Origin of the sequence: Pseudomonas sp. B34(2017), from assembly GCF_002112915.1 — a bacterium.
Classification (GTDB): domain Bacteria; phylum Pseudomonadota; class Gammaproteobacteria; order Pseudomonadales; family Pseudomonadaceae; genus Aquipseudomonas; species Aquipseudomonas pharyngis.
In genome coordinates this window covers 113,446-168,941 of the sequence record NZ_NEJA01000010.1, presented here as the reverse complement: position 1 = coordinate 168,941, position 55,496 = coordinate 113,446, and the positions used below count along the sequence as shown (strand labels likewise).

The following is a 55,496-nucleotide window of genomic DNA, read 5'->3' as shown; positions in this document are numbered from 1 at the left end:
GCAAGGGCACCTTTGGTGTCGCCATCCTGCTGCATCAGCAGGGCCTTGCCGAAAATCAGCTGATTGTTGTTCGGGTGACGCTGCAACAGGCGGTCGAAGCTTTTCATCAGGCCGTTGCGGGTTTCCTGATCGGTGTCGGCAGCCGACAGCGCGAGGAAGTCGAAATGGGTGTCGCCCTTGCCCTGCAGGACTTTCTCCATATAGACCATCGAGTCGTCATAGCGCCCGGCGCGGGCCAGTTGCACGGCGGCGGCGCGTTGCGCTTCGAGGTCGTCCGGGGCATTTTTTGCCCAGATCAGCGCGGTATCGAGGGCTGGCTGGTCGGCGCCCAGGTACTCGGCGATGCGGAACGCACGCTCGGAAACACCCGGATCCTGGGTGTTGATGGCCTGGGTCACGTAGTTGTCCAGGGCAATGTCGAAACGATTGCGCTGACCGGCGAGTTCGGCGCTCAGCAGGCTGAACACCGTCTCCTGGCTGAACGAGCTGTAAACCTTGGGCTTTTCAGGGGCCGGCGTGGTGTCTTCGACCGGTGAGGCACCGTCCTGCGGAACGGGGGCCAAGGCCTGGCAGCCGCTGAGGAAGACAAAAGCGAGGAGCAACGCGGAAGATCTATTCATATAGGAAGAGGACGACTAACCTGCGGTCGGATCATCATGACACAAGCCTTCGGCCAAACATAACCGAGTCTCGATTGTGGCCATTATAGGGGCCGGCAATTGGGACAATAGTCAGCGGTAGTTGTTCTGAATCTGACGAAGTAGGACAATTGCCGGCTTCACGTCACCATCAGCGACCTTGAATGGCCTTCCTTGCACTCGGTATCAACCACAAGACTGCTTCAGTAGACGTCCGCGAGCGCGTGGCCTTTACCCCTGAGCAACTGGTGGAGGCCTTGCAGCAGCTCTGCCGACTCACCGACAGCCGCGAAGCTGCGATCCTCTCCACCTGCAATCGCAGTGAACTGTATATAGAACAGGATCACGTGTCGGCGGACATCGTGTTGCGCTGGCTGGCCGAATACCACCAATTGAGCCTCGAAGAGCTGCGCGCGAGTGCTTATGTGCATGAAGACGATGCGGCCGTTCGTCACATGATGCGCGTCGCCTCCGGGCTCGACTCGCTGGTGCTGGGCGAACCGCAGATTCTCGGCCAGATGAAATCGGCCTACGCCGTGGCCCGCGAGGCCGGCACCATCGGGCCGCTGCTCGGGCGACTGTTCCAGGCGACCTTCAATGCCGCCAAGCAGGTGCGCACCGACACCGCCATCGGCGAAAACCCGGTGTCCGTGGCATTTGCCGCTGTCAGCCTGGCGAAACAGATTTTCAGCGACCTGCAGCGCAGCCAGGCCCTGCTGATCGGTGCCGGCGAGACCATCACTCTGGTCGCCCGCCATCTGCATGAACTGGGGGTCAAGCGCATCGTGGTCGCCAACCGGACGCTGGAGCGCGCCAGCCTGCTCGCCGAGCAGTTCGGTGCCCACGCGGTGTTGCTCTCGGACATTCCGGCCGAACTTGTACGCAGCGACATCGTTATCAGTTCTACCGCCAGTCAGTTGCCGATCCTCGGCAAGGGCGCGGTGGAAAGCGCGCTGAAGCTGCGCAAGCACAAACCGATCTTCATGGTCGACATCGCCGTTCCCCGTGACATCGAGCCGGAAGTCGGCGAACTCGACGACGTTTACCTCTATAGCGTCGACGATCTGCACGAAGTGGTCGCCGAAAACCTCAAGAGCCGTCAGGGGGCAGCGCAGGCGGCCGAAGAGATGGTTTCGGTCGGCGCCGACGATTTCATGGTGCGCCTGCGCGAGCTGGCGGCGGTCGATGTGCTCAAGGCCTATCGTCAACAGAGCGAACGCCTGCGCGACGAAGAACTGCAAAAGGCCCTGCGCCTGCTGGCCAACGGCGGCAACGCCGAAGACGTCCTCGGGCAATTGGCCCGCGGCCTGACCAACAAACTCCTGCACGCCCCGAGCGTGCAGTTGAAAAAGCTTTCTGCCGAAGGCCGCCTCGATGCGCTGGCCATGGCTCAGGAACTCTTTGCCCTCGAGGGCTCACCGGATAGCTTTTCGGATAAAAAACCGCAATGAAAGCGTCACTGCTCAATAAGCTGGACATTCTCCAGGACCGTTTCGAGGAACTGACCGCGCTGCTCGGCGACGGCGAAGTGATTTCCGATCAAGCAAAATTCCGCGCCTATTCCAAGGAATACGCCGAACTTGAGCCGGTGGTACAAGGCTATAAAAAGCTGCTCGGCGTACAAAGCGATCTTGAAGGCGCGCAGGCGCTGCTCAAGGACAGCGACCCGGACATGCGTGAAATGGCCGTGGAAGAAGTCCGCGAAGCCAAGGAATTGCTGATCACGCTGGAATCCGACCTGCAACGCATGCTGCTGCCCAAGGATCCCAACGACGGGCGCAACGTGTTCCTCGAAATCCGCGCCGGCACCGGTGGCGACGAGGCGGCGATCTTCTCCGGCGACCTGTTCCGCATGTACTCGCGTTACGCCGAACGGCGTGGCTGGCGGGTGGAGATCCTTTCGGAAAACGAAGGCGAACACGGTGGCTATAAAGAAGTCATCGCCCGCATCGAAGGCGACAACGTTTACGGCAAGCTGAAATTCGAATCCGGCGCGCACCGCGTACAACGTGTACCCGCCACCGAATCCCAGGGCCGTATCCACACCTCGGCCTGCACCGTGGCGGTATTGCCCGAGCCGGACGAGCGTGAAGCCATCGAGATCAACCCGGCGGATTTGCGCGTCGACACTTACCGCTCCTCCGGGGCCGGTGGTCAGCACGTCAACACCACCGATTCGGCGATCCGCATCACCCACATCCCGACCGGCACCGTTGTCGAGTGCCAGGAAGAACGTTCCCAGCACAAGAACCGCGCCCGGGCGATGGCCTGGCTGGCGGCCAAGCTCAACGACCAGCAGACTGCTGCGGCGGCCAACGCCATCGCCAGCGAACGTAAATTGCTGGTGGGTTCCGGTGACCGCTCCGAGCGCATCCGCACCTACAATTTTGCCCAGGGCCGGGTCACCGACCATCGCGTCAACCTGACCCTGTATTCCCTCGACGAAATCCTCGCCGGTGGCGTCGAAGCGGTGATCGAGCCGTTGCTGGCCGAATACCAGGCCGACCAGCTCGCAGCGATAGGTGAGTAAATGACCATCATCGCCAGCCTGTTGCGCGCCGCCGAATTGCCGGATTCGCCCAGCGCGCGTCTGGACGCCGAATTGCTTCTGGCCGCCGCGCTGGGCAAGTCGCGCAGTTTTCTCCACACCTGGCCCGAGCGCATCGTGCCCAGCGAAGCCGCACTGGTCTTCGCCGAGTACCTGCAACGCCGCCGCAGCGGCGAGCCGGTGGCCTACATTCTGGGCCAGCAAGGTTTCTGGAAGCTGGATCTGGAAGTCGCACCGCACACGCTGATCCCGCGTCCGGACACCGAACTGCTGGTGGAAGCCGCACTGGAATTGCTGCCGGCGACCCCGGCCAAAGTGCTTGACCTCGGCACCGGCAGCGGGGCGATTGCCCTGGCCCTGGCCAGCGAACGCCCGGCGTGGAAAGTCACCGCCGTGGATCGCGTGCTGGAAGCCGTGGCCCTGGCCGAACGCAATCGCCAGCGCCTGCACCTGAACAATGCGACGGTGCTGAGCAGTCACTGGTTCAGCGCCCTCGAAGGCAAGCGTTTCGAGTTGATCATCAGCAACCCGCCGTACATCCGCGCGGCCGATCCGCATCTGGTGGAAGGCGATGTGCGCTTCGAGCCGGAAAGCGCCTTGGTGGCCGGCATCGACGGGCTCGACGATCTGCGGCTGATCATCGCCCAGGCGCCGGCGCATCTCGAGGCCGGTGGCTGGCTGATGCTCGAACACGGCTATGATCAAGCCGACGCCGTGCGCGATCTGCTGCTGACGAAAGGTTTCGACGAAGTCCACAGCCGCACCGATCTGGGCGGCCATCAACGGATCAGCCTGGGGCGCCTGCCGTGCTGAATGATCAGGAATTGTTGCGCTACAGTCGGCAGATCCTGCTGCAACACATCGACATCGATGGCCAGTTGAAGCTCAAGGACAGCCGAGTATTGATCGTCGGCCTCGGTGGTCTCGGTGCGCCGGTGGCCTTGTATCTGGCGGCGGCGGGTGTCGGTGAATTGCATCTGGCGGATTTCGACACGGTCGACCTGACCAACCTGCAACGCCAGATCATCCACGACACCGACAGCGTCGGCATGACCAAGGTCGACTCGGCGCTCAAGCGCCTGAGCGCGATCAATCCCGAAATCAAACTGGTGCCTCATCGTCAGGCGCTGGACGAGGATTCCCTCGCTGCAGCCGTGGCGGCGGTGGATCTGGTGCTCGACTGCTCGGACAATTTCTCCACCCGCGAAGCGGTCAACGCCGCGTGCGTGACGGCGCGCAAGCCCTTGGTCAGCGGCGCGGCGATCCGCCTCGAGGGGCAACTCTCGGTGTTCGACCCGCGTCGCGCCGAAAGCCCGTGCTACCACTGCCTGTACGGTCACGGCAGCGAAGCCGAACTCACTTGCAGCGAAGCCGGCGTGGTCGGGCCGCTGGTCGGTCTGGTCGGCAGCCTGCAAGCGCTGGAAGCCTTGAAGTTGCTGGCGGGTTTTGGCGAACCACTGGTGGGCCGTCTGCTTTTGATCGATGCGCTGGGGTCGCGCTTCCGTGAGCTACGGGTCAAGCGCGACCCCGGCTGCAGCGTCTGTGGTTCGCAGCATGCGTGAAGCGCCGATCGCCGTATTCGACTCCGGCGTAGGTGGCGTGTCGGTACTGGCGGAAATCCAGCATCTGCTACCGAATGAATCGCTGCTGTACCTCGGCGACTGCGGCCACATCCCTTATGGCGAGAAAACCCCGGAATTCATCCGCCAGCGTTGTAGCGTGATGGCCGGTTTTTTCCGCGAGCAGGGCGCCAAGGCGCTGGTGATCGCGTGCAACACCGCCACCGTGGCCGGCGTCGCCGATCTGCGCCGGGATTTTCCTGACTGGCCGATTGTCGGCATGGAGCCAGCGGTCAAACCGGCCGCTGCCGCCACCCGCAGCGGCGTGGTCGGCGTACTTGCCACCACCGGCACCTTGCAGAGCGCCAAGTTCGCCGCGTTGCTCGACCGCTTCGCCACGGATGTGCGGGTTATCACTCAGCCGTGTCCCGGACTGGTCGAGCGCATTGAAAGCGGCGACCTGCACAGCCCCGAGTTGCGTGCATTGCTCAAGCACTACGTTGACCCGCTACTGGCCAAAGGTTGCGACACGATCATTCTGGGCTGCACCCATTACCCGTTTCTCAAGCCGATGCTCAAGTCGATGATCCCCGAGAGCATCAGCCTGATCGATACCGGCGCGGCGGTAGCGCGGCAACTGCAGCGGCTGCTGGCCGAGCGTGATCTGCTCGCCGTAGGTCCGAACCGACCGGTCAGATTCTGGACCAGTGCCGATCCCGCGTCTTTACGCAACACCTTGGTCCTGCTGGGGCAGGCCGCCGGCGAAGTCGAAAAATTCACCTTGTAAAAAAAATGTGAAATAACTAAAAATTCAGCTGAACTTCTGACCAAGCGCAGATTTCTATAGCGCAGAGTGACCTAGAAAACCAAACGATCGTTCCGGAAAAGGAAGTTTCAAAGTGAAGCGACTATTCTGCTTGGCCGCGATTGCGGCTGCACTGATGGGGCAAAGTTTTACCGCACAGGCTGCTGGCGTCGAGTTTGCAGTGGGTGCTACCAGCGATTCGACCATGACTTATCGCCTGGGCATGAATTTCGACTGGGACAAGAGCTGGCTGCAAAGTGATGTCGGTCGTCTGACCGGTTACTGGAGCGGGGCCTACACTTATTGGGAAGGCGACAAGACGTCGAGCAACAACAGCCTGTCGTTCTCGCCGGTATTTGTTTACGAGTTTGCCGGTCAGTCGGTCAAACCGTATGTCGAGGCAGGGATCGGCGTGGCGCTGTTCTCCAACACCGAATACGAAGACAACAAGCTCGGCGGCTCCTTTCAGTTCGAAGACCGTATCGGTTTCGGCCTGCGCTTCAATGGCGGACATGAGGTGGGGATCCGTGCGACGCACTATTCCAACGCCGGTCTGAGCAGCGACAACGACGGTGTGGAAAGCTACGCATTGCATTACACGATGCCGCTGTAAGCACCCGGAAAGTCAGTTCAAGAAAAAAGGAGCGCCAGGCGCTCCTTTTTTTTGTGCTCAGCGGTACGCCGTAGCAATCCCCTGGCGTTCGTCGATGCATTCCGGTGCGCCCATTTCAAACTCGCGACAGATCAGCGGGCGCTTCTCGTAAATCGTGCACATCATCGTGTCGCGATCCAGCGCCGCGCACCAGCCGTCGTCCAGACGCAGCATCACCTCACCACCCCAATCGTCGGTATCGATAAAACGCTCGGGTACGCCGGTGTCGGTGATCAGCATCACTTCAAGCTGACAGCAGCAGGCCGCACAGGTCGAGCAGGTGACCTCGGGCTCGGCAATTTGTCGATGGGGAATGGTTTTCATGGCGCCAGTGTACGGCAGTGACCGATGAGCATGTGAAAGGCCTGACAGGCGTTTAGCGCGCCAGCCGTCGGGACAATTGGTGCAGCAGCGGAAACAGCAACGCCCACAGCAGCGCGATGCCGATCAGGGTCGGTAACTCACCGAAAGGAAATTGCACACCGGCCAGTCGTCCGCCGGCGCCATAGGACAGCGCGCCACCTGCCGCGCCGAGCAGACTGGCCAGCCACCACGGCGTCGCGCTCCATTGCAGACAATGACGCAAAGTCGTGGCAAACAACGCCCAGAGCAACATCAGCCATAGCGGAATCAGCGGCGACAGGTCCTTGAACTCGAATACCCCGAGGCCTCGCAGTACGCTGTCTACAGCCGTGCCGATGATCACCACACCGAGGATCAATCGACCTTCCTGCGCCCAGTTGCTGATCCAGCGCAGATGGATCACCAGCACCGCCAGCGCCAGCAGCAACCAAAGGCTGTCGCCACCGAGCACGCAGGCCAGCCAGCCGATCTGGAACAGCACCGCGTTGGCCAACCGTTCAAGCATCGAACCGGCCCAGCAAAGGCGCGGTCATCGCCGCCGGTTTGGCCAGCACCAGTTGTGCGGTGCCGATGGTGCGCTCGAGAAATCCACCCTCGCAGTAACACAGGTAGAACTCCCACAGCCTGAGGAAGTAATCGTCATAGCCCAGTTCGCTCAGACGGCCGTGAGCATGGCGAAAGTTCTCGTGCCACAGACGCAGGGTGCGGGCGTAATGCAGGCCGAAGTCTTCCATGTGCAGCAGGTTCATGTCGGTGTCGCGGCCGACGATTTCGAGCATTTTCTGTACGCAGGGCAGGGCACCGCCGGGGAAAATGTAGCGCTGGATGAAGTCCACGCCACGGCGCGCCTGTTCGTAACGCTGTTCGCGGATGGTGATCGCTTGTAGCAGCATCAGGCCGTTGCTCTTGAGCAGCTGCGCGCATTGCTTGAAATAGGTCGGCAGGAAGCGGTGGCCGACCGCCTCGATCATTTCGATCGACACCAGTTTGTCGTACTGGCCGGTGAGGTCGCGGTAATCCTTGAGCAACAGCGTCACCTGATTCTGCAAACCGAGGCGTTCGATGCGGGCGGCGGTGAAGGCGAACTGCTCCTTCGACAGCGTCGTGGTGGTGACTTTGCAGCCGTAGTGCTGCGCCGCGTAAAGCGCCATGCTGCCCCAGCCGGTGCCGATTTCCAGCAGATGGTCGCCGGGCTTGAGCGCGAGCTTCTGACAGATCCGCTCGAGTTTGTTCAGTTGCGCCTGCTCCAGGCTGTCGTCGGGGCTGAGAAACTGCGCGGCGGAATACATCATGGTCGGGTCGAGGAACTGCTCGAACAGGTCATTGCCGAGGTCGTAATGCGCGGCGATGTTTTTCTGCGAGCCCTTGCGCGTATTGCGGTTGAGCCAGTGCAGCCCGCGCACCAGCGGGCGACCGAGCCGGGCCAGGCCACCTTCCATTGCGTCGAGCACTTCAAGGTTGCTGACGAAGACCCGCACCACGGCCGTCAGGTCCGGCGAGCGCCAGTAGCCATGGATGAAGGCTTCGCCCGCACCGATCGAACCATTGCCGGCGACCAGGCCCCAGACGGCCGGATCCAGAACTTGAATCTCGCCCACCAGGGCGCTGCCCGGCGTGCCGAAGACGTGGCGCTCGCCGTCCTCGATGACGATCAGTTGACCCTGCTTGAGCTGCTCCAGCTGGCGCAGTACTCCCCGGCGCAGCAGCGAACCGCTCAGGCCGTGAGGGCTGAACAGGCTGGCTTTGGCCGAGACGCTAGTGGATTTCATGGTGGCGTTCCTCGGTCGGTACAGTGGCGGTTCGAAAACGGTCGTCGGCGCGTTGGTGGTCATACACCGGGGTGCGCTTGAGCAACAGGCGCAGCGCCTGCCAGTAGATCGCCAGCGCGGTTTTGGCAGTCATCCAGGGAAAGCGCCACAGATGCCGGTGCAAGTGGTGTCGATCAAGGGGTTCACGTCGCAGGTCGAGGGTGGCGTCGAACAGTTTTTGCTCGCCTTGCCAGTCGGCCATGTGCACACCCAGGACCTGCGCGGCAGGGCTGAAGCTCATGCGGTATTCCAGGTCCGGCGGCAGGAATGGCGAGACATGAAACGCCTTGGCCACGGCAAAATGCTGGTGGAAGTCCTGCAGATGGGTCGGCGCTCGAGCCGGCAGCACGTAGTGATAACGCTCGCGCCACGGAGTGTTGCGGACTTCGCAGAGAATCGCCGCCAGTTGGCCGTCGGCCTCGTGGCAATAGAAAAAACTCACCGGGTTGAACGACAGACCCCAGCTGCGCGGCTGGGTCAGCAGGCAGATCGAACCTTGCGGTGCATGGCCCACGGCTTCGCCGACCAACTGGCGCACCGCATCGCTCAGGCGCACGCCCCGGCCGGTGAAGGTTTTCAGGTAGTCGGTTTCGCGGAATGAAAACGGCGCAAAGCGGCTGGTGCCTGCCAGGCGGGACAGGCCCAGTACGGTCTCCTGTTCAGCCAGATCGAGATACAGCATGCCGATCCGATAACGAAACTCATGACGGCGCGGGGCAAATCGCCGATGGGCGATCCAGCCACTGTAGAGCGCGCTGTTCACAGGCTTTCTCCGAAGGCTGCGGCCACGCGCAGGGCGCTGACCACGCCGTCCTCATGAAAACCGTTGGCCCAGTAGGCGCCGCAATAATGCGTGTGTTGCGCGCCGTCGATTTCAGCCCAGCGCTGCTGTGCCGCCACGGCCGCGAGGCTGAATTGCGGGTGAGCGTAGGTGAAGCGCGCCAGCACCTTGGACGGCGTGATGCCAGCGCTCTGGTTGAGGCTGACGCAGAACGTGGTGCCGCTCTGCAGGCCTTGCAGAATGTTCATGTCATAAGTCACGGCCGCCCGGGTATGACCCGCTCCGCCGAGGCGATAATTCCAGCTGGCCCAGGCCCGTTTGCGCGTGGGCAGCAAGCGGGTGTCGGTGTGCAGCACCACTTCGTTGTCGGCGTAGGGCAGGGCGCCGAGGATTTCCCGTTCGACCTTGTCGGGGTTGCCCAGCAGTCGCAGGGCCTGGTCGCTGTGGCAGGCCAGCACTACTTTGTCGAAACGTTCGATACCGGCCGGGCTGTGGATAACCACACCGTGCGCATCGCGATCGATCCGGCCCACCGGGCAGTTCAGGCGGATGCGTTCCTTGAACGATGCGGTCAGCGGCGCGATGTAGGCACTGGAGCCACCCTCGATGACCTGCCATTGCGGACGGTTACTGACCGACAACAGCCCATGGTTCTCGAAAAAACGCACGAAGAACTGCAACGGAAAATTGAGCATTTCAGCCATCGGCATCGACCAGATCGCCGCGCCCATCGGCACGATGTAATGCAGGATGAAGCGCTCGCCGTAACCGCCGGCCTTGAGGTAATCGTCGAGGGTGGTGTCGGTGGCGATCCGCTGTTCGGCAAGGTCGCGCCGAGCCTCTTTGTTGAACCGCAGGATGTCGCGCAACATGCCCCAGAATCCGGGGGACAGCAGATTGCTGCGTTGGGCGAACAAGCTGTTCAGGTTGTTGCCGTTGTATTCCAGGCCAGTGTCCGGATCGTTGACCGAAAAACTCATCTCGGTGGGTTTGAACGTCACACCCAGTTGGCCAAGCAGACGAATGAAGTTCGGATACGTCCAGTCGTTGAACACGATAAATCCGGTGTCCACCGCGTACTCGCGCCCGTCCACGGTGACCGGCACCGTGTGGGTATGGCCGCCGATCCGGGCGTCGGCTTCGAACACGGTGATTTCGTGTCGGCGTGCGAGCAGGTACGCGCAGGTCAAACCGGCGATGCCGCTGCCGACGATGGCGATTTTCATGTCGCATCCCTTAGCGGCGGGCTGCTGCGCACCATGCGTTTGCCAATCGCCAGTTGTACGCGTGCAGGCATTTTCGACAGGGGCCACAGGACCGCCATGAACAACGCCGGAAAGGCGATTTCCAGTGGCCGGTCTTTCAGCTTGGCGAAGATATGCCGCGCGGCTTTATCCACAGGCCAGCTGAGCGGCATCGGGAAGTCATTCTTGGCGGTCAGCGGCGTGTCGACGAAACCGGGACTGATCACCGTGACTTCAATGCCTTCGTCCGCCAGATCTATGCGCAGGGATTCGAACAGATAACGCAGCCCGGCCTTCGACGCGCCATAGGCTTCTGCCCGTGGCAGCGGCACATAGGTCACCGAGCTGGCCATCCCCACCAGATGCGGTGCCGTACCTTTGCGCAGCAAGGGCAGGGCGGCTTCGATGCAATAGCTGCTGGCGAGCAGGTTGGTACGCACCACGTGCTCGATGATCGAGGCGTCGAACTGGTGAGCGTCGACGTATTCGCAGGTCCCTGCATTGAGGATGACGGTATCCAGCGAGCCCCAGTCCGCGGCTATCTGTTCGCCAATTTCGCGTACGGTCTGGCTGTTGGTCAGATCGCCGGGCACCACCAGAACCTGTCCCGGATACCGTTGTGACAGAACCTTGAGCGGCGCGACCTGGCGGGAACTGACCGCCAGCTGTGCACCGCTTTTGAGAATGTCTTCCGCGAGTGCTGCGCCGATGCCACTGCTGGCACCGGTCAGCCAATAACGCCGTGGAGCTGTACGACTCATCCCAATCTCCTTTTCAGCCAGGCAATCACCCGACCCAATACGGGTAAATGTTCATAAAGCAGCGCTCCGGCATCGAAATAATCCCGGTGGCGGTAAACCTTGTCGCGCCAGAGCAGATGCGAGCAGCCGGCGACGCGGATCAGTTGCCCACCGCTCAGACGCGGGTGGCGGTAGCTCATGACCCAACGCAAATAGCCTTCGCCTTCGCCGATCTGGTCGAAGCCGTGGAAATCGAAGCGCAGTTCGTTGACGTTGGCGTACAACTCGCTGAAGTAACCGCGCAATTGCGTCAGTCCCTGCACTTCATGCAGTGGATCGGTGAAGTGAATGTCCTCGCTGTACAGTTCGTCCAGGGTGCGCAAATTGTCTTTGTTCAACTGTGCGAACCGCTGGGCGAAACTGCGTAGAAATTCACTCATCACTCGCTCCTTGAGATGCGCGCGACGGCAGGTTCTTGAACGCTGCCAGCGCCCGCTCCCGTGATGCACTCAGATTAACGATCGGCGCCGGATAGTCGGCGACGCCGAACAACCCGCCAGCACTGGCCGGGTTGTGCACTTCTTTCTTGTTCAGCCCGGCCAGCTCCGGCAACCAGTGCTTGATGAACAGACCTTCGCTATCGAATTTTTCCGACTGGCTGAGCGGGTTGAAGATGCGGAAATACGGCGCCGAATCGGTGCCCGTCGAGGAACTCCACTGCCAGCCGCCATTGTTGGCAGCCAGGTCGCCGTCGATCAGGTGGCGCATAAAAAAGCGTTCGCCTTCACGCCAGTCGATCAGCAGGTTCTTGGTCAGAAACATCGCCACTATCATCCGCAGGCGGTTGTGCATCCAGCCGGTTTCCAGCAGTTGGCGCATGGCGGCGTCGATGATCGGCAAGCCGGTGCGGGCTTCCTGCCAAGCGGCCAGATCCTCGGGGGCATCACGCCAGGCCAGAGCTTCGGTTTCCGGACGGAATGCGCGATGCCGTGAAACCCGCGGATAGCCGACGAGAATATGTTTGTAGAACTCGCGCCACAGCAGTTCGTTGATCCAGGTGACGGCGCCGACCTTGCCGCTTTCGAATTCACCCTGATTGCTTTGCAGGGCGGCGTGCAGGCATTGGCGCGGCGAGATCACGCCTGCAGCCAGATAGGCCGAAAGCTGGCTGGTGCCGGGTTTGGCCGGGAAGTCGCGTTCGCTCTTGTAGTAATCGATCTGTGCATCGGCGAACGTGTCGAGGCGACGCCGGGCTTCGGATTCACCGGCGGGCCACAGGGCGCGCAGGGATTCGCCGGGTGTCGGGAAACTTTTGATGGCTGCCGGGACCGGGTCGCTGGTGATATTCAGCGCCGATTGCTTGCCCGGCGGCTGTTTCAGCGACGGCATCGAGCGGTGCAGGCGTTCGTAGCAAACCTTGCGGAACTGGCTGAACACCTGAAAGTAAGTGCCGGTTTTGGTCAGCACGCTGCCGGGCTTGAACAGCAATTGGTCGAGATAGCTGTGGAAGGTTATGCCTGCCGCTTGCAACGCTTTGGCAACTGCCTCGTCGCGACGGCTTTCGTTGATGCCGTATTCTTCGTTGACGTGCACCGCCTCGATCTTCAGTTGCCGACACAGTTCGAGCAGCACGGCGGGTGCCTGATCCCAGTGAGGCGCGGTGCGGATCAGGAGCGGGATGTTCAGGTCGCCAAGGGTTTTGCTCAACTCACGCAGATTGCGCAGCCAGAAATCGATCTTGCACGGAGCATCATCATGTTCCTGCCATTGCTGCGGGCTCAACAGGTACACGGCGACGGTCGGGCCACGCTCGGCGGCGGCCGCGAGGGCGGTGTTGTCATGTTGGCGCAAGTCGCTGCGCAGCCAGATCAATTGCATGTCGGTCTCTGTCGAAATCATTAAATCAACCCACGCTCAATGAGTGCCCGATGTGCCGAAAGGGGGTCTTCGGCCAGGAACAGATCAGCGAGTTCGGAAGTCTTTGTGGACAGCTCGGCGTGGTGGATACACACCGTTGGTCCGACAATCAGTTTTGGGCAGCTGACACCGTTGAACAGTTTCGGTAGCTGCGCCAGGTTCAGGGCTTTGCTGGAATACAGCAGTACGCCACGGGCTTGCAGGGTATCGGTTGCCAACGCCAGTTCGCCGGCCGGCAGCGGCCAATCGAATACCTGCACCGGGCAATCGGCGCTGCTGATCAGCCAGGCGCAGAGCCACAGATGCGGCTCCAGTGGCAGGTCCGACTGGTTGATCAGCAGCAGCGGCGCGGTGCGCAACTGACGATTGTTATGGTAGATGCGTGCGCCGAATTTGCTGCGCAACCAGGCATAAAAGAACACCCGCTCCATCTGCGCGCCGAACTGGCCCTGCCAGCGCTGTTCAAGATCGCTCAGCAGCGGCAGCAGCAATTGCTCGCACAGAGTGCGTGGCGGATACAGCGCCATCGCCTGGTTGATGCCGTCGTCGAGGCTGCGCTCGTTCAGGTGGGTAACCGCCAGCAGGGCGGCCTGGCGCAGTGGATGCCATTCGTCCTGCGCCGGTTCGTTGAACGTCTGCGCGGTGTCGAGCAGCGGTTTGACCTGGCTGACCGCTACGCCACGGTTGAGCCAGGTAAGGATGTTCTGGATACGTTGCACATGCTCGGCGTTGTACAAGCGATGACCCTTGGGCGTGCGCTGCGGAACGATCAGCCCGTAGCGCCGTTCCCAGGCGCGCAGGGTGACGGCGTTCACGCCGGTCTGACGGGCGACTTCGCGGATCGGCAGCCAGCCCTCGTCGAGGGCTTTCTTGAAGTCGGCGCCGAGGTCTTCACGGGCGCTGGTGTCGAGTGAGTCATTCATCAAATGGCGTTTCGCAGGCTGAGGTTTTCCGGATGCGGTTGCAGGTACACCTGCTGCGCAATGTAGGGATCCGGGTGGAGGCGAAAGTGATGCTTGAGCAGGGTCAGCGGCACCACCAGCGGAACGATGCCGTGCCGGTACTGGCCGATGATGTGCTGCACTTCCTGTTTGTCTTCAGGGCTGATCGCCTGTTTCAGGTAGCCACTGATGTGCTGCAGGACGTTGCTGTGGGTACGGCGGGTGGCGCATTTTTTCAGTGCCGCCATCAGTTCGCTGAAATAGCGCGGGCCCAGCTCGGCCGGGTCGGTCTGGCCCATGTTGCCCAGCAGATTGCCCAGCGCCTTGTATTGCACCGGGTTGTGGGCCATCAGCAGGTATTTGTAGCGCGAGTGAAATTCGGTCAGTGCACGGCGGCTCAAGCCCTGCTCGAGCACCTGCTGCCATTCGCGGTAGGCGAGCACGCGGGTGATGAAATTCTCCCGCAGCACCGGATCGTTGAGACGCCCGGCTTCTTCCACCGGCAGATCCGGATGCTGTGCACAGAACGCCTCGGCGTAAATGCCACGCCCACCACCATTCACCGGTGCGCCGTTGGCGTGGTAGACCTTGACTCGCTCAAGTCCGCAGGACGGCGATTGCTGCATGAAGATGTAGCCGCAGATGTCATTGAGCTCCCCGGCCATTTTCTCGCCGTAGGCGGCCAATGGCTGGGTGACGTTGATCGACGGATTGACGGTGCCGACTGCATCAGGCTTTTGCGGATCGCCCACCAGACGAATCGGCTCGCGGGGAATCCCCAGACCAATCGCTACTTCAGGACAGACGGGAACGAATTCGAAATGCTCGGCCAGGGTGCGGCTGCACAGCCGCGATTCCTTGTGCCCGCCGTTGTAGCGCACTTCGGCGCCCATCAGGCAGGCGCTGATGGCGATTTTCGGTAGGGACGTCGATGAGTCGGACATGCAGCAACCTCGAATCTGAACCTGTACAGACAATCTGATCTGTACAACATGCCTTCAGCATAGATTCATGGGTGTACAAGTCAAATTGTTTGTATAAGTTTTTTTGAGGTTTTTAGCGCCAGCCCATTTTCCAGCGTGAATCATCCTGCAGGGCATGCCAGTCGCATTGCTCGGTACGCCGGGTCAGCACCGCCTGCAGTTCGATTTCCAGCACCGTGCCGTCCTCGTCGCGGAACAGTTCGGTCACCAGAAAATGCTTTTCACGGTTTTGCGGGTGAGCTGCTGTCCATTTCGACAGCAGCAATTTGCGCGGATTGATGCGATTCACTGCAGGTGTTCGTGCAAGCGTCTTGCCGCCTCCTGACCGCTGAGCCATGCCCCTTCGACCCGACCCGACAGGCACCAGTCGCCACAGGCATACAGGCCCAGGTCGGCGTCGGCCAGGGTGCCCCATTCATGACTGCTGGCCGGCCGGGCATAGAGCCAGCGGTGGGCGAGGCTGAAGGTCGGGGCCGGCATGGCGCTGTGCAACAACTCGGCGAAGGCACCGTGCAATTGTTCGATCACCGCTTCCTTGGGCAGATCGATGTGCTGCCGGCTCCAGGCACTGGTGGCGTGCAGGACCCAGGTGTCGCACGTGGTGTCGCGTCCCGGTTTGCTGCGGTTGCGAGCCAGCCAGTCGAGGGCGCTGTCCTGGACGAAGCAGCCTTCGATTGGCGTATCCAGCGGTGTATCGAAGGCGAGGGCGACGGCCCAGGTCGGGTCCATTTTCACGCCGGCGGCGGCACCGGCGAGTTTCGGTGCGGAGGCCAGCAGGGCAGTAGCCTGAGGCGCCGGTGTGGCGACCACCACGTGGCTGAACGGCCCGTGGGTGAAACCTTCGGCATCTTGCAGGTGCCAGTGTTCTTCGCCGCGATAGACCTCGGTGATCCGGCAGGCGAAATGCACTTCCAGGCCATCGAGCAGGCCCCGGGTGATGGCGCTCATGCGCGGCGTGCCGACCCAGCGGGTCTGTTCGTCCGGCGACAGGTTCAACTGCCCGCCATGAAAGGTGTAGAGCTGCGGTGCCCATTCGGCGACCCAGCCTTTGCTTTGCCAGCGCTGGACTTCGGTCACGAAGCGCCGATCACGGGCAGTGAAGTATTGCGCACCCATGTCCAACGAACCGGCATCGCTGCGCTTGCTCGACATGCGCCCGCCGCTGCCGCGACTTTTATCGAACAACTGAACGGTATGCCCGGCATCTGTCAGCGCCTGGGCGGCGGAGAGTCCGGCAATGCCGGTGCCAATGATTGCGATAGGTACAGTCATAGGGGCCTCGTTTACCTTTCTGTACAGACTACGCCGTGGATGAAACCTGTACAATTATGTTTTTTGGTATAACTTCCAGCGTTCTTGTTCTGACAGCTTGGCCTATGGTTAAACAATAGAGCCTGCCCGATAGAAAAGATCCCTGTTTATAAAAATAGACTAGTGATCGGGGTAAAACGCCACGCGAGGAAGAAGTCATGCACATATTGCTGACCGGCGGTACTGGATTGATCGGACGTCAGCTTTGCCGGCACTGGTCCGCACAGGGGCATCGCCTGACGGTCTGGAGTCGTCGTCCGGAAAAAGTCGCGAAAATCTGTGGCGCCCAGGTGCGTGGCATTGCGCGTCTGGAGGACCTTGGCGACGAACCGGTCGACGTGATCGTCAACCTGGCCGGCGCGCCGATTGCCGACCGGCCGTGGACCCATCGGCGCAAGGCGTTGTTGTGGAGCAGCCGGATCACGCTGACCGAAGCGTTGCTGGCGTGGCTGGAACATCGCGGGCAGAAACCGTCGCTGCTGATCTCGGGCTCGGCCGTGGGTTGGTACGGTGACGGCGGCGAGCGCGAGTTGACCGAGGACTCCCCACCGGTGATTGACGATTTCGCCAGCCAGTTATGCATCGCCTGGGAGGAAACCGCGCAACGCGCCGAAGCGATGGACATTCGCGTGGTGCTGGTGCGCACCGGGCTGGTGCTGTCGGCCGAGGGCGGCTTTTTGTCGCGCCTGCTGCTGCCGTTCAAGCTCGGGCTGGGCGGGCCTTTGGGCAACGGTCGGCAGTGGATGCCGTGGATTCATATCGATGACCAAATCGCCCTGATTGATTTTCTTCTGCACCGCGATCAGGCGAGCGGTCCTTATAATGCGTGCGCGCCGAAACCTGTGCGCAATCGCGAATTCGCCAAGACCCTGGGCAGCGTGTTGCACCGCCCGGCGTTCATGCCGATGCCGGCCCTCGCCTTGAAGGTCGGGCTCGGCGAGATGTCATTGCTGTTGCTGGGTGGCCAACGGGCCACGCCCAAACGCTTGCTGGAAGCGGGATTCACTTTCCGGTTCACGGATTTACGCGCGGCCCTGGACGATCTTTCCAGCCGCCTCTGAAATAGGACGTTGCATGACCGATCACGCCTTGCTTCTGGTCAACCTGGGTTCGCCGGCCTCCACTTCGGTGGCCGACGTGCGCCGCTATCTCAATCAATTCCTGATGGATCCTTACGTGATCGACCTGCCGTGGCCGGTGCGGCGTCTGCTGGTGTCGCTGATTCTGATCAAGCGCCCGGAGCAGTCGGCCCACGCCTACGCCTCGATCTGGTGGGACGAAGGGTCGCCGCTGGTGGTACTCAGTCGTCGCCTGCAACAGCAGATGAAGGCGCAGTGGACTCACGGTCCGGTTGAGCTGGCCATGCGTTACGGCGAGCCGTCGATTGAGACAAGCCTGTTGAAGCTGGTCGCGGCGGGGCACAGACGCATCACCCTAGCGCCGCTTTATCCACAGTTCGCCGACAGCACCACCACCACGGTGATCGAAGAAGCCAAGCGGGTGGTGCGCGAGAAAAAACTCGATGTGCAACTGTCGGTGTTGCAGCCGTTCTACGATCAACCGGAATACCTCGACGCCCTGGTGGCCAGCGCCAAACCGCACTTGCAGCAGGATTACGATCACCTGTTGCTGAGCTTCCATGGTTTGCCTGAGCGGCACCTGACCAAGCTCGACCCGACCGGCAATCATTGCTTCAAGAATGAAGATTGCTGCAAAAACGCCTCGGCTGCCGTATTGGCCACCTGTTATCGCGCCCAATGTCTGCGCACAGCGGCGTTGTTCGCTGAGCGTATGGGGCTGCCGGACGGCAAGTGGTCGGTGTCGTTTCAGTCGCGGCTGGGCCGGGCGAAATGGATCGAGCCCTACACCGAAGCGCGGCTGGATGAGCTGGCCAAAAGCGGCGTGAAGAAGATTCTGGTGATGTGCCCGGCGTTTGTTGCCGATTGCATCGAGACCCTGGAAGAGATCGGCGATCGCGGCAAGGAACAGTTCTGCGAAGCGGGGGGAGAGGAGCTGGTGCTGGTGCCGTGCCTGAATGATGACCCGCAATGGGCGAAGGCGTTGGCAACACTTTGTGAACGGGCGCCATTGGCCCTTTAATGATCGTCGATGATTGATCGTTCCCACGCTCCGCGTGGGAATGCAGCCCGTGACGCTCCGCGTCACTGGACGCGGAGCGTCCCCAGAGGCGTTCCCACGCAGAGCGTGGGAACGATCAGTGTGGGGTGATCCGCGCGGGAACGATCTTGAAGCCAATGCTTAGATCAGCGGCTCATCCGCCTTCTTCTGCTTCCAGCCGTCATTACCCGGCAGCAGCAGGTTCAACGCAATCGCCACCACCGCGCACAGCGCGATGCCTTTGAGACCGAAGTCGTCGGGACCGGTGCCGGTGCCGACCAGCACGCCACCGATACCAAACACCAGGGTCACCGAAACGATCACCAGATTGCGCGCCTCACCCAGGTCGATCTTGTGACGGATCAAGGTGTTCATCCCCACCGCCGCGATCGAACCGAACAGCAGGCACAGAATCCCGCCCATCACCGGCACCGGAATACTTTGCAGCAGGGCGCCGAACTTGCCGATGAACGCCAGGCTGATGGCGAAGATCGCCGCCCAGGTCATGATTTTCGGGTTGTAGTTCTTGGTCAGCATCACTGCGCCGGTGACTTCCGCGTAGGTCGTGTTAGGCGGGCCGCCGAACAGGCCGGCTGCGGTGGTGGCGATACCGTCACCGAGCAGGGTGCGATGCAGGCCCGGCTTCTTCAGGTAGTCGCGACCCGTCACGCTGCCGACGGCAATCACGCCGCCGATGTGTTCGATGGCCGGGGCCAAAGCTACCGGGACGATGAACAGGATTGCCTGCCAGTTGAACTCCGGTGCGGTGAAGGCCGGCAGGGCGAACCACGGTGCCGCGGCAATTTTCGCGGTGTCGACCACGCCGAAGTAGAAGGACAGGGCAAAACCCACCAGCACGCCGGAAATGATCGGCACCAGACGGAAAATGCCTTTGCCGAACACCGCCACGATCAATGTGGTCAGCAGCGCCGGCATCGAGATCATCATGGCGGTCTGGTAATGGATCAGTTCCGAACCGTCGCCGGCCTTGCCCATCGCCATGTTCGCGGCAATCGGCGCCATGGCCAGACCGATGGAGATGATCACAGGGCCGATCACCACCGGCGGCAGCAAACGGTCAATGAACCCGGTGCCTTTGATCTTCACGGCCAGGCCGAGGAAGGTGTAGACGAAACCGGCCGCCATCACGCCGCCCATGGTCGCGGCGAGGCCGAACTGGCCCTTGGCGAGAATGATCGGGGTGATGAAAGCGAAGCTCGACGCGAGGAATACCGGCACCTGACGCCCGGTGACGATCTGGAACAGGATCGTTCCCAGACCCGCGGTAAACAGTGCCACGTTCGGGTCCAGGCCCGTGATCAGTGGCATCAGCACCAGGGCGCCGAAAGCCACGAACAGCATCTGTGCGCCGGACAGCACGGTGCGCCAGAGCGGATCGTTGAACTCTTGCTGCATGCTTACGCGTCCTTCTGCTTGGTGCCGAAGATCTTGTCACCGGCATCGCCAAGCCCAGGAATGATGTAACCGTGCTCGTTGAGTTTCTGATCGATGGACGCGGTGTAGATGATCACGTCCGGGTGAGCTTTCTCGACAGCGGCGATGCCTTCCGGCGCGGCAACCAGCACCATCGCACGGATGTCCTTGCAACCGGCCTTCTTCAGCAGGTCGATGGTCGCAACCATGGAGCTGCCGGTGGCAAGCATCGGGTCGATGATCATGGCCAGGCGTTCGTCGATTTCCGGAACCAGTTTTTCCAGATAGGTGTGGGCCTGCAGGGTTTCTTCGTTACGGGCAACGCCGACGGCGCTGACCTTCGCACCCGGGATCAGGCTCAGCACGCCTTCGAGCATGCCGATGCCGGCACGCAGGATCGGCACGACGGTAATCTTCTTGCCGGCGATTTTCTCGACCGACACGGTGCCGCACCAACCTTCGATATCGTAGGTTTCCAGCGGCAGGTCTTTGGTCGCTTCATAGGTCAACAGGGCACCGACTTCCTGCGCGAGTTCGCGGAAATTCTTGGTGCTGATGTCTGCACGGCGCATAAGGCCAAGTTTGTGACGGATCAGCGGATGGCGGATCTCTTGGATGGACATGGGGAAAGGCTCCGGCGGCGGGCAAAAAAACCGGCCTAGATTAATCTATCCGACGGTGATGTCCTATAGGACATACAGTACGTTAGTCCACAAATGCTTGATTCGGCCGTGCGGGATGCGTACCTTTGCTCGCTTTTCCGAAACAGACCCCCCTGGAGAGCGCCATGTCCGCTGATCTCGAGCATATCCGTCAAATCATGCGAGAGGCTGACTGCCTGTACACCGAAGCTGAAGTCGAGGCTGCCATTGCCCGTGTCGGTGCACAAATCAACGAACAACTGGCCGACAGCAACCCGGTGGTGTTCTGCGTGATGAACGGCGGCCTGATCTTCTCCGGCAAACTGCTGACCCATCTGCAGTTTCCGCTGGAAGCGTCCTACCTGCACGCCACCCGCTATCGCAACGAAACCAGCGGCGGCGACCTGTTCTGGAAAGCCAAGCCTGAAGTCTCGTTCATCGACCGCGACGTGCTGATCATCGACGACATCCTCGACGAAGGTCACACCCTGGGCGCGATCATCGACTTCTGCCGTCACGCCGGCGCGCGCAAAGTGCACACCGCCGTGCTGATCGACAAGGATCACGACCGCAAGGCCCGTCCTGACCTGAAAGCCGACTTCGTCGGTCTGCCGTGCATCGACCGTTACATCTTCGGTTACGGCATGGACTACAAAGGCTACTGGCGCAACGCTAACGGGATCTTCGCCGTCAAAGGCATGTGAGAACCCCTGAAAGATCGCAGCCCCGGGCTGCGATCTTTTGCTTTAAAGGCTGCTAAAGTGCTCGGCCCCGCCCCCCGGAGCCTGTCATGAGCCTCTTGATCCGCAGCTGCGCCGCCCTGTTGCTGACCCTCAGCCTGCCCCTGGCCGCCGCCCCGATGCACAGTCAATTCCTGCCGCCGGACGACCTGACCCTGCGCGATGCCGAACCCGAGCAGCAGCAACTGTTGCAGGTCACCGACTATTCCGTGGTGGTGGGGGCCCAGCGCCAGTCCAATCAGCAGCCGATTCCGGTCACCTCTTCGTTGATGATCCGCCTGAAGGGCAAATCCCTGAACAAGGGCGCGACGATCAATCAGGTGCTGGTCAACTTCGATGGCGAAAGCAAAAGCCTGAAAAAACCGGTGTATGACGACAAGAGCAAGACCCTCACGCTCTACTACCCGCTGGCCCAGTACCGGGTGGTGATCGATCTGTTGCGCAACGACACCGTGTATTGCCAGTTTCTGACCTACGCCAACGGCCACATCTGGGCCGATTTGCACACCGGCAGTACGCGCTCGCGTTGAGCCTTGTGCCTGCGCAGGGGTAAACTGCCCGCCCCGTGAAATGTCTGCGAGCTGGAGTCGGCAATGCGTAAAGATAAGAAGCAAGTGATTGGTGACGAGATCGGCGATGAGCAGATCAAGCTGTTCCTCGATTTTGAGCCGGTCGACGCCTCCTCGCCGTCGCTGCACAAACTGGTCAAGGCTTACCGTGGCCTGCGCATCGACGATTTCGAACGCTTCCTGACGTTCTTCGTCGAAGCCGGTTATGACGTCGATGGCAAGGACGAGCACGGCAAGACTTTCATCGACCAGATCCGCGATCAACGCAACGCTGCGGAATACATCGAGCTGATCGAGAAAGCGCGCGGCTGATATCCGCGGCGTTCCCAAGGCATAAAAAAACGCCCCGCACTCACTGAGTGCGGGGCGTTTTTTATGTCGCAATATCAAGCGAAGCTTGGGGTCTCGCTGCTTTCTTCCACCAGTTCAAGCGCAATGTTGTTCTGCGTGTTGATCTTGCGATACAGCGCCGCGTCGGTTTCCAGGACCTTTTCACGGGCCGGGAAGATTTCCGCCAGTTTGGCAGCCCATTCACCCTTGGCCTTGGCCGGGAAGCACTTCTCGATCAGTTCCAGCATGATCGAAACGGTCACCGAAGCACCCGGCGAAGCGCCGAGCAGGGCGGCGAGGGAGCCGTCCTTCGCGGCCACCAGTTCGGTACCGAACTGCAGGATGCCGCCTTTTTTCGGGTCTTTCTTGATGATCTGCACCCGTTGGCCTGCCACTTCCAGGCGCCAGTCTTCGGCTTTCGCCTCCGGGTAGAAACGGCGCAGGGATTCCAGGCGCTGTTCCATCGACTGCATCACTTCGCTGACCAGGTACTTGGTCAGGTCCATGTTGTTTTTCGCCACGGCCAGCATCGGCCCGATGTTGCCGGCGCGAACCGACAGCGGCAGGTCCATGAAGGAGCCATGCTTGAGGAACTTGGTGGTGAAGCCGGCGTATGGCCCGAACAGCAGGGATTTCTTGCCGTCGACCACGCGGGTGTCCAGGTGCGGTACCGACATCGGAGGCGAACCCACGGCGGCCTGGCTGTAAACCTTGGCCTGGTGATGCTTGACCACTTCCGGGTTGTCGCAGCGCAGCCACTGGCCGCTGATCGGGAAGCCGCCGAAGCCTTTGCTTTCTTCGATGCCCGAAGCCTGCAGCAGCGGCAGGGCCGCGCCACCGGCGCCGAGGAACACGAACTTGGCGTCGACTTCACGGCTGCTGCCGCTGTTGACGTCCTTGATGCTGACGGTCCAGCCATTGCCGTTACGCTTGAGGCCGGTCACGCGCTTGCAGTACTTGACCTGGGCATCGGGGGCGCTGGTCAGGTGCTTGAGCAACTGATTGGTCAGGGCGCCGAAGTTGACGTCGGTGCCGTTGATCACGCGGGTGGCGGCGAGTACCTGGTCTTTTGGACGACCCGGCATCATCAGCGGCATCCACTCGGTCATCTTCGCCTTGTCTTCGGTGTATTCCATGTCGGCGAAGGCGTGGTGCTTGCGCAGCGTATTGAAACGTTCCTTGAGGAACGACACGCCTTTCTCACCCTCGACGTAACTCAGGTGCGGCACCGGGCTGATAAAGGATTTGCACGAGCCGAACGTGCCTTTCCTGGTCAGGTACGACCAGAACTGCTTCGACACCTCGAACTGGGTGTTGATGTGCACGGCTTTCTTGATGTCGACGGTGCCGTCGGCAGCCTGCGGCGTGTAGTTCAGCTCGCACAGGCCGGCGTGGCCGGTACCGGCGTTGTTCCATGGGTTGGAACTCTCCGCGGCACCGGAATCCATCAGCTCGACGACTTCCAGCTTGATCGCCGGGTCGAGTTCCTTGAGCAGTACTGCGAGGGTGGCACTCATGATGCCGGCCCCAACCAGAACTACGTCGACTGCTTCGTTATGCGCCATTTAACGCGTCTCCAAAATCTGCAGCACCAAATTGTCGGCATGGCTGCCAGGCGTCCAGGGCAGGTCAGTTGAGCCCCGGGTATCCTTGGTCAGGTGTGCCATGTCCGAATCTTCGCAATTTTTCGCAACTTCGACGGATGCGTGCGGCCTGGCTTCAAGAGTCCCATGAACTCATTTCGGCACGGGGCTGGCAATTCGACTTATGGTCGAGACATCCGTTTGTGCAACCAAATCCGTAGCGGACAGGCTTCAGGCTCCGGTAGTCGAGGCGTTCCCGTTCCTGTGTCGTTGGGCTGTTTCAGACGCTAATGGTGCATGTTCAGACGCAAAACTATTCATTTGCTCGCCACACTCTTGTGAAGTTGTGAAAACCCGTTTTTTTCACGCTCTTTTGAAGACGTGAACCTCAAAAAGGGCTGTCCGGGGCTGGCACCGTGCCTGGAGGGGCAAACAACTCAGTGGCCGAGCGTCATGACAGCTCTGCAGATTCGCGAAAAGCGGGATTTGCCAGGGAAACAGCAAGCACGCCAGCTTCACTCGATCTGTGTGGGCGGCTCTCTGTGGGCGATTTGGATGCCAATGCAAGCGCATTGACGCTGTTGCGGGGCCCGATCAGGAGACGTCCTTATAATCGGGGGGAGATTGTATCGAAGAAATGCGCGGAGTTGGTCGAGTTTAATGACTTTTATTAGGCATCCGGTCAGATGCTCAACATCGCCTGAGCCCGTGCGCGTGGGCGCTGCTGTTCGACCCGGGCGCTGGCGGGCAGTGGCTGGTGCAGCCAGTTGAGACGGATTTCCTCGATTTCCACCCAGCCGTCACCCATTGGTTGCAGGCTGCATTGCTTGAAGGCCTGGCAATGGCCGTTGCGGTCGAGCAGGGCGAAGCTGCGGTGCAGTGGGCGTGGGGCGAACAACGAGATCAGATAGCGCATGGCAGTGCTCCTTTTGGGGATCTGTGAGCAAGATTGGCAAAGGGCCGTGACGCGCACGTGTATGGGGGGTGACGAATGTATGACAGGAACCGCTGGAGGCTGGTTTTGTCAGAGATTTCAGTGCTGGTGACCCACAGTGGCCCACCGCTATACTGCCGGCCTGTCTGTGCCTGATTCTGGAGAGAAGAGCATGTTGCAACGCCTGTTGTTCGGTTTGATCACTGTGACCAGTTTGACCCTGGTTGGCTGCGCCCACAGCCCGCAACAACTGAGCCCGGAACCGAAGCTGACCACTCAGCTGGCACCGGTCGGCCATGGCCAGCCTGTCGTGGTTCGCGTCGTCGACGGTCGTCCGTCGCCAACCCTCGGCACCCGTGGCGGCCTGTACCCGGAAACCAGCGCCATCACCGTGCAGCGCGAGCAGATCCTGCCGAAGCTGCAGGCCCAGGCTGAAGCCGCCGTGCGTCTGCTCGGGTTCACCCCGACCAACAACGCGCCCAATGCACCGCAGTTGACCGTGACTTTGGCCGAACTGAAGTACCAGTCGCCCAAAGAAGGTATGTACGTGACCGAAGCCACCATCGGCGCCACCTTCCGCTCCGACGTGCAGAACGCCAACCGTCGCTACAGCGGCCGTTACGGTGCCTCGCTGGACCAGCGTTTCGGCATGGCGCCGAACCAGGAAACCAACACCAAACTGGTCAGCGATGTGCTGAGCGATGCGCTGACCCGTCTGTTCAAGGATCCGACCGTGGGTCAGGTCCTCGCCGAGTAAGTATCCGGTTGCTGTGAAAAAGCCCGGAGCCAGTGATGGCTCCGGGCTTTTTCGTTCAGGCGGCTTGCGAATAGAAGTCGAGGACGCTGACGCCGGTCAGCAGGTCGGTCTCGGGCAAGTCCGCATGCTGATGCCCGCCTAGGGCGCAATACACCAGCCAGTGACGGTCCTGAACATTGAAGGCCAGGCTGCCGACGAGGGCTTGCTGCTCGTCGGACGGAGAGATGAGGTACAGGCGATCCTGGTTTTCAGCGTGAAGCATGTCGCGTTCCGTGTCGGTTTCGAGGCGCGCAGGGTGACTGAAACAAATGACGATGCCGTGACACAGGACAGCCATCGGTCGATTGTGGGGTTATTTGTCGTAAAGATTGGGGTTGGCGGGGAGGGTTCCGGTAGAATCCGCGCCGCGGTCGTCGGTCTGGCGCTCGCCATACCGGTTTAGATTGAGGTCTGTGATGTCGCTGCACTTGATGACGCTGTTTACCGCCCATCCCGCCAAACTGATCAACCTGCTCGCCCTGCTGCTGGCCTTCCCCGGCAGTTGGTTGCTGCACGCGACCCGTCGCCGTGAACAACGGGCGATGGCCAGTATCGCAGCCCAGCGCCAGAACCAACCCGATCGGGAGCCGGTGCTCGATTGGGCGACCCTGCGCATGAACCGCTTCTTCTACCGCTTCGGTTTTGCCTGCCTGGGCCTGGCGCTGCTGGTGTCCTGGATCAGTACCCGCTTCTGAACGAAGAACGGCGCCCGAAGGCGCCGTTCTTGTATCCGGCCGACACCGCTTACAGCGGCAGTCCAGCCTTGACCCGGTACTGATTACGCACCGGCGTCGCATATTGCAGCACCAGATACGGACGATGCTCCTCGGGGCAGGCGTCCAGACGGCTCCGCCATTCTTCCTGGGCCTTGGCCAGTTCCTCGGCGCCAAACACCTCGGCAGCCTTCGGCACGTTCAATTGCGGATCGGCATCGGCCCACTGCGCGTACGCCAGGTAATGCACCGGGAACAACCGGTAGCCACCGAGAATCTGCTTGTCCATCTCGACCGCCAATTGCTTGGTGTCTTCGAACAGCTCGGTGATCGGCGCGGCGAAGTTCACGTGCACCCGGCCCTTGTAGCCGGTGATGCCCTTGGCGATGCTCACGTCATCCTCGCCCGGCGCCTTGCTGTAGGTTCCGGTGGTGGCGCGGATGTACAGCTCGCGGGCCTTGGCCTGATCGCACGGGTCGTATTCGTAGCTGATCGACACCGGGGTCAGGTTCAGCGACTGAATGACTTCGCCGAACGGCTCGTCCTTGCGACTCATGTGGAACATCTTGAGGATCGCCGACTCGGTACGGTCGTCGCCGTCCTTCGCGCGGCCTTCGGCCTGGGCGATCCAGATCGAGGCGCAGTCGTTGCGGATCGAGTGGTTGATGTACGCCGACAGCAGTTGATACGCGGCCATTTTCTCGCGGCGCCCGGTGATCGAGCGATGCACGATGAAGCTCTTGTTCAAGCGCATCAGGTCGCTGACGAACGGCTTTTGCAGCAGGTTGTCGCCAATCGCGATGCGCGGCGTCGGCAAGCCGGCGTGGTACACGGCGTAGTTGACGAAGGCCGGGTCCATCACGATGTCGCGGTGGTTGGCGATGAACAGATAAGCGCTGCCGGACTTGAATTGCTCGACACCGGTGTAGGTCACGCCGTCGGTGGCGCGCTCGATGGTGTGGTCGACGTAGAACTCGACCTTGTCCTGCAAAGTGGCCACGGAGGTCACGTCGGCAAACTCACGACGCAGCCGATGGGCTATAAGTGGTTTGAGCATCCAGCCGAAGGCACCGGCAAAACGCGGGAAGCGGAAGTGGGTGAGGATATCTAGAAACGCCTTGTCGCCGAGCAGTCGCGCCAGTACCGCAGGTACTTCGCTGTCGTCGTAAGGTCGGATGGCATCGAATTCGCCCATCATGCTCTCTTGTTGGAAACGGCTAGGGTAAGTAAAGGTTTTGATCGAAAACCAACGGGGCACGGTCTGAAAAAGTAGCCAGACAAAAATAGCCCTGCAAATAGACCGGCGATTATACGCACAAGTCACCCGGGAGACCGCGATGCTGGAAAGCGCAGTATATGAATGTCCGTATTGTGGTGAAGAGGTCGAGACGACCGTGGATCTCTCCGCTGGCGACCAGACCTATATTGAAGACTGTCAGGTGTGTTGTCGGCCGATCACCTTTGTGTTGCAGGTCCATGGAGAGGACTGGTTTCTGGAAGTCTTCAGCGAAAACGAGTGAGGCACGGCCATGCAGCGAATCTACGAGCCGGAAAACCTGATGGAAGGCGAGATGCTCAAGGGCATGCTCGCCAGCGAGGGCATCGAGGCGCATCTGGTCGGACGCGATCTGCTGGGCGGCACGGGCGAGTTGCCGATCTTCGGTCTGCTGGGCCTGTCGGTCGATAACGATCAGGCCGAATACGCCCGCGAGCTGATCAGTGCGTACAATGCCGCGCTGCCGCTGCCCGGCGATGAACCGGACAGCTATCCCGGGACGCTGGTCTGTTAGGCTGGCGTTCGTTTTATTTGTGAGTCGTGCTGCCCCATGTGTGGACGTTATGCCCTGTTTCGCTGGAACCGCGATTTCGCGAGCCTGCCAGGTTTTCCTGCCGATCAGCAGGCGCAGTGGAACATTTCCCCCAACGATTCGGTGTTGATGCTGCGCGCCGAACCCGGCGGCCAGCGCACGCTGGCCCGTGCCCGTTGGGGGCTGACACCGCCGTGGCTGACCGACATGTCGCGCACGCCGGCTCATGCCCGGGCCGAAACCGTCGCCGAACAGCCGATGTTCCGTGAAGCCCTGCGCCTGCGTCGTTGCCTGCTGCCGGCCAACGGGTTTTACGAATGGCGCGGCAACGTGCGCAAGCGGCCGTACTGGCTGACACCGGGAGAAGGCGCTTCGTTGTTTTTTGCGGCGATCTGGGAGGCGTATCCGGTGCAGGAACAGGTGTGGCTGAGCACGGCTGTGATCACCCAGTCGGCGGCCAGTCAGCGCCGGCCGTTGATTCTCGATGAGGCGGGGCAGGCGGCATGGCTTGATCCTGAAACGCCGTTGCATGTCCTGCAAGGCCTGCTCGCCAGTGAACCTGCCGCCCTGCGCGAGCGGGTGCTGGCGAACCTGGTCAATGATCCGAAGCTCAATGGCCCGGAATGCCTGACCCCGGCCTGATCGGTCAGACCTTCGATCGTTCCCACGCTCCGCGTGGGAATGCAGCCCGGGGCGCTCCGCGCCCCAGATCCAGAGCCGAACGCGGAGCGTCCGTTGAGGCATTCCCACGCGGACGGTTCGACGCCTCGACGTGGGAACGATCACTGTCGGCTAGACCTTGAACTGGTTGATCAACCGCCGCTGCTGCTCCGCCAGTTTGGTCAGATCAGCACTCGCCGAACTCGACTCATCCGCACCACCCGCCACTTCGTTCGCCACCTGACCGATATTGATCACATTGCGGTTGATGTCGTCGGCCACCGCGCTCTGTTCTTCGGCGGCGCTGGCGATCTGGGTGTTCATGTCGTTGATCACCGAAACCGCCTGAGTAATCGTTTCCAGTGCTTCGGCCGCCTTGGCCGCGTGCTGCACGCTTTCGTCGGTGCGGTTCTGGCTGTCTTCCATGACCCGCACCACATCGCGGGTGCCCTGTTGCAGTTGCTGGATCATGCTCTGGATTTCTTCGGTGGCCTTCTGGGTCTTCTGCGCCAGGTTGCGCACTTCATCGGCCACCACCGCAAAACCGCGTCCTTGTTCACCGGCACGGGCCGCTTCGATCGCTGCGTTGAGGGCCAGCAGGTTGGTCTGCTCGGCGATCCCGCGAATGGCAATCAGGATCGCGTTGATGTTTTCGCTGTCCTTGGCCAGGGTCTGCACCACGTCCACGGCCTTGCCGATTTCCACGGCCAGCACGCCAATCGAATGGGAGGTGTCGCGCACGATCTGCATGCCCTGACTGGCTGCCTGATCGGCGTGGCTGGCCGCTTGCGCGGCCTGGGTCGCGTTGCGTGCCACGTCTTGCGCGGTGGCGGTCATTTCCTGCACGGCGGTGGCGACCTGATCGATCTCGGCCATCTGCTTCTGAATGCCGATATTGGTACGGATCGCGATGTCCGCCGTGTGCTCCGAGGAATCGCTGACGCTCTGCACCGACGACACCACCTGCGTGATCATCCCCTGCAATTTGGCGAGGAAGGTATTGAAGCCTTTGGCGATTGAACCGAGTTCGTCGTTGCGATCACTGGTCAGGCGACGGGTCAGGTCGCCTTCGCCCTGGGCGATGTCATCGAGCATGGTCACCATCTGTTTGAGCGGACGGGCGATGCCGTGGCCCACCAGCCAGATCACCAGCAAACCAAGACCGGCAATGATCAAACCGACCATGGCCATGCCGAAGGTGTCGGATTTGCGCTGGGCGCCGAGGTCGCCTTGGAGCTTTTGCAGATCGGCCATCACCGCGTCGAGCGGCAGTTGCAGCATCAGCGTCCAGCGTGCGTCGGTCTGGCCGATGCCGAACGGCAGGTACAACTCGATCCGGCCTTGCTCTTTATTGACGGTGTAAGTCACTTCGCCGCGCTTGAGATTGGCCATGTTGGCAATCTGCTGGGCGTCGAGGATGTCGCTGACCTTCTCGCCGAATTTGCTCGTGTCCTTGGTGTAGGCGACGATCCGGCCGTTGCCGCCGATCAGGGCCATTTGCCCGGCGCCGCTGTACAGTTTCTGGTTGGCGCTCAGGAGCATTTCCTGGATGAAGTTCACCGACAGATCGGCGCCGACGATGCCCTGGAAGGCGCCGTTGAGCATGATCGGTTCGATAAAGGAGGCGAGCATGACGATCTTGTCGCCGACCTTGTACGGGGCCGGATCGATCACGCAGGATTTTTTGGTTTCTTTCGAGCACAGGTAGTACTCGCTGGCGCGCACGCCGGTGGACAGGACTTTCTGGTCGTCGACGTCCACCAGTTTGTCCAGGCCCAGGGTGCCGTCGTCATTGCGAAACCACCACGGCAGGAAGCGCCCGTTGCCAGGATCAATCCCGACAACCTGGGTGCCGACGTAGGCCGCGTCATTGTGATCCAGTGCGTTTTTTTCCCAGCCGATGTAAGTGCCGAGAATCTTCGGATTCTTCTCGACGTTTTCCTTGATCAGGCTGATCAGTTGCTCACGGTTGACGGTCAGTCGCGGCTGACCATCGGCACCCGGTGTGCCGAGCAGGGCGTTGACCCGCACCAGTCCGCCGGCAATCAGCAGCGGCGCTTCGAGTTCGCGCTGGATCTGGCTGACCTGAGTCTGCGCCAGCGAGGTCAGGCGCTGTTCGATGACTTGCTCGAACTGGGCCTGGGTCCGTTGCTGGACCATTTCCTGGGTGCGGGCACCGGAGAACAGCGCATACAGCACTAGCGCGGCGACCACGCTGAGTACGATGGCGCCGGCCAGGGCGGCCACGGAAAACTGGATCGACTTGAACTTCATGGGAGCTCCGCACGCGAGAGGACGTCTGCGCTCTTGTATCGGCAGCCACTATTGCGCCATGAGGTGCGGAGCAAGTGATTACAGCCGGATGTCGCAAATGGACCAGTGCACGACGCAGTTGCAGCGGGCTCGGCGGTGGATGTGAATTTTTTCCTGCAGGGCTGGCGGGCGTGTTCTGAAAACAGGTGCAACACGTCCGTTGTATCTGGCGTCGATACAATTACCCGCCTAGGATACGCGACAGGTTTTCAGGGAGCTTTTGAATGAACAAGACATTGGTTGTAAGTGCACTGAGCGCAGCGCTGTTGCTGGCCGGTTGTCAGTCGGTCAACACCACCAGCGGCGGTGCCGTGGGCGTGGAACGCAAGCAGTACATGTTCAGCATGCTGTCCTCGCAAGAGGTCGACCAGATGTATGCCCAGTCCTATCAGAAGACCGTGGGCGAGGCGTCCAGCAAAGGCGTACTGGACAAGACCAGCAACGATGCCAAGCGTGTTCAGGCGATTGCCAACCGCTTGATTGCCCAGGCACCGAACTTCCGTCCGGATGCGGCGCAGTGGAAATGGGAAGTGAATCTGATCAAGAGCGACGAGCTCAACGCCAACTGCGGGCCTGGCGGCAAGATCATTTTCTACACCGGGCTGATCGACAGCCTGAAACTCACTGACGATGAAATCGCCGCAGTCATGGGCCATGAAATCGCCCACGCCCTGCGCGAGCACGGTCGGGAAGCGATGTCCAAGGCCTATGGCATCGAAATGGCCAAGCAGGGCGCCGGTGCGTTGCTCGGCCTGGGTCAGGACAGCCTGGCGCTGGCCGACACCGTGGCCAACTACGGCATGACGCTGCCCAACAGCCGCGCCAACGAAAACGAAGCCGACCTGATCGGTCTGGAGCTGGCTGCACGTGCCGGTTACAACCCGAACGCCGCCATCACTTTGTGGGACAAGATGAGCAAGGCCTCTGAAGGCGCGCCGCCGGAGTTCATGAGCACTCACCCGTCTTCCAGCAGCCGCACGGCTGCGTTGCAGGCGGCGATTCCGAAGGTCATGCCGCTTTACGAGAAAGCGCCCAAGTCCTGAAACCATGATCGCTCCCGCACTCGGTGCGGGAGCGATCTGCCGGATCAAACCCAGCCGCTGCTCTGCATCGCCTTGTACACCGCGACAATCGCCAGGATCAGGAACGCCGAGGCCGCCAGTCGACGGATCAGGGTCAGCGGCAGTTTCTCCGCCGCAAAATTCCCCGCCAGTACCACCGGCACGTTAGCGATCAGCATGCCCGCCGTGGTGCCGATGATCACCAGCCACAGCTCCGGGTATTGCGCCGCCAGCATCACGGTAGCGATCTGGGTCTTGTCACCGATTTCCGCGAGGAAGAACGCAATCAGCGTGGTCAGGAATGGCCCGAACTTGCGGGCGGTGCTGGCTTCATCGTCATCCATCTTGTCCGGTACCAGCGTCCACAGGGCGGTGGCGGCGAAACTTGCGGCGAGAATCCAGTGCAGGACGGAATCGGAGAAGAAGCTGCCGAACCAAGCGCCGACCGCACCGGCTGCCGCGTGGTTGGCCAGGGTCGCAGCCACGATACCGGCGATGATCGGCCAGGGTTTGCGGAAGCGAGCGGCGAGAATCAGCGCGAGCAGTTGCGTCTTGTCGCCGATTTCGGCCAAGGCAACGATTGCGGTGGGAACGAGTAACGAGTCCAGCATCAGGATTTCCTAAGGGGCGGGTCGACACGGCTATGACACGTACAGCCTTCCCGCCCCGGGTAAGGTGTGCGTGTCATAGGTCTTGTCAAACCCTGCGATCCGTCTGCTGCGGACGCTTGGGTCGCATACGCCATGATCTGAGGATCAAGTATGTTGACGTATGCCGGACGAGCATGGCGCTCGTGGGAGACTACTCCCCTAGGACGGAGCGGATTCTGCCTAGGCGGAATCCATTCGGCAAGTGCTAATTTTCAGCCGCGCTTGGCCCGGTAAATCCGGAATCCATTGCCTTCGGCCTTGATCGCACAGACCCCGAGATGCTCTTCGATCAGCGGTTGATATTTCAGGAAGCTGTTGGCAACCAAGCGAAGTTCGCCGCCGTTTTTCAGATGTTTGGCCGCTTTTCGTAGCAAGTTTTCGGTAGCGAAATAATCGGTATGCACACCGACATGGAACGGCGGGTTGCTCAGAATCGCGTTCAAACCCATCGGCGCGGCGTCGATGCCGTCACCGGTCAGCACCTCGGCTTCCAGACCATTGGCCGCCAGGGTCAAACGGCTGCTGGCGGCAGCGAAGGCATCAACGTCGAGCAAGGTGACCTGATTGTGCGGGTAACGACGCTTGACCGCCGCACCCAGCACGCCGGCGCCGCAACCAAAGTCCAGCAGATGGCCGCTCGGCAGTTTGTCCAGATGTTCCAGCAGCAGGGCGCTGCCGCGATCCAGTCGGCCGTGGCTGAATACGCCCGGCAGACTGATGACTTTCAACGGGCCTTCGGCCAGCGGCAATTCGTAGGTCTGCGCCAGGCTTTCCAGCGGCTTGGCTTGCGGGGCGTTGGCCACGGTCACTTGCCACAGCTGGCAATGGCGCGCGCTGTCGAGCTTGCGCGGCTTGCCGAACGGGTTGAGCTGTTTGGAGGCGCCTTCAATGCCGCTGCGTTTTTCCCCGACCAGATACACCTCGCGCCCGGCCAGGCGTGAAGCCACGGCATTGAGGATGTAATCGGTCAGGTCCTTGGCCTTGGGCAGAAACACCACGGCGTTGGTGAATTCGCGTTCCGGCACGTTCACGCCAAAATGGCTGCGGCCTTCGAAGCGGGCTTCGAGCGCGGCCTGATCGCCTGCGTGCCAGCACCAGCCAAACGCCTCGGGCAGGCGCCCCAGCAGATCATCGGCAGGCAAACCGGCCAGCAACACCGAACCCTGGAATAACTCGGCCTGACGAAGCAGTACTTCACTGCGCGGATCCATAACTGCTCCTGTGAAAAAAAGTGCCGCAGTTTATCAACTGACGACCCGCAGCGCCTTACCGCTGTAGAACGCCTGGGTGTTTTCCACCAGTTGGCCGACGATTCGCTGCCGCGCTTCGCGGCTGCCCCAGGCGTTGTGCGGGGTGATGATCAGGCGCGGGATGTCGGCGGCCAGCAGCGGATTGCCGTTGGTCGGTGGCTCGACGCTCAATACATCGGTGGCCGCGCCGCCCAGATGACCGCTGCGCAGGGCGTCGGCCAGAGCCTGTTCGTCAATCAGCCCGCCACGGGCGGTGTTGACCACGAACGCGCCAGGTTTCATCGAGGCGAGTTCGCGGGCACCGATGAAGTGCCGAGTGTGTTCGTTGAGCGGGCAGTGCAGGGTGAGAGCGTCGATCTGCGGCAGCAATTCTTCCAGCGGCAAGCGATCCGGACGGGCCGGGCGCCCCGGAATCTGTCCCAGCAGCACGCGCATGCCGAAGGCTTCGGCCAGACGCGCGACCGCGCCGCCGAGTTCGCCGTGTCCAAGCAGGCCGAGGGTTTTGCCTTCCAGCTCGACGATCGGGTAGTCCAGCAGGCAGAACTGTTTCGCCTGCTGCCAGCGACCTTCACCGACGGCTTTCTGATAATCGGCCAGGCGCGTGGCGAGATTGAGCAGCAGCATGATCGTGTGCTGCGCCACCGACGGGGTGCCGTAACCCTGACAGTTGCACACTGTGATCCCATGGGCGCGGGCGGCGGCCAGATCGACGTTGTTGGTCCCGGTGGCGGTGATCAGGATCAGCTTCAGCTGTGGGTTGGCGGCCATGGCGGCGGCGTCGATCAGGATCTTGTTGCTGATCGCCACGGTTGCACCTTGCAGGCGCTCGCTCACTTGCGCAGGCAGCGTCTGGGCGAACAGTTGCAGGTCGCTGAAGCAGTCACGCAAAGGGCTCAGATCGAGATCGCCAAGATCCAGCGAAGGGTGATCGAGGAATACGGCGCGGTGGGCGTTCGTCATCAACTGTACCTGTCGTGCTTTGAAGGGAAGGCGTAATCTGCCGAGCCTACCAGATGAAACAACTCGTTACGCTTGGCCGAAAGGAGCCCCCATGTACTGGACCGAATTCTTGACCGTTGCCCTGATTCACCTGCTGGCCGTCGCCAGCCCCGGTCCTGATTTTGCCGTGGTGGTGCGTGAAAGCGTGACCCATGGTCGACGCGCCGGGACCTGGACCGCGTTGGGCGTGGGCACGGCGATTTTCCTGCACGTCGGTTATTCCTTGCTGGGGATCGGCCTGATCGTTTCCCAATCAATCGTGTTGTTCAACGCCCTGAAATGGGCGGCGGCCGCGTACCTGCTGTACATCGGCTTCAAGGCCCTGCGTGCGCAACCGGCGAAAACCGTGACCGATGATCTGCACAAAGAGGTCGGCGAGCGCACCGCACGTGGCGCGTTCACTTCGGGTTTCGTGACCAACGGCCTGAACCCGAAAGCCACGCTGTTCTTCCTGTCGTTGTTCACCGTGGTGATCAACCCGCACACACCGCTGACAGTACAGGCCGGTTACGGCATTTATCTGGCCGCCGCGACCGCCACCTGGTTCTGCCTGGTAGCGATGTTGTTCAGCCAGCAGCGCGTGCGCGCCGGTTTCGCCCGCATGGGCCACTGGTTCGACCGCACCATGGGCGCGGTGCTGATCGCCATCGGCGTGAAACTCGCGTTCACCGAGATGCATTGATCCTTCTGCGCTGTCATCTGTTTCGGCAAATGCTGGCGCAAAGCTAGCATTTGTACGGCTCTGCAAATCATTCCTTTGGCTGATTTGGCTGACGTATAACGGTTCTAGAGTACGAAACTCCAAAGCCAACACCGTGCAGTCAGAAAAGGGATTCTTATGTTGCAGACTCGCGTCATTCCGCCCGCCGAAGGGGCGTACCAGTATCCACTGCTGATTAAACGGCTGCTGATGTCCGGTGCCCGTTACGAGAAAACCCGCGAGATCATCTACCGTGACCAGCTGCGCTACAGCTACCCGACCCTGATCGAGCGGGTCGCGCGGCTGGCCAACGTACTGACGGCGGCCGGGGTCAAGGCCGGTGACACCGTGGCGGTGATGGACTGGGACAGCCATCGATACCTGGAGTGCATGTTTGCGATTCCGATGATCGGCGCGGTGATCCACACCATCAACGTGCGCCTGTCGCCGGAACAGATCCTCTACACCATGAACCACGCCGAGGACCGCTTCGTGCTGGTCAACAGCGAGTTCGTCGGGCTGTACCAGGCTATTGCGCCACACCTGACCACGGTGGAGAAAACCCTGCTGCTGACCGATCTGCCGGAAAAAACCGCCGATCTGCCGAATCTGGTCGGCGAGTACGAGCAACTGCTGGCGGCCGCGAGTCCGCAGTACGACTTTCAGGATTTCGACGAGAACTCGGTCGCCACCACGTTCTACACCACGGGCACCACCGGCAATCCGAAAGGCGTGTACTTCACCCATCGGCAACTGGTGCTGCACACCATGGGCGTGTCGACCATCATGGGCGCCATCGACAGCGTGCGGCTGCTGGGCACCAACGACGTGTACATGCCGATCACCCCGATGTTCCACGTGCATGCGTGGGGTCTGCCGTATGTGGCGACCATGCTCGGGCTCAAGCAGGTTTATCCGGGGCGTTACGACCCGGAATTCCTGGTCGAGTTGTGGCGCAAGGAAAAGGTCACGTTCTCCCATTGCGTGCCGACCATCCTGCAGATGGTGCTCAATGCCAAGGGCGCGCAGGGCACCGATTTCGGCGGCTGGAAAATCGTCATCGGCGGCAGTGCGCTCAATCGCACGCTGTATGAAACGGCCAAGAGCAAAGGCATTCAGCTGACGGCTGCTTACGGCATGTCGGAAACCGGGCCACTGGTTTCGTGCGCGCATCTGAATGATGAGTTGATGGCGGGCACCGAAGACGAGCGCACCACCTATCGGATCAAGGCCGGCGTGCCGGGGCCATTGGTCGAAGCGGCGATCGTCGATACCGAAGGCAATTTTCTCCCGGCCGACGGCGAGACCCAGGGCGAACTGGTACTGCGCGCACCGTGGCTGACAGAAGGCTATTTCAACGAACCGCAGAAGGGCGCCGAGCTGTGGGCCGGCGGCTGGCTGCACACAGGCGACGTGGCGACGCTCGACGCCATGGGTGTGATCGACATCCGCGACCGGATCAAGGACGTGATCAAGACCGGCGGCGAATGGATCTCCTCGCTGGACCTCGAAGACCTGATCAGTCGTCACGTCGCGGTACGTGAAGTAGCAGTGGTGGGGATCGCCGATCCGCAGTGGGGCGAGCGTCCGTTTGCCTTGCTGGTGGTTCGTGAAGGTCACGCCATCGGGGCGCGCGAGCTCAAGGAGCACCTCAAGCCGTTCGTTGAACTGGGGCACTTGAGCAAGTGGGCGATACCAAGCCAGATCGCGCTTGTTACTGAAATTCCCAAGACCAGTGTCGGCAAGCTCGACAAGAAGCGCATCCGCCTCGACATCACCGAATGGCAGGCCAACAACAGCACCTTCCTCTCGACGCTCTGAGCGTCCGCTGGCGCGCCGAAAACGGCGCGCCAGACCCACCAAGCAAGCGCTTGGCTTGTGAAATTCGAATTTTCAGCCATCCTTGCCGTGCCGACATGTGTCGGACTGGCGAAAGGACTGTTCCAGAGTGGCCGGCAGCTGCAAATCACACTTTAGAGGGATCAAGCAGTACCACCTGCTGGCTATAGTCCGCTCAAGGATTTTTAAGAACGGGGCACACGCACAAACGGGGCGATGCAACATTGAAGCGATTTCGGGAAGCCTCTGGCACCCGGTCCTTCAGGCGTTTTTAAAAGTACTCACTGCCATAACAATAATGCACATGGAGTAGCGTCGATGACCTCAGTAAACCAGTTCTGGCGCCGGGCAAAGCTGCCTCTGGCCGTCAGTCTTGCTTCTTCGCTCGCCGGGCCCGCATTCGGCGTCAGTTTCAACGTCGGTGAAATCGAAGGCCAGTTCGACTCCTCCCTGTCGATCGGTGCCAGCTGGTCCACCCAGAGCCCGAACAAGAACCTCATCGGCGTCAACAACGGCGGTCACGGTCTGTCCCAGACTTCCGACGACGGCCATGCCAACTTCAAGAGCGGCGAAACCTTCTCGAAGATCTTCAAGGGCATCCATGACCTCGAACTGAAATACGGCGACACCGGCGTGTTCGTCCGAGGCAAATACTGGTACGACTTCGAACTGAAGGACGAGAGCCGCGAGTTCAAGGACATCAGCGACAGCAACCGCAAGGAAGGCGCCAAGTCCGCCGGCGGTCAGATCCTCGACGCCTTCGTCTACCACAACTACGCGATTGCCGATCAGCCGGGCTCCGTGCGTCTGGGCAAACAGGTGGTGAGCTGGGGTGAAAGTACCTTCATCGGCGGCGGCATCAACTCGATCAACCCGATCGACGTTTCCGCTTTCCGTCGTCCGGGCGCCGAGATCAAGGAAGGCCTGATCCCGGTCAACATGTTCTACGTGTCCCAGAGCCTGACCGACAACCTGTCGGCCGAAGCCTTCTATCAGCTGGAGTGGGACCAGACCGTCGTCGACAACTGCGGTACGTTCTTCTCCCAGCCGGACATCATTGCCGACGGTTGCACCGACAACCTGCGGGTGCTGAACAAGCGCTCGCAGATCCCGGCCATTGCCCTGGGGCCATTGGCGGCCAACGGCGTCAACGTCAATGAAGAAGGCGTGCTGGTGCCGCGCGGCGGCGATCGCGATGCGCGCGACAGCGGCCAGTGGGGCGCGTCCCTCAAGTACATGTTCGAACCGCTGGACACCGAATTCGGTGCCTATTTCATGAACTACCACAGCCGGGCGCCGATCTTCAGTGCCACCGGTGCGCCGCAGTCGGTGTACAACACCGTAGCCGCATTGCCAGGCCCGTTTCAGGCGCTCGGGCCACTGTTGGTCGCGGGCAACTCGAAGTACTTCGTCGAATACCCTGAAGACATCCGCCTCTACGGTCTGAGCTTCTCCACCACCTTGCCTACCGGTACGGCGTGGAGCGGTGAGATCAGCTATCGCCCGAATGCACCGGTGCAACTGAACTCCACCGACATCCTGTTCGCCGGCGTGCGTCCGCTGGGTGGCCCTTACGCCAACGCATCGCTGCTCAATGGCGTGCCGGGTCAGGATCTGCATGGCTACGAGCGCAAGGAAATCACTCAACTGCAAACCACCTTCACGCACTTCTTCGATCAGGTCATGGGCGCCAGCCGTCTGACCCTCGTGGGTGAAGTGGGCATGACTTACGTGGGCGGCCTCGAAAGCCGATCCGACAAGCGCTATGGCCGCGATCCGGTCTATGGCCCGGGCGAGCTGCCAGCCACCGGTACCACCAATACCTGCGTCAACATCCTCAACAACGGCACCATCAACGGCGCCGGACCAGGTTCGCCGCAGAACAACCGCAGCCGCAATTGCGACAACGACGGTTTCACCACGTCGATGTCCTGGGGCTACCGCGGCCGTGCGATCTGGGAATACAACGATGTCTTCGCCGGTGTGAACCTCAAGCCGAACGTGGCCTGGTCCCACGACGTCAGCGGCTACTCGCCAGGCCCTGGCGGCAACTTCGAGGAAGGTCGCAAGGCCGTCAGTCTGGGCGTCGATGCCGAGTATCAGAACACCTACACCGCGAGCCTGGCGTACACCAACTTCTTCGACGGCAAGTACACCACCGTGGATGACCGCGATTTCGTGGCGCTCAGCCTCGGCGTGAACTTTTAAGCACTGCATTTCAGGACGAACGAATTTATGAAAATAACAAAGAGTCTGTTCCACGCCGGTGTTCTGAGCCTGTCGCTGCTGGCGACCGGCGTCATGGCGGCGGTGCCTGCCGCCGAAGCGGACAAGCTGGGCAAGAGCCTGACCCCGATGGGCGCCGAAATGGCCGGTAACGCCGACGGTTCGATCCCGGCCTGGAAACCGATGCCGAAGAATGCCGGCACCGTCGACAGTAAAGGCTTCCTGTCCGATCCGTACGCCAGTGAGAAACCGCTGTTCACCATCACCAAGCAGAACGTCGATCAGTACAAGGCCAAGCTCGCGCCGGGCCAGTACGCGATGTTCCAGCGCTATCCCGACACCTTCAAGATGCCGGTCTATCCGTCCCATCGCGGTGCCACCGTGCCGGATGCCGTGTTCGCAGCCATCAAGAAGAACGCCACCACCACGACCCTGGTGTCGGGCGGCAACGGCCTGGAAAACTTCGATACCGCCGTGCCATTCCCGATTCCGAAAACCGGTGTGGAAGTCATCTGGAACCACATCACCCGCTATCGCGGCGGCAGCGTGACGCGTCTGGTGACCCAGGCCACGCCGCAACCGAACGGCTCGTTCAGTCTGGTGTACTTCCAGGATCAGTTCGTGTTCCGCGACAAGATGAAGGATTACGATCCGGCGAACCCGGGCAACATCCTGTTCTACTTCAAGCAGAAAGTGACCGCGCCGGCACGTCTGGCCGGTGGCGTGCTGCTGGTGCACGAAACCCTCGACCAGGTGAAGGAACCGCGTTCGGCGTGGGTCTACAACGCCGGTCAGCGTCGTGTGCGTCGCGCACCGCAAGTGTCGTATGACGGCCCGGGTACTGCGGCGGATGGCCTGCGTACTTCCGACAACCTGGACATGTTCAACGGCGCACCGGATCGCTACGACTGGAAACTGGTGGGCAAGCAGGAGATGTACATCGCCTCCGACAGCTACAAGCTCGACGATCCGAAACTCAAGTACACCGACATCATCAAGGCCGGGCACATCAACCAGGATCTGGCGCGTTATGAACTGCGTCGCGTCTGGCACGTGACCGCGACCCTGAAGGAAGGTCAGCGTCACATCTACGCCAAGCGTGACTTCTTCATCGACGAAGACACCTGGCAAGCCGCTGTCATCGACCACTACGACGGTCGTGGCCAACTGTGGCGCGTCGCCGAAGCGCACGCCGAGAACTACTACGACAAGCAAGTGCCGTGGTATGCCCTGGAAACCCTCTACGATCTGCAATCCGGCCGTTATCTGGCGCTGGGCATGAAGAACGAAGAGAAGTCGGCGTATGACTTCGGCTTCACCGCCACCACCAGCGACTTCACCCCGGCCGCCCTGCGTCAGGATGGTGTTCGCTAAGCTCCTGTAAATCGAGGCCGCATCCTCGTGAAAACGCCCCGACTGGTTCGGGGCGTTTTTTTTGCTATCAGTTTTTCCGTAGGCTTTTTGTAGCCATTTGTAGCAACGACCTTCATAACCGCTCCGTTTAAGGCTAGTCTGCGGACATCTGCTACGCCGCCAACAGCCATACGAACAAGAGCCGGCCATGACTGATCTGTCCCCACTTCCGGGTCCCGCAAGCGTTGCCGTCGCGGCACTGGACGGGCGTTTTTTTCGCCCGCCGCTACCCGATGGCTACGTGCTGCGACCCCGTTTGTGCGAGCGCCTGAGTGCGGGGCTCGGAGGGCGCCTGTTGCTGGTCAGCGCTCCGGCCGGTTTTGGCAAGAGTTCGCTGGCGGTGGAGTTCTGCCAGAGTTTGCCGGCGCACTGGCAAAGTCTGTGGCTGGGCCTGAGCGCTCGCGACAGTGACCCGGGACGCTTCCTCGAGCGCTTGCTCGAGGGCCTGCAGGACTACTTTCCCGAACTCGGCAGCCGCGCACTCGGTTTGTTGAAAATGCGCCAGCGTCATCAGCCGTTCGCCTTCGAAGAATGGCTCGACGGCTTGCTCGATGAGCTGGCACTGCACCTGCTACCGACCTCACCGCTGCTGCTGGTACTCGACGATTACCACCTCGCCCAAGGGCCGGTCCTCGATCGTTGCCTGCAGTTTTTCCTCAACCATTTGCCCGATGGTCTGCTGGTCATGGTCACCAGCCGTCAGCGCCCGGACTGGCATCTGGCCCGTCTGCGCCTGTCCCGGCAGTTGCTGGAACTGCACGAGCAGGATCTGCGCCTGACCCACGACGAAGCCCTCACGTTACTCGATCGCCACAGCAGCTCCTTGCGCGGCGAAGCCCTGGAAAACCTGATCCAGCGCAGTGAGGGCTGGGTGGCGGGGTTGCGATTCTGGTTGCTGGCGATTTCTGAAGTAGGTACCGAATCGGCGTTGCCGCAGGCTTTGAACGGCGGGGAAGGGCTGATCCGTGAATACCTGCTGGAGGAAGTCATCGACTGCCTGCCCGCCGAGGTGCAGGCGTTTCTTTATGACACCGCACCGCAGGAGCGCTTTTGCAGCGAGCTTTGCGATGCTGTGCGCGAAGCCCACGACAGTGCCGAAATCCTGCGTTTCCTGCTGGCGCATCAGGTGTTTCTGGTGCCGCTGGACGAGCACGGTCATTGGTATCGCTATCACCATCTGTTTTCCGATCTGTTGCGCAGTCGGCCGATCACCCGGGCGATAGTCCCGGCCGCCACGCTGCACTTGCGCGCGTGCCGCTGGTTCAATGCCCAGGGCCTGCTGGATGAAGCGGTGGAGCAGGCCCTGCGCGCGGGGCATCTGGATGTCGCAGCCAATCTGGTACAGAACCTGTCCGAGGAACAACTGCTGGCCGAGCAGAACGTCGGCATGCTGCTGCGCTGGAAAATGGACTTGCCTGACAGCCTGCTGATCAGCACCCCGCGCCTGATCGTGTTGTACAGCTGGGCGTTGGGGCTGGCCTGTCAACTCGACGCGGCCGAAGAACTTGCCAGTCACCTGAGCCGGTTTCTGCCGGCGCCATCGGCAACCGCCCAGAAGTCGATGCTCGCCCAATGGCTGGCGCTCAAAGGCATCATCGCCCGTGGACGGGGCCATCGCGAGCAGACCATCGAGTATTGCAGCGAGGCACTGGAAAGCCTGCCGGCCAAGCGTTACGGTCAGCGCCTGATGTGTCTGTCGACCCTGTCCAATCTTGCGATTGCCGATGGTGATCTGTGGCGTGCACGGGGCTTGAACCGTGAGTCGCTCGAACTGGCGCAGCGCGTCGGCAATCCCTTGTTCGAGGCGCTGGCGCACTATGATCGTGCCCGCGTCCTGCAGGCGCGCGGCGAAATCCTGCGCGCGCTCGATGAAGTGCACCAAGGGCTGGAGCGCCTGCGCGGATTGTCCGCACAGCGTTTGTACGCCGTGCGTGCGCGACTGACGCTGTATGAGGGTTTTCTGCTGGCCATGCGGCTGCAGCCGCAGGCGGCAAGGACGCGATTGCAGGCGGGTCTGACTGAAGCAAGGGCCTGTCGTGACATCAGCGTGCTGATCGGCCATTGCGTGATCGCCCGTCTGGACGGCAACAATGGAGATTTCGCCAAGGCCTTCGCCGAGCTGGCTGAGGCCGAACGTCTTATGCATATCTGGGACGTGCCGCCAATCTACTACCTGGCGATGATCACCCTGGTCAAATGCGAACTGTGGCTGGCCCAAGGGCGCATCGATCTGGCCGAAGCGTGGCTGGCGCGACTGGGCCAGACCTACACCGGTGAACGCGCGGCGGCACCGCCGGAATTTCATCCACAGCTGCCGCTGCACGTCGAACTGCAACAGGCGTTGCTGGACGTCATACAGGGGCAACCGATGCTCGCCGAAGGGCGATTGAACGTGCTGCTGGAGAACGGCCAGCAAACCGGACGGCAACTGCTCAGCGTGATGGCACTGACGCAAAAAGTGGCGTTGCTGCTGGCAGCCGGACGCGAGCCTGAAGCGCGCAAGGCGTTGAGTCAGGCACTGGAAGCTGCGTCCGGGGGCGTCCTGCAGCCTTTCGATGTGCTGGTCAAAGAGCATGCTGACTGGTTGCGCGGGCAACTGTCACTGACTGCACCGACAGCTGCCGGTCAGCAATTGCTGGAACATTTCCCCCAAGCGCCGGCTCGCCCTGCAGCGGAATCCACGACGACCGAATCGCTCAGCAGCCGTGAGCTCGCCGTCCTGAGGTTGATCGCGCAGGGCTGTTCGAACCAGGAAATCAGCGATCAGCTTTTCATCTCGCTGCACACCGTAAAAACCCATGCCAGTCACATCAACAGCAAGCTGGGTGTGGAACGGCGTACGCAGGCGGTGGCGCGGGCGAAAGAGCTGGGGGTGTTGAACTGAATCTGCTGTTTTGCGCTGTGTCGGCATCCTGCGAGCCAACAACATAAAATGGCGGAAATCGGCCTCTGCGCGTTGTCTTCAATTTCTGTTCAGGATCCCCCATGACCGCTGCAAATCCCGCGCTCATCCGCGAAACCTTCCCCGTCGGCCCGCTCCAGTGCAACTGCACGATCATCGGCGACCCAGTTACCAAAAAAGCCATCGTCGTCGACCCGGGCGGCAACCCTGACCTGATCATGGCCCGGCTCGATGCTCTGGGCCTGAAAGTGGTCAGCATCATCCACACCCACGCGCACCTCGATCACTTCCTGGCGTCCGGGCAAATGAAAGAAAAGACCGGCGCGACCTTGCACCTGCACAAAGAGGATCAGTTCCTGTGGGACAACCTCGAGATGCAATGCCAGATGTTCGGCGTGCCCTACACCCCGGTGCCGTCACCGGATCGCTGGTTGAGCGACGACGAGGAGCTGGCCTGCGGCTGTGGCGTGGCGCTGCACACACCGGGGCATACGCCAGGTTCCATGAGCTTCTGGTTTTCCGAGGCTAAGCTGTTGATAGCCGGCGACACGTTGTTTCGTCGCGGAGTAGGGCGCACGGATTTGTGGGGCGGCGATCAGGCGACCATCGTGCGATCGATCAAGCAGCGGCTGTATACCCTGGATGAAGACGCGACCGTTGTGGCCGGGCATGGTCCGGATACGCGTCTGGGGGATGAAATGCGCGAGAACCCGTTTGTGCGTGCCTAAACATTTTGTCACGGGTGCCCAGTGGAATTTTTGTGCATTGTCATGATCCAACGCCCGCACGGGCCAGTTGCCAATGTCCGCTGCACCACAGAATGCAAAATGTAGGAGCACTCCATGTTCACCACGCGTCGTTTGATTATTGTCGCTACTGCCGTGGCCGTTTTGTCCGGCTGCGCCTCGCCCAACCCGTATGACAATCAGGGTCAGGCCGACGGTGGCTCCCAGGGCATGAGCAAAACCGCCAAATACGGTGGCCTCGGTGCTTTGGCCGGCGCGCTGGCCGGTGCCGCCATCGACCACAACAACCGCGGCAAGGGTGCGCTGATTGGCGCGGCCGTGGTCGGTGCCTCGGCCGCCGGTTACGGCTACTACGCCGACCAGCAGGAGAAAAAACTGCGCGCCAGCATGGCCAATACCGGGGTTGAAGTGCAGCGTCAGGGCGACCAGATCAAGCTGATCATGCCGGGCAACATCACGTTCGCCACCGATTCGGCGAACATCGCTTCCAGCTTCTATCAGCCGCTGAACAACCTGGCCAACTCGCTCAAAGAGTTCAACCAGAACCAGATCGAAATCGTCGGCTACACCGACAGCACCGGCAGCCGTCAGCACAACATGGACCTGTCCCAGCGTCGTGCGCAGAGCGTGGCCACCTACCTGACTTCGCAAGGCGTCAGCGGTGCCAACCTGAGTGCCCGCGGTGCCGGTCCGGATAATCCGATCGCCAGCAACGGTGACGTCAACGGCCGGGCGCAGAACCGCCGCGTCGAGGTCAACCTCAAGGCGATCCCGGGCCAGCAGTACGGTGGTCAGCAACAACCGGGCACGGTTCAGCAGTACCCGTAACCGTCAGGTACAAAAAAGCCCCCGGACAAGTGATTGTCCGGGGGCTTTTTGCTGGCGCGAAGGCTGATTACTTCTTCAGGCCGTAATGCTCGTCGAGCATGCCCGGCGAGTTCGGGGTCTTCGGCGCGTAGTCACGCGGCGGTTCCTGATCCCGTGGTGGCGTCAGGCGTTCCCGTGGAGCCTGTGCTGCTTCGGAATGCAGCGAGGCCAGCAGACGCTGACGAGTCTGCTCGTCCAGGGCCAGGCGGTTGGCGCCCTCGGCGAGGTGATCCTGCACTTCCTGATAGCTCTGGGTCAGTTTCTTGACCAGATTGGCGGTGCTGTTGAAGTGGGTTACCACTTCGTTCTGATAACTGTCGAAACGTTCCTGAATATCATCCAGTTGACGCTGCGTGCGGCTTGGCGCGGCGTTCGGCGCAACGCGAGCGATCAGGAAACCAATGGCGACACCCACAACCAGGGCAAGAGTCGGTAACAACCAAACTAAGAGCGAGTGTTCCACGAGTCCTTCCTCTATAAACGGCTTTGCTTTACGTTAACGGCTCGAACCTGCGCTGTATACCGCGATTCACTCGCAATAGACTGGCACAGACAATTTGCTAGACGAGTCGACCCGATCCGAGGTCACGGAGTTCCTTCCTTGCTGATGCGTGAAACCCCTGTAGTGATTGATGGCCCGGTGGGTCAACTTGAGAGCCTTTACCTCGACAACGAGCAGCCACGCGGCATCGCGTTGATCTGCCACCCCAACCCGGTGCAGGGCGGCACCATGCTCAACAAGGTCGTCTCGACCCTGCAGCGCACCGCACGCGACGCCGGCCTGATCACCTTGCGCTTCAACTATCGCGGCGTCGGAGCCAGCGAAGGTTCCCATGACATGGGCACTGGTGAGGTCGACGACGCCCAGGCCGCTGCCACCTGGTTGCTGGAAAAGCATCCGGATCTGCCGCTGACCCTGTTCGGTTTCTCCTTCGGCGGATTTGTTGCAGCAAGTCTCGGCGGCCGTCTCGAAGCCCAAGGCATTCAGCTCAAGCATCTGTTCATGGTCGCGCCGGCGGTGATGCGCCTGAGCGAGCAGGATCAACTGCCGCAGCAGGGCGAGTTGACCGTGATCCAGCCGGAAACCGACGAAGTGATCGATCCGCAGCTGGTCTACGACTGGTCTGACAAACTCCAACGCCCCCATGAGCTACTGAAAGTGGCAGAATGCGGACACTTTTTTCATGGCAAGCTGACCGATCTCAAGGATCTGATCCTGCCGCGTCTCTCGAATTGATTGCAGTCTGACAAGCGATTACCCATGACGAACCGTACCCGCATCCTCACCGGCATCACCACCACCGGCACCCCGCACCTGGGCAACTACGCCGGCGCCATCCGCCCGGCGATTCTCGCCAGCCGCGACAGTAATGCCGATTCGTTCTACTTCCTGGCCGACTATCACGCCCTGATCAAGTGCGATGACCCGCTGCGCATCCAGCGCTCGCGTCTGGAAATCGCCGCGACCTGGCTGGCCGGTGGCCTGGATGTGGATCGCGTGACCTTCTACCGTCAGTCCGACATCCCGGAAATCCCCGAGCTGACCTGGCTGCTGACCTGCGTCGCCGCCAAGGGCCTGCTCAACCGCGCCCATGCTTACAAGGCTTCGGTGGACAAGAATGTCGAGACCGGCGAAGACCCGGATGCCGGCATCACGATGGGTTTGTACAGCTATCCGGTACTGATGGCAGCGGACATTCTGATGTTCAACGCGCACAAGGTGCCGGTCGGTCGCGATCAGATCCAGCACGTGGAAATGGCCCGTGACATCGGCCAGCGCTTCAACCACCTGTTCGGCCAGGGCAAGGAGTTCTTCACCATGCCCGAAGCGCTGATCGAGGAAAGCGTGGCCACGTTGCCGGGCCTGGACGGTCGCAAGATGTCCAAGAGCTACGACAACACCATCCCGCTGTTCACCAGCGCCAAGGACATGAAGGACGCGATTTCACGGATCGTTACCGACTCCCGTGCGCCAGGCGAAGCGAAAGATCCGGACAACTCGCACCTGTTCACCCTGTTCCAGGCGTTCGCCACACCGGCGCAGGCTGACGAGTTCCGCAGCGAGCTGCTGGGCGGTCTGGGTTGGGGCGAGGCGAAGAACCGTCTGTTCCAGTTGCTCGACAACGAGCTGGGCGAATCCCGCGAGCGTTATCACCAGTTGATCGAACGTCCGGCAGATCTGGAAGACATCCTGCAACACGGCGCCAAAAAGGCCCGTGCGGTGGCGACGCCGTTCCTCAACGAGCTGCGCGAAGCGGTCGGCCTGCGCTCCTTCGTCAATCAGGTTCAGGTGGCCGCGACCACCAAGAAGAAAGCCGCGAAAGCCGCACGTTTCGTCAGCTTCCGTGAAGACGACGGCAGCTTCCGTTTCCGTCTGCTGGCGGCTGACGGCGAGCAACTGCTGCTGTCGCGCAACTTCGCCGACGGTAAAACCGCCGGTCAGGTGACCAAGCAGCTGCAATCGGGTCAGGCGCTGGATGTACGTAGCGAAGACCTGAGCTTCAGTGTCTGGCTGGAAGGCGAGTGCGTCGGCGACAGCCCGGCGTTCGCCGACGTGGCTGCGCGGGATGCGGCTGTCGAGGCGTTGCGGATCGCTCTGACACCGGTTCAGGAATAATCAACGGGCCGGCCCGACCAAGGGCCGATTGCCATTCCCACGGGCCATCGCTACAGTGACGGCCCGTTTTTGTTGCCTTGCTAACGAATTATGACGCCCCTAGAACGATATCAAGCTGATCTGAAACGCCCGGACTTCTTCCATGATGCGGCGCAGGAAACTGCCGTGCGTCATCTGCAACGCCTGTACGACGATCTGATCGCGGCCGAGCAGAACAAGCCGGGTTTGCTGGGCAAGCTGTTTGGCAAAAAGGATCAGACGCCGGTCAAGGGTCTGTATTTCTGGGGCGGCGTGGGTCGCGGCAAGACTTACCTGGTGGACACCTTCTTCGAAGCGCTGCCATTCAAGGAAAAGACCCGTACCCACTTCCACCGCTTCATGAAGCGCGTGCACGAAGAGATGAAAACCCTCGGCGGCGAGAAAAACCCGCTGACCATCATCGCCAAGCGCTTCGCGACCGAATCACGGGTCATCTGCTTCGATGAATTCTTCGTCTCCGACATCACCGACGCCATGATCCTCGGCACGCTGATGGAAGAACTGTTCAAGAACGGCGTGACCCTGGTCGCCACTTCGAACATCGTGCCGGACGGCCTGTACAAGGACGGCCTGCAACGCGCGCGCTTCCTGCCGGCCATCGCGCTGATCAAGCAGAACACCGAAATCGTCAACGTCGACAGCGGCGTCGACTACCGTCTGCGCCATCTCGAACAAGCGGAACTCTTCCACTTCCCGCTCGACGAAGCTGCTCACGAAAGCCTGCGCAAGAGCTTCAAGGCACTGACTCCGGAATGTACGGCGGCAGTGGAAAACGATGTGCTGATCATCGAGAACCGCGAAATCCGTGCCCTGCGCACTTGCGACGACGTGGCCTGGTTCGACTTCCGCGAACTGTGCGACGGCCCGCGCAGCCAGAACGACTACATCGAGCTGGGCAAGATCTTCCACGCCGTGCTGCTCAGTGGCGTGGAGCAGATGAGCGTCACCACTGACGACATTGCCCGACGCTTCATCAACATGGTCGACGAGTTCTACGACCGTAACGTCAAACTGATCATTTCTGCCGAAGTCGAGTTGAAAGACCTGTACACCGGCGGACGTCTGACGTTCGAATTCCAGCGCACCCTCAGCCGTCTGCTGGAGATGCAATCCCACGAATTCCTGTCGCGGGCACACAAACCTTAAGCGGATTCGGCAAACAAAAAGGGCCTGCAGATGCAGGCCCTTTTTTGTGTCTGGTCGAATCGTCAGGCAGCTTGCTGGAACTGCTGTCGGTACTGGTTCGGCGACAGTTCGGTGTGCTGGCGGAACAGCCGTGCGAAGAAGCTCGCATCGTCGTAGCCGACTTCGTAGCTGATGGTCTTGATGCTCTTGCGACTGCCGGAGAGCAAGCCCTTGGCGGTCTCGATGCGCAGCCGTTGCAAATAGTGCAGCGGCTTGTCACCGGTGGCGGTCTGGAAGCGGCGCATGAAGTTGCGGATGCTCATGCCGTGCTCGCGTGCCACGTCTTCGAAGCGGAACTTGTCGGCGAAATGCTCTTCGAGCCAGTGCTGGATCTGCAGGATGATCACATCCTGATGCAGCTTCTGTCCGCCGAAACCAATGCGGCCCGGTGCATAACTGCGCTGCACTTCATAGAGAATGTCGCGAGCTACTGCCTGGGCCACATTGGCGCCGCAGAAGCGCTCGATCAGGTAAATGTAGAGATCGCAGGCCGAGGTGGTGCCGCCGGCGCAATACAGGTTATCGGCGTCGGTCAGGTGCTTGTCCTGATTGAGATAGACCTGCGGAAAACGCTCGGCGAAGGCATTGAAAAAGCGCCAGTACGTGGTCGCTTCCTTGCCGTTGAGCAACCCGGCTTCGGCCAGCCAGAACACACCGGTGGCCTCGCCGCAGAGCACGGCGCCCCGGGCATGCTGTTCGCGCAGCCACGGCAGGATCTGGGGATAACGCTGGCACAGGGTATCGAAATCGTCCCAGAAGGCCGGAAGGATGATGACGTCGGCGTTTTCCAGGCCGCCGTCCACCGGCATGATCACGTCACTGAAGCTGTTCACTGGTTTGCCGTCGGGGCTGACCAGGCGGGTTTCGAACGCCGGAGTCAGGCCGTGGCCCAGTTGTTTGCCGTAACGCAGGCTGGCCAGGTGGAAGAAATCCTTGGCCTGCATGAGGGTGGAAGCGAAAACCCGGTCGATCGCCAGGATGCTGACGCGCCGCAAGGGCGTGGAGACTTGCTTGGACATAATTCAACTTTTGTTTTTATAAGGGAAAGTGGTCACCAGACGGCTGGATCGTCTTATTTTTTGTCGGATGTGTCCAGTGTCCTGTATCGGAAGCGAGGCTTAGTCTCTGAAGGTCTGATCCCTCAAACAATAAAGAAAAGGTGACGCATGATTCCCAGAACCTTGTTCAGCTCCGAGCACGAATTGTTCCGCGACAGCGTACGAACATTCCTCGAAAAAGAGGCCGTGCCGTTCCATGGGCAATGGGAAAAACAAGGCTACATCGACCGCAAACTGTGGAACAAGGCGGGGGAGGCGGGGATGCTCTGTTCGCACCTGCCGGAGGAATACGGCGGGTTGGGCGCAGATTTTCTTTACAGCGCGGTTGTCATCGAGGAAGTGGGGCGGCTGGGTCTGACCGGCATTGGCTTCTCACTGCATTCGGACATCGTTGCGCCGTACATCCTGCATTACGGCAGCGAGGCGCTGAAGCAGAAGTACCTGCCGAAACTGGTGTCCGGCGAGATGGTCACCGCGATCGCCATGACCGAGCCGGGCGCCGGCTCCGACCTGCAAGGGGTCAAGACCACGGCGGTGCTGGATGGTGACGAGTATGTGATCAACGGTTCGAAAACCTTTATCACCAATGGCTTCCTGGCGGATCTGGTGATCGTCGTCGCCAAGACCGATCCCAAGGCCGGCGCCAAGGGCACCAGCCTGTTTCTGGTGGAGGCGAACACCCCGGGCTTCGACAAGGGCAAGCGCCTGGAGAAGGTCGGAATGAAGGCTCAGGACACGTCGGAATTGTTCTTCCAGGACGTGCGCGTGCCGAAGGAAAACCTGCTGGGTCAGGCCGGGGCGGGATTTGCCTATCTGATGCAGGAGCTGCCGCAGGAGCGTCTGACTGTGGCGATTGGCGGTCTGGCTTCAGCCGAGGCGGCGCTGCAATGGACGCTGGATTACACCCGCGAGCGCAAGGCGTTCGGCAAGTCGATTGCCGACTTCCAGAATACCCGCTTCAAACTGGCGGAAATGGCCACCGAGATTCAGATCGGCCGGGTGTTCGTCGACCGCTGTCTCGAATTACATCTGCAAGGCAAACTTGACGTGCCGACGGCGGCGATGGCGAAGTATTGGGGCACCGATCTGCAATGCAAGGTGCTCGACGAGTGCGTGCAACTGCATGGCGGTTACGGTTTCATGTGGGAATACCCGGTGGCCCGGGCCTGGGCGGATGCGCGGGTGCAGCGGATCTATGCCGGCACCAATGAAATCATGAAGGAGATCATTGCGCGGTCGCTGTAATGCAGTGTGATCGCTCCCACGCTGAGCGTGGGAGCGATCTTCGTCTTGGATCAAGGCGCCGGGTTCGGATGATCCTTGTGAATGGCTTCGATCCCTTCCAGCACTTCCTTCGACAGTTTCAGCTCGTAGCTGGCGATGTTGCTGTCCAGTTGCTCCAGCGTCGTCGCCCCGATGATGTTGCTGGTGACGAACGGTTGCTGGTTCACGAACGCCAGGGCCATTTGCGCCGGATCCAGACCGTGTTCCCGAGCCAGTGCCACATAACGGCTGCACGCCGCTTCCGATTGCGGGTTGAAATAGCGGCTGAAGCGGCTGTAGAGGCTCAGGCGGCCTTTCGGCGGACGCGCCCCACCTTCGTACTTGCCCGACAGGAAACCGAACGCCAGCGGCGAATAGGCGAGCAGGCCGCACTGTTCGCGGATGGCGATTTCCGCCAGGCCGATCTCGAAGCTGCGGTTGAGCAGGTTGTACGGGTTCTGGATCGACACTGCGCGCGGCCAGCCCCGGGCTTCGGCCAGAGCGAGAAAACGCATGGTGCCCCACGGCGTTTCATTGGACAGGCCGATGTGGCGGATCTTGCCGGCCTTCACCTGCTCATCGAGTGCTTCGAGGGTGTCTTCCAGCGGCGTCAGGTTGGCTTCGGTCTGGTGCTTGTAGCCCAGTTGTCCGAAAAAGTTGGTGCTGCGCTCCGGCCAGTGCAATTGATACAGATCGATGTAGTCGGTTTGCAGGCGCTGGAGGCTGGCGTTCACGGCTTCGGTGATGTGCTGGCGGTTGTGGCGCAGATTCTTGTCGCGGATGTAGTCGATGGTGTTGCCGGGGCCGGCGATCTTGCTGGCGAGGATCCAGTCGGCGCGGTCGCCGCGGCTCTTGAAGTAATTGCCGATGTAGCGCTCGGTGGTGGCGTAGGTTTCGGCTTTCGGTGGCACCGGGTACATCTCGGCGGTGTCGAGGAAATTGATCCCGGCCTCTTTTGCCCGTTCGATCTGGGCGAAGGCTTCAGCTTCAGTGTTCTGCTCGCCCCAGGTCATGGTTCCGAGGCAGATTGCACTCACGTTCAGGTCGGTACGGCCTAGCTGGCGATAGTCCATCGGGTGCTCCTTGGGCAAAACAAGCATAAAAGCAGGTTGAAATTTTTTTCGCAATCTGCATAATTGCCGACCTCTTTCTGCAGTGGAAGTGATGCCCCGCCGCCGAAGAATCTTGCCGTTGAACGGACGCGCCGACCCGAGCCCCCGAAAGCGTCTGTATCCGGCTGCCTTTGACTTGTCAAAGTACGCACTATTCAGTAAGATCCGCCGTCTTATTTACAGGCGGCCCCTGAGGCTATAAAGAATGAAAACTTTTACTGCTAAACCGGAAACAGTAAAGCGCGACTGGTTTGTCGTCGACGCTGCTGGTCAGACCCTGGGTCGTCTGGCCACCGAAATCGCGAGCCGTCTGCGTGGCAAGCACAAGCCTGAGTACACTCCTCACGTTGACACCGGCGACTACATCGTCGTAATCAACGCTGAGCAGATCCGTGTTACCGGCGCTAAAACCACTGACAAAATGTACTACTCCCACTCCGGTTTCCCGGGCGGCATCAAGTCGATCAACTTTGAAAAGCTGATCGCCAAGGCCCCTGAGCGCGTGATCGAGACCGCGGTTAAAGGCATGCTGCCTAAAAACCCACTGGGTCGCGACATGTACCGTAAGCTGAAAGTCTATGCGGGCGCTGCACACCCTCATACTGCTCAGCAGCCCCAAGAACTGAAGATTTAACGGAATAGTTCATTATGTCGGCGACTCAAAATTACGGCACTGGCCGTCGCAAGACCGCAACCGCACGCGTTTTCCTGCGTCCGGGTACTGGTAACATCTCCATCAACAACCGCTCCCTGGACACGTTCTTCGGTCGCGAAACTGCCCGCATGGTAGTTCGTCAGCCGCTGGAACTGACTGAGACTGTCGAGAAGTTCGACATCTACGTCACCGTCATCGGTGGTGGTGTAAGTGGTCAGGCTGGCGCAATCCGCCACGGCATCACTCGCGCTCTGATGGACTACGACGAAACCCTGCGTGGCGCTCTGCGCAAAGCTGGCTTCGTTACTCGCGACGCTCGTGAAGTTGAACGTAAGAAAGTTGGTCTGCGTAAAGCGCGTAAGCGTCCGCAGTACTCGAAGCGTTAATTTCGCTTCCACGTTCAAAAAGAACGCCCGATTCCTCACGGAACCGGGCGTTTTTTTATGCGTGCGATTTCTTGAATAATTGCGCTGTGACAACTTGCCATATTCGTAGACCCCCTATACTACAAGGCTTGAGGGCCAGCCCTCCGGGTAATTACCTTGTCAGAATTGGGGGTTTTCATTACCATTCGGCAAAATTTTTATAAGTACATAGTTTCAATTTAGTAGACGCCTGATTTAACAGGCCACAAAGCTGATGGGAGAGGACTGAATGAGCAATGACGGCGTGAATGCAGGCCGGCGTCGCTTCTTGGTAGCAGCCACATCCGTGGTGGGTGCTGCAGGAGCGGTGGGGGCTGCGGTCCCGTTCGTGGGGTCATGGTTTCCCAGTGCCAAGGCGAAGGCTGCCGGAGCACCGGTGAAAGTGAATGTCAGCAAAATCGAGCCAGGACAGCAGATGATTGCTGAATGGCGCGGCCAGCCGGTGTTCATTGTCCGCCGTACCGAGGAAATCCTGGGGAATCTCAAAAAGATCGAAGGCCAACTCTCCGATCCGACCTCCAAAAACTCCACGCAACCCACTTATGTCGACCCTGAAGTGCGTTCGATCAAGCCGGAAATCCTGCTGCTGATCGGGATCTGCACTCACCTGGGTTGCTCGCCGACCTTCCGTCCCGAAGTGGCACCCGCGGATCTGGGCAAAGACTGGGTAGGCGGTTATTTCTGCCCTTGCCACGGTTCCCACTACGATCTGGCTGGCCGCGTCTACAAGTCGCAACCTGCGCCTTTGAACCTGCCAGTACCCCCGCATTCCTATGAGACCGATGACCTGATTGTCATTGGCGTCGATACGGAGAAAGCGTGATGAGCAAGTTCATGGATTGGGTTGATGCACGCTTCCCCGCCACCAAAATGTGGGAAGACCATCTCAGCAAGTATTACGCTCCAAAAAACTTCAACTTCTTCTACTTCTTCGGCTCGCTGGCGCTGCTCGTTCTGGTCAACCAGATCGTCACCGGCGTCTGGCTGACGATGAGCTACACCCCGTCGGCGGAAGAAGCGTTCGCTTCCGTCGAATACATCATGCGCGACGTCGAGTACGGTTCGATCCTGCGCCTGCTGCACTCCACCGGCGCTTCGGCGTTCTTCATCGTGGTCTATCTGCACATGTTCCGTGGCCTGCTCTACGGTTCGTACCAGAAACCGCGTGAGCTGGTGTGGGTCTTCGGTATGTTGATCTACCTGGCGCTGATGGCCGAAGCCTTCATGGGTTACCTGCTGCCCTGGGGCCAGATGTCCTACTGGGGTGCCCAGGTGATCATTTCGCTGTTCGGTGCGATCCCGGTCATCGGCAACGACCTGACCCAGTGGATCCGTGGTGACTACCTGATTTCCGGGATCACCCTGAACCGCTTCTTCGCTCTGCACGTGGTTGCGCTGCCGATTGTGATTCTCGGTCTGGTGGTGCTGCACATCCTGGCGCTGCACGAGGTCGGTTCGAACAACCCGGACGGCGTGGACATCAAGAAGCACAAAGACGAAAACGGTATCCCGCTGGACGGCATTGCCTTCCATCCTTATTACACCGTGAAAGATATCGTC

At 60.8% G+C, this 55,496-nt stretch carries 58 protein-coding genes, 1 pseudogene and 1 riboswitch (2 of these 60 only partly in view); of the genes and pseudogenes, 32 read left to right on the top strand and 27 right to left on the bottom strand.

The features are described 5' to 3' along the window. Positions 1-620: the 5' end (the start) of a tetratricopeptide repeat protein gene (locus CAF80_RS27655; RefSeq protein WP_085668189.1), read on the bottom strand. 1,105 nt of this gene lie to the left of the window's left edge; the window shows 620 of its 1,725 coding nt (coding positions 1-620); its start codon is at positions 618-620; its stop codon lies off the left edge, out of view. 182 nt (positions 621-802) lie between these two features. Between CAF80_RS27655 and hemA the strand changes: the two genes are divergently transcribed. The 6 genes from hemA to CAF80_RS27625 all read left to right on the top strand — a co-directional run bounded on the left by hemA (position 803) and on the right by CAF80_RS27625 (position 6,163). After that, positions 803-2,089, top strand: a complete 1,287-nt coding sequence (gene hemA, locus CAF80_RS27650) for a glutamyl-tRNA reductase (RefSeq protein ID WP_039766341.1) — start codon at positions 803-805, stop codon at positions 2,087-2,089. Beyond that, the gene (prfA, locus tag CAF80_RS27645; protein WP_085668187.1) at positions 2,086-3,168 is read left to right on the top strand and encodes a peptide chain release factor 1; all 1,083 of its coding nucleotides are present in this window, start codon (positions 2,086-2,088) and stop codon (positions 3,166-3,168) included. Before hemA ends, prfA begins: the two co-directional genes overlap by 4 nt. Beyond that, on the top strand, positions 3,169-3,999 hold the full coding sequence (gene prmC, locus CAF80_RS27640) for a peptide chain release factor N(5)-glutamine methyltransferase (protein ID WP_085668185.1): 831 nt from the start codon (positions 3,169-3,171) through the stop codon (positions 3,997-3,999). Next, positions 3,993-4,748 (top strand): molybdopterin-synthase adenylyltransferase MoeB, encoded by a 756-nt coding sequence (locus CAF80_RS27635; RefSeq protein WP_039766333.1) that lies wholly within the window; start codon positions 3,993-3,995, stop codon positions 4,746-4,748. Before prmC ends, CAF80_RS27635 begins: the two co-directional genes overlap by 7 nt. Beyond that, positions 4,741-5,532, top strand: coding sequence for a glutamate racemase (gene murI / locus CAF80_RS27630; protein ID WP_085668183.1), 792 nt, complete (start codon positions 4,741-4,743; stop codon positions 5,530-5,532). The genes CAF80_RS27635 and murI overlap by 8 nt, the downstream gene beginning before the upstream one ends. A 112-nt stretch (positions 5,533-5,644) precedes the next feature. Next, a complete protein-coding gene (locus CAF80_RS27625) occupies positions 5,645-6,163 on the top strand; it encodes an acyloxyacyl hydrolase (RefSeq protein WP_039766327.1) in 519 nt (172 codons plus the stop codon). Between the two features lie 57 nt (positions 6,164-6,220). Here the strand turns inward: CAF80_RS27625 and CAF80_RS27620 are convergent, their stop codons facing one another. The 12 genes from CAF80_RS27620 to CAF80_RS27565 all read right to left on the bottom strand — a co-directional run bounded on the left by CAF80_RS27620 (position 6,221) and on the right by CAF80_RS27565 (position 16,251). Continuing rightward, complete coding sequence (locus tag CAF80_RS27620; protein WP_007951707.1) at positions 6,221-6,526, bottom strand: YkgJ family cysteine cluster protein; 306 nt, start codon at positions 6,524-6,526, stop codon at positions 6,221-6,223. 52 nt (positions 6,527-6,578) lie between these two features. Then, entirely contained in the window at positions 6,579-7,070 is a 492-nt protein-coding gene (locus tag CAF80_RS27615) for a DUF2878 domain-containing protein (protein ID WP_039766325.1), read from the bottom strand. After that, entirely contained in the window at positions 7,063-8,334 is a 1,272-nt protein-coding gene (locus CAF80_RS27610) for a cyclopropane-fatty-acyl-phospholipid synthase family protein (RefSeq protein ID WP_085668182.1), read from the bottom strand. The genes CAF80_RS27615 and CAF80_RS27610 overlap by 8 nt, the downstream gene beginning before the upstream one ends. Continuing rightward, the gene (locus CAF80_RS27605; RefSeq protein ID WP_085668181.1) at positions 8,321-9,136 is read right to left on the bottom strand and encodes a DUF1365 domain-containing protein; all 816 of its coding nucleotides are present in this window, start codon (positions 9,134-9,136) and stop codon (positions 8,321-8,323) included. The genes CAF80_RS27610 and CAF80_RS27605 overlap by 14 nt, the downstream gene beginning before the upstream one ends. Further along, on the bottom strand, positions 9,133-10,380 hold the full coding sequence (locus tag CAF80_RS27600; RefSeq protein WP_085668180.1) for an NAD(P)/FAD-dependent oxidoreductase: 1,248 nt from the start codon (positions 10,378-10,380) through the stop codon (positions 9,133-9,135). The genes CAF80_RS27605 and CAF80_RS27600 overlap by 4 nt, the downstream gene beginning before the upstream one ends. Beyond that, a complete protein-coding gene (locus CAF80_RS27595) occupies positions 10,377-11,159 on the bottom strand; it encodes an SDR family oxidoreductase (protein WP_039766318.1) in 783 nt (260 codons plus the stop codon). Before CAF80_RS27595 ends, CAF80_RS27600 begins: the two co-directional genes overlap by 4 nt. Then, positions 11,156-11,578: a nuclear transport factor 2 family protein gene (locus CAF80_RS27590; protein ID WP_039766317.1), complete on the bottom strand. Its 423-nt coding sequence runs from the start codon at positions 11,576-11,578 to the stop codon at positions 11,156-11,158. The genes CAF80_RS27595 and CAF80_RS27590 overlap by 4 nt, the downstream gene beginning before the upstream one ends. Then, positions 11,571-13,016, bottom strand: coding sequence for a deoxyribodipyrimidine photo-lyase (phrB, locus tag CAF80_RS27585; RefSeq protein ID WP_170928301.1), 1,446 nt, complete (start codon positions 13,014-13,016; stop codon positions 11,571-11,573). Before phrB ends, CAF80_RS27590 begins: the two co-directional genes overlap by 8 nt. Before the next feature lie 20 nt (positions 13,017-13,036). Next, positions 13,037-13,978, bottom strand: a complete 942-nt coding sequence (locus CAF80_RS27580; RefSeq protein ID WP_074690983.1) for a MerR family transcriptional regulator — start codon at positions 13,976-13,978, stop codon at positions 13,037-13,039. Next, on the bottom strand, positions 13,978-14,940 hold the full coding sequence (locus tag CAF80_RS27575) for a DUF523 and DUF1722 domain-containing protein (RefSeq protein ID WP_074690984.1): 963 nt from the start codon (positions 14,938-14,940) through the stop codon (positions 13,978-13,980). The genes CAF80_RS27580 and CAF80_RS27575 overlap by 1 nt, the downstream gene beginning before the upstream one ends. A 112-nt stretch (positions 14,941-15,052) precedes the next feature. Beyond that, positions 15,053-15,268, bottom strand: coding sequence for a TIGR02450 family Trp-rich protein (locus CAF80_RS27570; protein WP_039766311.1), 216 nt, complete (start codon positions 15,266-15,268; stop codon positions 15,053-15,055). Continuing rightward, positions 15,265-16,251 carry an NAD(P)/FAD-dependent oxidoreductase gene (locus CAF80_RS27565; RefSeq protein ID WP_039766309.1) on the bottom strand — a complete coding sequence of 329 codons (987 nt, stop codon included), beginning with the start codon at positions 16,249-16,251 and terminating at the stop codon, positions 15,265-15,267. The genes CAF80_RS27570 and CAF80_RS27565 overlap by 4 nt, the downstream gene beginning before the upstream one ends. Before the next feature lie 197 nt (positions 16,252-16,448). On the opposite strand from CAF80_RS27565, the gene CAF80_RS27560 reads away from it, so the two are divergent. Both CAF80_RS27560 and hemH read left to right on the top strand, forming a co-directional pair. Beyond that, a complete protein-coding gene (locus CAF80_RS27560; protein ID WP_039766308.1) occupies positions 16,449-17,351 on the top strand; it encodes a TIGR01777 family oxidoreductase in 903 nt (300 codons plus the stop codon). 13 nt (positions 17,352-17,364) lie between these two features. Further along, the gene (gene hemH / locus CAF80_RS27555; protein WP_039766307.1) at positions 17,365-18,390 is read left to right on the top strand and encodes a ferrochelatase; all 1,026 of its coding nucleotides are present in this window, start codon (positions 17,365-17,367) and stop codon (positions 18,388-18,390) included. A 159-nt stretch (positions 18,391-18,549) separates the two neighbouring features. Here the strand turns inward: hemH and CAF80_RS27550 are convergent, their stop codons facing one another. After that, positions 18,550-19,824: a uracil-xanthine permease family protein gene (locus tag CAF80_RS27550; RefSeq protein ID WP_039766305.1), complete on the bottom strand. Its 1,275-nt coding sequence runs from the start codon at positions 19,822-19,824 to the stop codon at positions 18,550-18,552. 2 nt (positions 19,825-19,826) lie between these two features. Further along, complete coding sequence (gene upp, locus CAF80_RS27545) at positions 19,827-20,465, bottom strand: uracil phosphoribosyltransferase (RefSeq protein WP_007951682.1); 639 nt, start codon at positions 20,463-20,465, stop codon at positions 19,827-19,829. Between the two features lie 164 nt (positions 20,466-20,629). On the opposite strand from upp, the gene CAF80_RS27540 reads away from it, so the two are divergent. From CAF80_RS27540 to CAF80_RS27530, 3 genes are all read left to right on the top strand, one after another. Further along, positions 20,630-21,187 (top strand): hypoxanthine-guanine phosphoribosyltransferase, encoded by a 558-nt coding sequence (locus CAF80_RS27540; protein ID WP_007951681.1) that lies wholly within the window; start codon positions 20,630-20,632, stop codon positions 21,185-21,187. A gap of 86 nt (positions 21,188-21,273) precedes the next feature. Next, positions 21,274-21,753 (top strand): hypothetical protein, encoded by a 480-nt coding sequence (locus CAF80_RS27535; RefSeq protein WP_039766303.1) that lies wholly within the window; start codon positions 21,274-21,276, stop codon positions 21,751-21,753. A gap of 63 nt (positions 21,754-21,816) precedes the next feature. Continuing rightward, complete coding sequence (locus CAF80_RS27530) at positions 21,817-22,104, top strand: PA4642 family protein (protein ID WP_085668178.1); 288 nt, start codon at positions 21,817-21,819, stop codon at positions 22,102-22,104. 74 nt (positions 22,105-22,178) lie between these two features. On the opposite strand, the gene mqo is transcribed toward CAF80_RS27530, so the two are convergent. Next, positions 22,179-23,687: a malate dehydrogenase (quinone) gene (mqo, locus tag CAF80_RS27525; protein WP_039766299.1), complete on the bottom strand. Its 1,509-nt coding sequence runs from the start codon at positions 23,685-23,687 to the stop codon at positions 22,179-22,181. 700 nt (positions 23,688-24,387) lie between these two features. Continuing rightward, entirely contained in the window at positions 24,388-24,621 is a 234-nt protein-coding gene (locus CAF80_RS27520; protein WP_039766297.1) for a hypothetical protein, read from the bottom strand. Positions 24,622-24,811: 190 nt separating this feature from the next. Here CAF80_RS27520 and CAF80_RS27515 point away from each other — a divergent pair, with 190 nt between their 5' ends. Beyond that, positions 24,812-25,396, top strand: coding sequence for a YajG family lipoprotein (locus tag CAF80_RS27515; RefSeq protein WP_007951676.1), 585 nt, complete (start codon positions 24,812-24,814; stop codon positions 25,394-25,396). A 55-nt stretch (positions 25,397-25,451) separates the two neighbouring features. Here CAF80_RS27515 and CAF80_RS27510 read toward each other — a convergent pair whose 3' ends face one another. After that, a complete protein-coding gene (locus CAF80_RS27510; RefSeq protein ID WP_085613384.1) occupies positions 25,452-25,658 on the bottom strand; it encodes a hypothetical protein in 207 nt (68 codons plus the stop codon). A 193-nt stretch (positions 25,659-25,851) separates the two neighbouring features. Between CAF80_RS27510 and CAF80_RS27505 the strand changes: the two genes are divergently transcribed. Then, the gene (locus CAF80_RS27505; protein WP_039766296.1) at positions 25,852-26,130 is read left to right on the top strand and encodes a hypothetical protein; all 279 of its coding nucleotides are present in this window, start codon (positions 25,852-25,854) and stop codon (positions 26,128-26,130) included. 49 nt (positions 26,131-26,179) lie between these two features. On the opposite strand, the gene CAF80_RS27500 is transcribed toward CAF80_RS27505, so the two are convergent. After that, on the bottom strand, positions 26,180-27,343 hold the full coding sequence (locus tag CAF80_RS27500) for a 1-acyl-sn-glycerol-3-phosphate acyltransferase (protein WP_170844873.1): 1,164 nt from the start codon (positions 27,341-27,343) through the stop codon (positions 26,180-26,182). Positions 27,344-27,485: 142 nt separating this feature from the next. On the opposite strand from CAF80_RS27500, the gene CAF80_RS27495 reads away from it, so the two are divergent. From CAF80_RS27495 to CAF80_RS27485, 3 genes are read left to right on the top strand one after another with little or no spacing between them, the layout of a single operon-like run. Continuing rightward, positions 27,486-27,668: a CPXCG motif-containing cysteine-rich protein gene (locus CAF80_RS27495; RefSeq protein ID WP_011335896.1), complete on the top strand. Its 183-nt coding sequence runs from the start codon at positions 27,486-27,488 to the stop codon at positions 27,666-27,668. A gap of 9 nt (positions 27,669-27,677) precedes the next feature. Next, positions 27,678-27,938 carry a putative signal transducing protein gene (locus tag CAF80_RS27490; protein ID WP_011335895.1) on the top strand — a complete coding sequence of 87 codons (261 nt, stop codon included), beginning with the start codon at positions 27,678-27,680 and terminating at the stop codon, positions 27,936-27,938. Positions 27,939-27,974: 36 nt separating this feature from the next. Next, the gene (locus tag CAF80_RS27485) at positions 27,975-28,598 is read left to right on the top strand and encodes an SOS response-associated peptidase (protein ID WP_085668177.1); all 624 of its coding nucleotides are present in this window, start codon (positions 27,975-27,977) and stop codon (positions 28,596-28,598) included. A 150-nt stretch (positions 28,599-28,748) separates the two neighbouring features. Here the strand turns inward: CAF80_RS27485 and CAF80_RS29350 are convergent, their stop codons facing one another. Further along, positions 28,749-29,492, bottom strand: a complete 744-nt coding sequence (locus CAF80_RS29350) for a methyl-accepting chemotaxis protein (protein WP_371807400.1) — start codon at positions 29,490-29,492, stop codon at positions 28,749-28,751. Positions 29,493-29,606: 114 nt separating this feature from the next. Further along, positions 29,607-29,801: pseudogene (locus CAF80_RS29345) on the bottom strand (HAMP domain-containing protein); the annotation flags it as partial. Positions 29,802-31,153: 1,352 nt separating this feature from the next. On the opposite strand from CAF80_RS29345, the gene CAF80_RS27475 reads away from it, so the two are divergent. After that, positions 31,154-31,972: a M48 family metallopeptidase gene (locus CAF80_RS27475; RefSeq protein WP_039766290.1), complete on the top strand. Its 819-nt coding sequence runs from the start codon at positions 31,154-31,156 to the stop codon at positions 31,970-31,972. A gap of 44 nt (positions 31,973-32,016) precedes the next feature. Here CAF80_RS27475 and CAF80_RS27470 read toward each other — a convergent pair whose 3' ends face one another. The 3 genes from CAF80_RS27470 to CAF80_RS27460 form a co-directional block, all read right to left on the bottom strand. Next, a complete protein-coding gene (locus CAF80_RS27470; protein ID WP_007956837.1) occupies positions 32,017-32,601 on the bottom strand; it encodes a TMEM165/GDT1 family protein in 585 nt (194 codons plus the stop codon). Between the two features lie 88 nt (positions 32,602-32,689). Next, positions 32,690-32,812: riboswitch (yybP-ykoY riboswitch) on the bottom strand. 40 nt (positions 32,813-32,852) lie between these two features. Beyond that, positions 32,853-33,851, bottom strand: coding sequence for a class I SAM-dependent methyltransferase (locus CAF80_RS27465; protein WP_074690990.1), 999 nt, complete (start codon positions 33,849-33,851; stop codon positions 32,853-32,855). A 33-nt stretch (positions 33,852-33,884) separates the two neighbouring features. Then, entirely contained in the window at positions 33,885-34,850 is a 966-nt protein-coding gene (locus tag CAF80_RS27460; protein ID WP_085668176.1) for a 2-hydroxyacid dehydrogenase, read from the bottom strand. Between the two features lie 91 nt (positions 34,851-34,941). Between CAF80_RS27460 and CAF80_RS27455 the strand changes: the two genes are divergently transcribed. The 7 genes from CAF80_RS27455 (at position 34,942) to CAF80_RS27425 (ending at position 45,543) form a co-directional block, all read left to right on the top strand. Next, positions 34,942-35,571 carry a LysE family translocator gene (locus CAF80_RS27455; protein WP_085668175.1) on the top strand — a complete coding sequence of 210 codons (630 nt, stop codon included), beginning with the start codon at positions 34,942-34,944 and terminating at the stop codon, positions 35,569-35,571. 156 nt (positions 35,572-35,727) lie between these two features. Continuing rightward, positions 35,728-37,410 carry a fatty acid--CoA ligase gene (locus CAF80_RS27450; protein ID WP_085668174.1) on the top strand — a complete coding sequence of 561 codons (1,683 nt, stop codon included), beginning with the start codon at positions 35,728-35,730 and terminating at the stop codon, positions 37,408-37,410. A 336-nt stretch (positions 37,411-37,746) separates the two neighbouring features. Further along, on the top strand, positions 37,747-39,636 hold the full coding sequence (locus CAF80_RS27445) for a DUF1302 domain-containing protein (RefSeq protein WP_039766283.1): 1,890 nt from the start codon (positions 37,747-37,749) through the stop codon (positions 39,634-39,636). A 27-nt stretch (positions 39,637-39,663) separates the two neighbouring features. Further along, on the top strand, positions 39,664-41,028 hold the full coding sequence (locus CAF80_RS27440) for a DUF1329 domain-containing protein (protein ID WP_039766281.1): 1,365 nt from the start codon (positions 39,664-39,666) through the stop codon (positions 41,026-41,028). A gap of 187 nt (positions 41,029-41,215) precedes the next feature. Next, positions 41,216-43,951: a LuxR C-terminal-related transcriptional regulator gene (locus CAF80_RS27435; protein ID WP_085668173.1), complete on the top strand. Its 2,736-nt coding sequence runs from the start codon at positions 41,216-41,218 to the stop codon at positions 43,949-43,951. 101 nt (positions 43,952-44,052) lie between these two features. After that, entirely contained in the window at positions 44,053-44,697 is a 645-nt protein-coding gene (locus tag CAF80_RS27430) for an MBL fold metallo-hydrolase (protein ID WP_074690994.1), read from the top strand. A 114-nt stretch (positions 44,698-44,811) separates the two neighbouring features. After that, positions 44,812-45,543 carry an OmpA family lipoprotein gene (locus CAF80_RS27425; protein WP_007956806.1) on the top strand — a complete coding sequence of 244 codons (732 nt, stop codon included), beginning with the start codon at positions 44,812-44,814 and terminating at the stop codon, positions 45,541-45,543. 67 nt (positions 45,544-45,610) lie between these two features. Here the strand turns inward: CAF80_RS27425 and CAF80_RS27420 are convergent, their stop codons facing one another. Beyond that, the gene (locus tag CAF80_RS27420; protein ID WP_039766275.1) at positions 45,611-46,045 is read right to left on the bottom strand and encodes a YhcB family protein; all 435 of its coding nucleotides are present in this window, start codon (positions 46,043-46,045) and stop codon (positions 45,611-45,613) included. A 144-nt stretch (positions 46,046-46,189) separates the two neighbouring features. Here CAF80_RS27420 and CAF80_RS27415 point away from each other — a divergent pair, with 144 nt between their 5' ends. From CAF80_RS27415 to zapE, 3 genes are all read left to right on the top strand, one after another. Beyond that, complete coding sequence (locus CAF80_RS27415) at positions 46,190-46,819, top strand: alpha/beta hydrolase (protein WP_085668218.1); 630 nt, start codon at positions 46,190-46,192, stop codon at positions 46,817-46,819. A gap of 24 nt (positions 46,820-46,843) precedes the next feature. After that, entirely contained in the window at positions 46,844-48,199 is a 1,356-nt protein-coding gene (locus CAF80_RS27410; protein ID WP_085668171.1) for a tryptophan--tRNA ligase, read from the top strand. A 90-nt stretch (positions 48,200-48,289) separates the two neighbouring features. Next, positions 48,290-49,384 carry a cell division protein ZapE gene (gene zapE, locus CAF80_RS27405; protein ID WP_039766273.1) on the top strand — a complete coding sequence of 365 codons (1,095 nt, stop codon included), beginning with the start codon at positions 48,290-48,292 and terminating at the stop codon, positions 49,382-49,384. Positions 49,385-49,446: 62 nt separating this feature from the next. Here zapE and CAF80_RS27400 read toward each other — a convergent pair whose 3' ends face one another. Then, positions 49,447-50,343 (bottom strand): GlxA family transcriptional regulator, encoded by an 897-nt coding sequence (locus CAF80_RS27400; RefSeq protein ID WP_170844884.1) that lies wholly within the window; start codon positions 50,341-50,343, stop codon positions 49,447-49,449. Between the two features lie 246 nt (positions 50,344-50,589). On the opposite strand from CAF80_RS27400, the gene CAF80_RS27395 reads away from it, so the two are divergent. Continuing rightward, a complete protein-coding gene (locus CAF80_RS27395; protein ID WP_007956797.1) occupies positions 50,590-51,726 on the top strand; it encodes an acyl-CoA dehydrogenase family protein in 1,137 nt (378 codons plus the stop codon). A 50-nt stretch (positions 51,727-51,776) separates the two neighbouring features. On the opposite strand, the gene CAF80_RS27390 is transcribed toward CAF80_RS27395, so the two are convergent. Continuing rightward, positions 51,777-52,817, bottom strand: a complete 1,041-nt coding sequence (locus CAF80_RS27390) for an NADP(H)-dependent aldo-keto reductase (RefSeq protein WP_074690996.1) — start codon at positions 52,815-52,817, stop codon at positions 51,777-51,779. 244 nt (positions 52,818-53,061) lie between these two features. Between CAF80_RS27390 and rplM the strand changes: the two genes are divergently transcribed. From rplM to CAF80_RS27370, 4 genes are all read left to right on the top strand, one after another. Further along, on the top strand, positions 53,062-53,490 hold the full coding sequence (rplM, locus tag CAF80_RS27385) for a 50S ribosomal protein L13 (RefSeq protein ID WP_003228062.1): 429 nt from the start codon (positions 53,062-53,064) through the stop codon (positions 53,488-53,490). Between the two features lie 14 nt (positions 53,491-53,504). After that, positions 53,505-53,897: a 30S ribosomal protein S9 gene (rpsI, locus tag CAF80_RS27380; protein ID WP_039766266.1), complete on the top strand. Its 393-nt coding sequence runs from the start codon at positions 53,505-53,507 to the stop codon at positions 53,895-53,897. Between the two features lie 268 nt (positions 53,898-54,165). Further along, positions 54,166-54,759 (top strand): ubiquinol-cytochrome c reductase iron-sulfur subunit, encoded by a 594-nt coding sequence (petA, locus tag CAF80_RS27375; protein ID WP_007917031.1) that lies wholly within the window; start codon positions 54,166-54,168, stop codon positions 54,757-54,759. Beyond that, positions 54,759-55,496: the 5' portion of a cytochrome bc complex cytochrome b subunit gene (locus CAF80_RS27370; protein ID WP_039766264.1), read on the top strand. The gene runs 474 nt beyond the window's last position; only the first 738 of its 1,212 coding nucleotides appear in the window; the start codon lies at positions 54,759-54,761; its stop codon lies beyond the right edge, outside the window. Before petA ends, CAF80_RS27370 begins: the two co-directional genes overlap by 1 nt.

Coding starts and splice junctions, on each gene's coding strand:
- hemA (WP_039766341.1), top strand. CDS start 803: ATGGCCTTCCTTGCACTCGGTATCAACCACAAGACTGCTTCAGTAGAC.
- prfA (WP_085668187.1), top strand. CDS start 2,086: ATGAAAGCGTCACTGCTCAATAAGCTGGACATTCTCCAGGACCGTTTC.
- prmC (WP_085668185.1), top strand. CDS start 3,169: ATGACCATCATCGCCAGCCTGTTGCGCGCCGCCGAATTGCCGGATTCG.
- murI (WP_085668183.1), top strand. CDS start 4,741: ATGCGTGAAGCGCCGATCGCCGTATTCGACTCCGGCGTAGGTGGCGTG.
- CAF80_RS27620 (WP_007951707.1), bottom strand. CDS start 6,526: ATGAAAACCATTCCCCATCGACAAATTGCCGAGCCCGAGGTCACCTGC.
- CAF80_RS27615 (WP_039766325.1), bottom strand. CDS start 7,070: ATGCTTGAACGGTTGGCCAACGCGGTGCTGTTCCAGATCGGCTGGCTG.
- CAF80_RS27610 (WP_085668182.1), bottom strand. CDS start 8,334: ATGAAATCCACTAGCGTCTCGGCCAAAGCCAGCCTGTTCAGCCCTCAC.
- CAF80_RS27600 (WP_085668180.1), bottom strand. CDS start 10,380: ATGAAAATCGCCATCGTCGGCAGCGGCATCGCCGGTTTGACCTGCGCG.
- CAF80_RS27595 (WP_039766318.1), bottom strand. CDS start 11,159: ATGAGTCGTACAGCTCCACGGCGTTATTGGCTGACCGGTGCCAGCAGT.
- CAF80_RS27590 (WP_039766317.1), bottom strand. CDS start 11,578: ATGAGTGAATTTCTACGCAGTTTCGCCCAGCGGTTCGCACAGTTGAAC.
- phrB (WP_170928301.1), bottom strand. CDS start 13,016: ATGCAATTGATCTGGCTGCGCAGCGACTTGCGCCAACATGACAACACC.
- CAF80_RS27580 (WP_074690983.1), bottom strand. CDS start 13,978: ATGAATGACTCACTCGACACCAGCGCCCGTGAAGACCTCGGCGCCGAC.
- CAF80_RS27575 (WP_074690984.1), bottom strand. CDS start 14,940: ATGTCCGACTCATCGACGTCCCTACCGAAAATCGCCATCAGCGCCTGC.
- CAF80_RS27565 (WP_039766309.1), bottom strand. CDS start 16,251: ATGACTGTACCTATCGCAATCATTGGCACCGGCATTGCCGGACTCTCC.
- CAF80_RS27560 (WP_039766308.1), top strand. CDS start 16,449: ATGCACATATTGCTGACCGGCGGTACTGGATTGATCGGACGTCAGCTT.
- hemH (WP_039766307.1), top strand. CDS start 17,365: ATGACCGATCACGCCTTGCTTCTGGTCAACCTGGGTTCGCCGGCCTCC.
- CAF80_RS27550 (WP_039766305.1), bottom strand. CDS start 19,824: ATGCAGCAAGAGTTCAACGATCCGCTCTGGCGCACCGTGCTGTCCGGC.
- upp (WP_007951682.1), bottom strand. CDS start 20,465: ATGTCCATCCAAGAGATCCGCCATCCGCTGATCCGTCACAAACTTGGC.
- CAF80_RS27540 (WP_007951681.1), top strand. CDS start 20,630: ATGTCCGCTGATCTCGAGCATATCCGTCAAATCATGCGAGAGGCTGAC.
- CAF80_RS27535 (WP_039766303.1), top strand. CDS start 21,274: ATGAGCCTCTTGATCCGCAGCTGCGCCGCCCTGTTGCTGACCCTCAGC.
- CAF80_RS27530 (WP_085668178.1), top strand. CDS start 21,817: ATGCGTAAAGATAAGAAGCAAGTGATTGGTGACGAGATCGGCGATGAG.
- mqo (WP_039766299.1), bottom strand. CDS start 23,687: ATGGCGCATAACGAAGCAGTCGACGTAGTTCTGGTTGGGGCCGGCATC.
- CAF80_RS27520 (WP_039766297.1), bottom strand. CDS start 24,621: ATGCGCTATCTGATCTCGTTGTTCGCCCCACGCCCACTGCACCGCAGC.
- CAF80_RS27515 (WP_007951676.1), top strand. CDS start 24,812: ATGTTGCAACGCCTGTTGTTCGGTTTGATCACTGTGACCAGTTTGACC.
- CAF80_RS27510 (WP_085613384.1), bottom strand. CDS start 25,658: ATGCTTCACGCTGAAAACCAGGATCGCCTGTACCTCATCTCTCCGTCC.
- CAF80_RS27505 (WP_039766296.1), top strand. CDS start 25,852: ATGTCGCTGCACTTGATGACGCTGTTTACCGCCCATCCCGCCAAACTG.
- CAF80_RS27500 (WP_170844873.1), bottom strand. CDS start 27,343: ATGGGCGAATTCGATGCCATCCGACCTTACGACGACAGCGAAGTACCT.
- CAF80_RS27495 (WP_011335896.1), top strand. CDS start 27,486: ATGCTGGAAAGCGCAGTATATGAATGTCCGTATTGTGGTGAAGAGGTC.
- CAF80_RS27490 (WP_011335895.1), top strand. CDS start 27,678: ATGCAGCGAATCTACGAGCCGGAAAACCTGATGGAAGGCGAGATGCTC.
- CAF80_RS27485 (WP_085668177.1), top strand. CDS start 27,975: ATGTGTGGACGTTATGCCCTGTTTCGCTGGAACCGCGATTTCGCGAGC.
- CAF80_RS29350 (WP_371807400.1), bottom strand. CDS start 29,492: ATGGCCGAGATCGATCAGGTCGCCACCGCCGTGCAGGAAATGACCGCC.
- CAF80_RS27475 (WP_039766290.1), top strand. CDS start 31,154: ATGAACAAGACATTGGTTGTAAGTGCACTGAGCGCAGCGCTGTTGCTG.
- CAF80_RS27470 (WP_007956837.1), bottom strand. CDS start 32,601: ATGCTGGACTCGTTACTCGTTCCCACCGCAATCGTTGCCTTGGCCGAA.
- CAF80_RS27465 (WP_074690990.1), bottom strand. CDS start 33,851: ATGGATCCGCGCAGTGAAGTACTGCTTCGTCAGGCCGAGTTATTCCAG.
- CAF80_RS27460 (WP_085668176.1), bottom strand. CDS start 34,850: ATGACGAACGCCCACCGCGCCGTATTCCTCGATCACCCTTCGCTGGAT.
- CAF80_RS27455 (WP_085668175.1), top strand. CDS start 34,942: ATGTACTGGACCGAATTCTTGACCGTTGCCCTGATTCACCTGCTGGCC.
- CAF80_RS27450 (WP_085668174.1), top strand. CDS start 35,728: ATGTTGCAGACTCGCGTCATTCCGCCCGCCGAAGGGGCGTACCAGTAT.
- CAF80_RS27445 (WP_039766283.1), top strand. CDS start 37,747: ATGACCTCAGTAAACCAGTTCTGGCGCCGGGCAAAGCTGCCTCTGGCC.
- CAF80_RS27440 (WP_039766281.1), top strand. CDS start 39,664: ATGAAAATAACAAAGAGTCTGTTCCACGCCGGTGTTCTGAGCCTGTCG.
- CAF80_RS27435 (WP_085668173.1), top strand. CDS start 41,216: ATGACTGATCTGTCCCCACTTCCGGGTCCCGCAAGCGTTGCCGTCGCG.
- CAF80_RS27430 (WP_074690994.1), top strand. CDS start 44,053: ATGACCGCTGCAAATCCCGCGCTCATCCGCGAAACCTTCCCCGTCGGC.
- CAF80_RS27425 (WP_007956806.1), top strand. CDS start 44,812: ATGTTCACCACGCGTCGTTTGATTATTGTCGCTACTGCCGTGGCCGTT.
- CAF80_RS27415 (WP_085668218.1), top strand. CDS start 46,190: ATGCGTGAAACCCCTGTAGTGATTGATGGCCCGGTGGGTCAACTTGAG.
- CAF80_RS27410 (WP_085668171.1), top strand. CDS start 46,844: ATGACGAACCGTACCCGCATCCTCACCGGCATCACCACCACCGGCACC.
- zapE (WP_039766273.1), top strand. CDS start 48,290: ATGACGCCCCTAGAACGATATCAAGCTGATCTGAAACGCCCGGACTTC.
- CAF80_RS27395 (WP_007956797.1), top strand. CDS start 50,590: ATGATTCCCAGAACCTTGTTCAGCTCCGAGCACGAATTGTTCCGCGAC.
- CAF80_RS27390 (WP_074690996.1), bottom strand. CDS start 52,817: ATGGACTATCGCCAGCTAGGCCGTACCGACCTGAACGTGAGTGCAATC.
- rplM (WP_003228062.1), top strand. CDS start 53,062: ATGAAAACTTTTACTGCTAAACCGGAAACAGTAAAGCGCGACTGGTTT.
- rpsI (WP_039766266.1), top strand. CDS start 53,505: ATGTCGGCGACTCAAAATTACGGCACTGGCCGTCGCAAGACCGCAACC.
- petA (WP_007917031.1), top strand. CDS start 54,166: ATGAGCAATGACGGCGTGAATGCAGGCCGGCGTCGCTTCTTGGTAGCA.